Genomic DNA, 53,228 nt, shown 5'->3' with positions numbered 1-53,228 from the left:
TTCCTGTTCCTCGGGCCCACCGGCGTGGGCAAGACCGAGCTGTGCAAGGCGCTGGCCGAGTTCCTGTTCGACACCGAAGAGGCCATGGTGCGCATCGACATGTCCGAGTTCATGGAGAAACACTCGGTGGCTCGCCTAATCGGCGCACCGCCAGGCTACGTGGGTTATGAAGAGGGCGGCTACCTGACCGAGGCCGTGCGTCGCAAGCCGTACTCGGTGGTGCTGCTCGACGAAGTGGAGAAGGCCCACCCGGATGTGTTCAACGTGTTGCTACAGGTGCTTGAAGACGGCCGCTTGACCGACAGCCATGGCCGCACCGTGGACTTCCGCAACACGGTGATCGTGATGACCTCCAACCTGGGCTCGGCGCAGATCCAGGAACTGGCCGGTGATCGCGAAGCGCAGCGCGCGGCGGTGATGGACGCGGTGGGTTCGCACTTCCGTCCGGAGTTCATCAACCGCATCGACGAAGTGGTGGTGTTCGAGCCCCTGGGCCGCGAGCAGATCGCCGGTATCACCGAGATCCAGCTCGGCCGCCTGCGTGGCCGCCTGGCCGAGCGCGAGCTGTCGCTGAGCCTGAGCCCGGAGGCATTGGACAAGCTGATCGCCGTCGGTTACGACCCGGTGTATGGCGCACGGCCGCTCAAGCGTGCGATCCAGCGCTGGATCGAGAACCCGCTGGCGCAGTTGATCCTGTCTGGCGAGTTCTTGCCGGGTGCGGCGATCACCGCGAAGGTGCAGGGCGAGGAAATCGTCTTCGCCTGATCACGGCAGTAGTTGAAGAGCCCCGCGAAAGCGGGGCTTTTTTATGTTGGCTTTCCCGACGCCATAGCGGGCTTGCCCCGCGATAAGGCCAGTGCAGGCGCCGCAAACCCCTGATTTTCCGGCTTCCTACCTAACTTGCTGAAAATTTTGAAAAAAGTGCTTGCACAAAAATCAGAGTGCCCCTAATATTCGCCCCGCTGTCAGGCACTGAGCGAATCACCAGCAACATCGGAGATCGCAAAACAACTTACAAATCAGTAAGTTGAACGAAAAAAAGTGGTTGACAAGCAAAACGAAGAATGTAGAATAGCCGGCCTCAGCAGCGACAACGCGAAAGCGAAGCAGCTAAAGAGTTCGAAGCTAACACAGACTTCGAAGCAGTAAAGATGTACCGAAGTTCAGTTCCGCGATAGCTCAGTCGGTAGAGCAAATGACTGTTAATCATTGGGTCCCTGGTTCGAGTCCAGGTCGCGGAGCCAATCTCGGGGTGTAGCGCAGTCCGGTAGCGCGCCTGCTTTGGGAGCAGGATGTCAGGAGTTCGAATCCCCTCACCCCGACCATTTTCCGGGTCGTTAGCTCAGTTGGTAGAGCAGTTGGCTTTTAACCAATTGGTCGTAGGTTCGAATCCTACACGACCCACCATGTAAAAAGGGCATCTCGACTGAGATGCCCTTTTTCTTTTGTCCGCGATTTATCTCCCCGCCCTTTGCTACCCTGTGGCCTTTGCCCGCAGGAGCGCCCGCGCATGCCACTCAAAGCCAGTGTTTTCATCGCCACCAGCCTGGACGGCTATATCGCCCGTGAAGACGGCGGCCTCGATTGGCTGATGGGCGCCACCCAGTCCACCGACGACCATGGCTATGCCGGGTTCATGGCGGGCGTCGATACGCTGGTGATGGGGCGCGGGACCTTCGACAAGGTCATGACCTTTGGCGAGTGGCCGTATCCGGATACACGAGTGGTGGTGGTCAGCGCCACCCTCGAGGCCTTGCCCAAGGGCGCGCCGGCGCAGGTCGAACTGCACCCGGGGCCGATCCCGGCATTGCTCGAGCACCTGCAGGCGACGGGCGCGAAGAGCCTGTACCTGGATGGCGGCAAGCTGATCCAGGGGTTCTTGCGTGAGGGGTTGGTGGATGAATTGACCATTACCCGCATTCCCGTGCTGCTGGGGCAGGGGATTCCGTTGTTCGGCGGGTTGGCGAAGGATGTGCTGTTGCAGCACATGAAGACGACCAGCTACGAAAGTGGGTTTGTGCAGAGCACGTATCGCGTGGTCAGGTGAATCGCTGGGGCCGCTTTGCGGCCCTTTCGCGACACAAGGCCGCTCCTACAGGGGAACTCGATCGTCTGTAGGAGCGGCCTTGTGTCGCGATAGGGCTGCGCAGCAGCCCCAGGATTTTAAGGTCTCAGTGCAACTTGAGACGCGGCTCAGTCCCGCGCCCAATCTTGCTGCCCAGCATCATCATCGCCGTGCGGAAGAACCCATACAGCGCCATCTGGTGCATCCGGTACAGCGACACATAGAACATCCGCGCCAGCCAGCCCTCCAGCTTCACGCTGCCCATCAGGTTACCCATCAGGTTGCCCACCGCCGAGAAGCGTGACAGCGACACCAGCGAGCCGTAGTCCTTGTACTCGTAGGTCGGCAGCGCCTTGTTCTCCAGGCGCGCCTTGAGGCTCTTGGCCAGCAACGAAGCCTGCTGGTGCGCGGCCTGGGCCCGTGGCGGCACGTTGCGGTCGCTGCCCGGCTGCGGGCAGGCGGCGCAGTCGCCGAAGGCGAAGATATTGTCGTCGCGGGTGGTCTGCAGGGTCGGGCGCACCACCAGCTGGTTGATGCGGTTGGTTTCCAGGCCGTCGATGTCCTTGAGGAAGCCCGGCGCGCGAATGCCCGCCGCCCACACCTTCAGGCTGGCCTGGATCACTTCGCCGGCCGCCGTCTTCAGGCCATCCTCGGTCACTTCGCTGACCGCGGCATTGGTCATCACTGTCACCCCGAGTTTTTCCAGGGTCTTGTGCACCGGCACGCTGATGCGCTCCGGCAGCGCCGGCAGCACTCGCGGGCCGGCCTCGATAAGGGTGATGTGCATGTCTTTCGGCTGGATCTTGTCCAGGCCGTAGGCCGCCAGCTCGTGGGCGGCGTTGTGCAGCTCGGCCGCCAGCTCCACGCCGGTAGCGCCGGCACCGACGATGGCCACGCTGATCTGCTCGCTGGCCACATCGCCTGCGTGGGCGCGCAGGTAGTGGTTGAGCAGTTGCTGGTGGAAGCGCTCGGCCTGCTTGCGGCTGTCGAGGAACAGGCAGTGTTGCGCCGCGCCCAGGGTGCCGAAGTCGTTGGTGTTGCTGCCCACGGCGATTACCAGGGTGTCGTAGCCGAGGGTGCGCGCAGGCAGCAGCTCACGGCCCTCGTCGTCGAGGGTCGCGGCCAGCTGGATCTGCTTGCTTTCGCGGTCCAGGCCGCTCATGCGGCCCATCTGGAAGTTGAAGTGATTCCACTTGGCCTGGGCCACGTAGTTCAGTTCATCTTCCGAGGAGTTCAGCGAGCCGGCCGCCACTTCGTGCAGCAGGGGCTTCCAGATGTGCGTCAGGTTGGCATCAACCAGGGTGATCTCGGCCTGTTTGCGCTTGCCCAGGCTTTTACCCAGGCGGGTCGCCAGTTCCAGGCCGCCGGCGCCGCCGCCGACAATCACGATGCGATGAGTCATGGGGATATCTCACAAGTTTTACGGAATTCGTGGACACAAGGTCCGGCCGCATCCGGCACGAGGGGCGGGCGAGCGCAAGGCAGCTCATAGCACCAGTCCACTCAGCAGGCGGCTCAACAGGCCCAGACCGATGGTCACGGCCACCACCAGCAGCAGGAGCAGCCATGGCCGGAAAGGCCGGCGCTCGACTTGATGCTGGGGGGCACTCAGATACTCATCGACGCGACGCTGATCTTCGGGATTCAGGCGGCTGGTCATGGTGGGCCTCGTCAGATAGACGTTTGTGACTGCGTGTACGCCACAGCGTTCACGCAAACGCATGGATCGAATGATAATGCTTTCTATCCCTGGCGCCGAGTGTACGTGAACGCAAAGACACCCGGCACTGGATCAAAGACTGATGCCTACGTCGAACACGATGCTGCGCCCCAGGTTGCCGCGCAGGAAATCCGGCGCGTCCGGATGGGCGAACAGCACCCGGGCGAAGGTCGGCCCCACCAGCGACAGCGAGCGCCAACCCTGGCGCAGGTACTCGGTGGGCGGCGGGAAATGGCTGTTGAGGTCGAGCACTTCGCGCTTGAGGCTGGCGAAGGCGATGATGTCCAGATCGCCCAGATCCAGCCCGCGTTCGCGGTAGTTGTGTGATTTCTTGCGCAGCGTCGGCGCCAGGCGCGCCAGCAGTTCCTGGGCGCTGATCCGCCGGGGCCGCTGCTCGCGGCGCACCAGCTGGGCCAGGGAAAACGCGCTGCGCCGCCGTTGCAGCTCCTCGCGCCACTCGTCGTTGAGCCGGCGGCCCTCGTCGAGCACGAAGAACACTTCGAATGCCGCGTCGCGGAACAGCACATCCGGCGGCTCCTGCCCGGCCGGGGTGAAGTCCTCGCTGCGGTAGGGAATGTTCAGCCCTTGCAGCAGGCGCTGGCAGACCCAACGCTCGCGCTCCCATTTGCGGGCATTGGACAGGAACGCATTGGCTTGTTCGGCCTGGATGGTAAGCAGGCGCAGGTAGTCTGAGTCATCCATGGGGACAAGCTTAGTCGCTAATTGATGACGGTAAGATGCTGTTTGTGCGTGGGAATCAGCCCAGCGCCAGCCATTGCTGGACAACCCCGAACAAGTGCAGCAGCCCGCCGCCCACGCAGATCGCCGAACTGACCGCGATGAAACGCCGGCTGCGCCCGGTGCCAGCCAGCAAGAGCGGCCCCAGCAGGCCGCGCGCCAGGTACACCAGGGTAATGAGGCAGATGATCGGCATCAGCAACGGCAAGGGCGCGATCACGCCAGCTGCCGACAGCGCGTAGGCGGCCCAGACCAGCAGTACCGATGAGATCACCAGGGTGACCAGGGCAGGGTAGGCGCGCCCTTGTTCGGCGGCCCGGGCCATGCGCTCGCCCGCGCCGAACAGGCGGTACCAGCGCGGCCCCACGGCGATGACCATCAGGTGCAGTACCCCCGCGATGGCGCTGAACAGCGCGCCCAGCAGCAAGGGCAGGTTGATGCCTTCGGTCATCGGGGATGCGTCCTGCAGCGAAAGGAGTTGCCAGCCTATAGCAACCGGACGAAAGGGAGAATGGGTGTAGACTCAGGCTTGTCCACATGGCCGACAGGGATATTGTTCAGGTGATCAGCGCACAGGTCTTGTCCAGCACCAGCCTCACCCTTGGCTGGCTCGGTTACGTGCCCCTGCTGGTCTGGGCCGCCAGCCGCACGCGCTGGGTGGAGCTGTTTACCGATACCCGCCGCCAGCACCTGCTGTTCGGTACGGTGTTCTGCCTGTTCGTGCTGTGGCTGGTGCGGCGTGATTTCGATACCGGTGTGTCGTACCACTTTATCGGCATGACCGCCGTCACCCTGCTATTGGACTGGCCGCTGGCTGTGCTAGGCGGCTTCCTGGCTCAGCTTGGCCTGTTGCTGCTCGGCCGCCAGGACCTTGCCGCTATCGGCGTAAACGGCCTGCTGATCGTCGGCTTGCCAGTGCTGGTCACCGAGGTGTGCGCGATCCTGGTCGAGCGTGCCCAGCCGCGTAACCTGTTTGTGTATATCTTCTGTTGCGGTTTTTTCCCCGCTGCGCTGACCGTGCTGGTATGCCTGGCGGCCGGGCTGGGGGTGTTGTGGATGGACGAGCGGTTCGCCATGCCCGAGTGGCTCAGCGACTTTGTTGGCTACCTGTGGCTGATGATGTTCCCCGAGGCGTTCATCAATGGCACGGTGATCAGTGCCCTGGTGGTGTTCTGCCCCGAGTGGCTGGAGACGTTCAACCGCACTCGTTATTTGCAGGCGCCGTGGAAGGATGAAGAGCGGTGATGCTTTCTGGGGCTGCTCTGCAGCCCTTTCGCGACACAAGGCCGCTCACAGGGGAATGCGATCACTTGTAGGAGCGGCCTTGTGTCGCGAAAGGGCCGCAAAGCGGCCCCAACAACGTCGAACCTATCAGCGTTCTAAAAACGCCTACCTCAATGCCGCGGCTCCAGATCGCCCGAATACAGCTCATCCTCGGACTCTTCGGCCCCCACGATCTTATGCTCCTCGGCCGCCCAGGCCCCCAGGTCGATCAGCTTGCAGCGGTCCGAGCAGAACGGCCGGAACGGGCTCTTCTCCCCCCATTCCACAGGCGCCCCACAGGTCGGGCAATCAACGGTCATCGGCTGGCTCATGGCTGGCCTCCTCGCAAAGTCAGGTAAAAGTGGTGCAGGCGGTCGATCTCGTCGTGCAGCGATTGCAGGTCACGATCATTGACCACCACGTCATCGGCATGGCGCAGGCGCTCTTCCCGGGCCAACTGGGCCTTGAGAATCGCCTGCACCTGCTCAGGATTGGTGTTGTCCCGCTGCAAGGTGCGCTGCACCTGCAACTCGGTCGGCGCATCGATCACCAAGATGCGCTGGGTCTTGCTGAACTGCCCCGACTCGATCAACAGCGGCGACACATACACCGCATAGGGCGTCTCGGCCTTGGCCAGGTAGCTGAAAATCTCCTGGCCGATCAGCGGGTGCAGCAGCTGCTCCAGCCATTGCCGTTGCGCAGGATCCGCGAAGATCTGCTGGCGCAAGGCGCCACGGTCGAGCTGGCCGTCCTCCAGCAATACGCCCGGGCCGAAGCGTTCGACGATGCTGGCCAGGGCAGGGCGCCCGGGCTCGACAACCCAGCGCGCGGCCTGGTCGGCATCGACCAGGTGCACGCCCAGCTCGACGAAACGCTCGGCGGCGGCGCTCTTGCCGCTGCCGATGCCGCCGGTCAGGCCGAGAATCCAGGGGGTGAAAGGCGCTGTGCTCATCAGGTTCCAAGCAGTTGCAGGTAAGAAGCGACTATTTCATCACCCCAGAGCACGGCGATCCACCCCGCAATGGCCAGATAAGGCCCGAAAGGTAGCGCAGCGCCCATCTGCGTGCGCTTCAAACGCACCAGCGTCAGCCCGATCAACGCCCCCACCAGCGAGGCCAGCATCAAGGTCAGCGGCAAAATCTGCCAACCGCCCCAGGCCCCGAGCATGGCCAGCAGCTTGAAGTCGCCAAAGCCCATGCCCTCCTTGCCGGTCACCAGCTTGAACACCCAGTACACCGTCCACAGGCTCAGGTAACCCGCCACCGCGCCCCACACCGCGTCGGCCAGCGGCACCAGCAGCCCGAAGGCGTTGACCACCAGCCCCAGCCACAACAGCGGCAGCACCAGCACATCCGGCAGCAACTGGTGCTCGGCATCGATCAGGCTCAAGCCGATCAGCCCCCAGGTCAGCAGCATCACCGCCAGCGCTTCCACCCCCGGCCCGAAATGCCACGCCACCAGCAGTGACAGCAGGGCAGTGGCCAGCTCCACCAGTGGATAACGCGCACTGATCCGCGCCTTGCACCCCGAGCAACGCCCGCGCAAGGCCACATAACTCAACACCGGAATGTTTTCCCACGCCCGGATCGGGCGCTGGCAATGGGGGCAACGCGAAGCCGGCAAACACAGGTCGAAGCGCTCGTGCTCGGCCTGCGGCAGCCCCAGCACCTCCTGCGCCTCGCGCTGCCACTGGCGCTCGAGCATCAGCGGCAGCCGGTACGCCAGCACATTGAGAAAACTGCCCACCAGCAACCCCAGCACCGCGGCCAGGGCATAAAAGAACGGCGGATGATCGACGATTACGGCCCAGGCATTCATATTCAGATCAGGCTACCCAACTGGAAGATCGGCAAGTACATCGCCACGACAAGGCCCCCCACCAGCAGCCCGAGGATCAGCACGATGGCCGGCTCCAGCAGCGTGGTCAACTGCTCCAGCGCCTGGCTCACCTGCTCTTCGTAATGTAGCGCGGCCTTGTCCAGCATGGTGTCGAGGGTGCCGCTGGCCTCGCCGACCGCCACCAGCTGGCGCAGCAGCGGCGGGAACAGCCCGTCCGCCTCCATCGCCTGTTGCAGGCTTGCCCCATTGGCCACGCCCTGGCGCAACGCCAGGATCGCCCGCTCATGCAGGCAGTTGCCACTGACCGGCGCCACCGTTGCCAGCGCATCCAGCAACGCCACGCCGGCTGTATAAGAAGTCGCCAGGCTGCGCGCAAACCGCGCCAACGCCGCCTGCCCGAGCAAGGTGCCAACCACCGGCACCCGCAGCCCCCAGCGCACCATCCACAGCCGCGCCGGCAGATGCCGCCGATAAACCTCCCGCCCTCCAACTCCCATCGCAGTTATCAACAGCACCAGCCACCCCACGTGATTGCCCAGCCCTGTGGATAAATCGATCACCCACTGCGTGAACGCCGGCAGCGCCTTGTCGAAACTGGCGAACAGCCCCTGAAAGCGCGGCACCACCTCCAGCAGCAGCAACGCCGCCACCCCAAGCCCGGTCAGCAGCAACAGCGCCGGATACAGCATCGCCTTGCGCACCTTCTGCCGCAGCGCCTGGCGCTTCTCCAGCATGCCCGCCATCTGCTCCAGCTGCCGGTCCAGCGTGCCCGATTGCTCGCCCACCCGCACCAGGTTGCAGTACAGCGCATCGAACCACGCCGGGTGCCGCTGCAACGCCTCCGCCAGCCCAAGCCCTGCCGCCACATCCTGTTTCAACCGCGCCAGCAACGCCGCCATGCCGCTGTCCACCGTGCTACGCGCCATCACCTCGAACGCCTGCAACAACGGCACCCCCGCCGTCAGCAAGGTCGCCAGCTGCCGGCTGAACCCCGGCGCATCCGCCTTGCCCGCCCGCTGCGGCCACCGCCACTGCAACCCACCTGCCAACCTCACCCGCGTGGCCCGGATGCCCTGGCGTTGCAGCCAGGCCTGCACGAACGCCGGGCTGCGCCCCGGTTGCTGGCCGTGTTGACGAGCGCCGGAGGCATCGATGCCCTCCCAGGCGTAGAGGCGGGTAGACGGTGGCATGCGAAGGTCCTTTGCAGTGCGGCGACAAGCCCCGTAACAGCTTGCCGGGCCCGAGGGCGGGCGCGTTTCCATGACGCTCACTAGAGTAGTTCAGCGAAGATGACGCCCTGCCGTGCAGGGGTGACAAAAGGTGTCGGTTCAGGCCTACTGCGCGCCTGCCGGCCGGGGCGCCGAAAAGATGAACATGCGCCGACCGCGCCTCCATGTATTACGAAGGAAGACCGTTCATGAAAGGGCAACGAGGTATCACCCTGATCGAACTGATGATCGTCGTCGCGATCATCGGCATCCTGGCGACCATCGCCATCCCCATGTACACCAACCACCAGGCCCGGGCCAAAGCCGCCGCGGCGCTGCTGGAAATCTCCGCGCTGAAAACGCCGATGGATATCCGCCTGAACGAAGGCAAGGACGTGCCCGACGTCGCCAGCCTCGGCGGCCAGCCGGCCACCGCCCATTGCGCGATCACCGCCAGCGGCACGGCGGCCGACGGCACCGCCAGCATCGCCTGCACCCTGGCCGACGCACCGGCCAATGTGCTGGGCAAGACCGTGACCCTGGCCCGCACCCAGGCCGGGTGGACCTGCGTGACCACGGTGGAGGAAGACCTCGCGCCGAATGGCTGCAAGGCGCCGTGAAAGTGAGGTGAAACAGAGGTTTGCGTAACGGACACGGCAATGGTACGTTGCGCAACACGCCGGTGTAGCTCAGTCGGTAGAGCAGCGCACTCGTAACGCGAAGGTCGCAGGTTCGATTCCTGTCTCCGGCACCAGAATTGTCGATAGTGTTTAGTTACCCTATCGGGCTGATGAACCGCCTTCGGGCGGTTTTTTGCTTTTTAGGTCGGGCAAGGCGTTTCGCCTGCGAGAGGCTGGTCGCGACGCTTGGGGAGGGGTATCCATGAATCCGTTCAAGTCGCGTTCTGAGAAGGTCAAAAGCCCCTTCGCTGAGTTCATTCGCAATGCGAAAGCTGACGTGAAGAAGCGCGTTTACACAGCCGTCCTGGTTGAGGCTACTAAGCGACAGAACGAGATCATTGTTGCAGCCCAAGAAAAGAGCGTGTGATCAAAAATGCGTTACACGAAGCCCGGCTAAAAGTCGGGCTTTTCTTTGGAAAGGAACCAAGGGTAGTCCATGTGGTTGGCTGTGATGCTGATTGCACAATGGAGTTATGGCTGAAACCATTCAGTCACATGCTTCCGCCCCTGTCCCGTCAGAAAATAAATCTGTCACCCTTTTTCAGGTAGGCACCATGCCGACTAGTGGCACTTTGACTCATTTGGAAACATGTATATAGTGCCAAAATAACCACACCAGTCACAGGGATGTTGAAATGAAAAAGCGCGATTTCCTACTGCCCCTTGCCACTCTGACTGCCGCCGTAACCGCTACCCAAGCACCAGCCTCCACTGCGACGATCCACGCCGTTAAGGCAGATGGAAGTCAAGGCATTGAGGCGCAAAGTACAGCATTGCCAATTGTTCAGGTTGGCGAGCAAATGGTCACTGGGCGTCAAGGTGACAACCTATTCAGCTTTATCCTTAAGCGTGGTGAGAACGGTCAGATGTTCGCTGCCCACCACTCGCACAGTTCACATGCGTCCCACAGCTCTCACAGTTCGCACTACTCGAGCCGCTAATGGCTGGCCTGGCTGAGCTGACCTTCGACAGCAAGCTGTACGGAGCAGAAGCAATCCAAAAGGCCGCATACCGCGCTATGAGTGCCTTTACCCTCGACTTGACCGTCGATGGTGAAAGCATTCACTGCAGGTTGGTGGGCAACATCACAACCGAGCAGGACGTGTTCGAGCGTGCCGTTGAGGAGTTCCGGAAAGACGTGCTCGATTATCAGTTGCGTGCACAGCTCCAGGCTGAGACGGCTCCCATTCGCAACCTCATCATGGGATTGGCATTTTCCAACGCTAGGTTGAACTGAAGTGAGTAAATTCCAAGGTTTGGAAGCCTATACCCGGCAAGATGGATATGAGCTGCTGCCGTTCAAGTTTGATCGTCTTGACGGCGATGATTACGTCATCACCAATATGATCGGCGAGCACCTCGTTGTGCCGATGGTGGATTTACTTGCAGTCCTCAAAAAAGAGCTAGGAACGGATCATCCTCTTTACGCATCCCTCCGCGCCAAGCATTTCATCCGTCATACTGATGAGCAGGCCCCTCTAGATCTACTCGCGTTGAAACTGCGTACAAGACTCTCGCGATTGAAGGGCTTTACCAGCCTGCACATCTTCGTTGTGACACTGCGCTGTGACCACAGCTGTCCCTACTGTCAGGTCTCACGGCAAATGGACAGCGAGACGTCGTTCGACATGACGCCTGCTATGGCGGAAAAGGCTCTGGATTTCGTCTTTCGCTCTCCCAACCCTGCTATCAAGATCGAATTCCAAGGCGGTGAGCCACTGTTGAACTTTGAGATGGTGCGTTTTGTGGTGGAGGCTGCGAAGCGGCGGAACATAGACGAGAAGCGTGATTTAGAGTTCGTTATCGCCACCACATTGTCGTTACTCACCGATGAAGTACTCGCGTTTTGCCACGAGCATGGCGTAATTCTTTCGACGTCGCTCGATGGTCCTGCCGACCTGCACAATGCGAATCGCCCGCGCGTCGGCCGCGATAGCTTCGAACGCTTCGAAGCAGGTCTAGCCAAAGCTCGCAATGTCCTAGGTGTGGACAGTATTAGCGCGTTAATGACAACCACGGACAAGAGCTTGTCTCGTGTCCGGGAGATCATTGATGAATATGTTCGACTGGGCTTTAACGGCATTTTCCTGCGAGCACTTTCTCCGTATGGTTTTGCGATAAAGACTCGTAAGTTCATGACTTATGATACGGAGCGCTGGCTGGAGTTTTATAAAGAAGGGCTTTCCTATATTCTTGAGCTTAACAAGGCTGGCATCCCTTTCGTTGAGCACTATGCATCCTTGATTCTCAAGAAAATGCTGACGAGCAACGACCCAGGCTATGTGGACCTGATGAATCCCGCCGGTGCCGGTATTGCTGCAATCGTCTTCAACTACGATGGTTCTGTATATGCTTCGGACGAAAGTCGGATGCTTGCAGAGATGGGGGACCAGTCTTTCCGGTTGGGTAACGTCCTGACTGACAGCTACGAAGACATTATCCTATCCGATGCACTGCTCGATGCCTTGGAGCAATCTTTTACTCTGAGCGCGCCAATGTGCTCAGACTGCGCTTTTGAACCCTATTGCGGCGCCGAGCCGGTGTTCCATCATGCTATCTTCAAGGATGTATTGGGCAGAAAGTCAGAATCATCATTCTGCAAGCGAAACATATCGATCTTCAAACACCTGATTGGTCTGATGCAGTCAGACGCATCTATTCGCCGCCTCTTCATACAGTGGGCTAATGCATGCTGAAACTCTCTGGAAAGGTTGGGCATATTCAACTGATAGAAGTTCAGAACCATTCCTTGTTACTGCAGGTCAGCACAAATCCGATGCTCCCTAAAGTACTGCGGGCGACTCGAGCCTTTTTAGTTTCTACTAAGGATTTACCTGAAGGCTATCAGCACTACCTGATTCCCGAGTCTATTGGATGGCGTGCGGAAGAACTGAAGGGGAAGAGCTCATACACCCTGCTGCCCAACGACTATGACTATCTGGGGCACGACGACATTATCCGGTTGGATGGCCGGGCTATTCGAGTGCTTTTCAGGGCCAAGTCCGGTCACAACTCGCTATTGGTGACTGAGCAATGTAACCACTACTGTTTGATGTGCTCTCAACCACCTAAGAACATTGACGACAGCTGGATCCTTGACGAGCTCGAGGCGCTGATTCCTTTGATCCCTAGGGGGACCCCGGAGGTGGGGTTTTCGGGTGGAGAACCTACCCTAGCTGGGGAGCGGTTCATCAATCTCATCCGGATGATGAAGTCGTATCTGCCGAGAACAGTTGTCCACGTGCTTTCGAACGGGCGTAGTTTTGCCGACGAGCATTATGCTCGACAGTACGCAGAAATTGAGCATCCCGATATCATGATCGGAATCCCACTTTACTCCGATGATCCTAGCTTGCACGACTACATTGTCCAAGCGCCGGGAGCATTTCAGGAGACCGTCCAGGGGATACTGAACCTTAAGCGTCTTGGCCAAAAGGTTGAGATTCGGATTGTTTTGCACAAGCAGTCGATCATTCGCCTGCCGCAACTGTGCGAATACATTGCGCGCAACCTTCTGTTTGTCGATCACGTGACGTTGATGGGATTGGAAATGATCGGTTTTACGCGCGCCAATCTGGGCGCGCTGTGGATTGATCCTGCCGACTATCGAGACGTTCTAAGTGAGGCTGTCGGTATTTTGGCCGCCTATCGCATGAACGTATCCGTTTATAACCACCAATTGTGTCTCGTGAACGAAGACATCCTTCCCTACTACCGCAAGTCCATAAGCGATTGGAAGAATGAGTACGTGCCAGAATGCGAAGGCTGCGCGCGCAAGTCACAGTGTGGTGGCTTCTTTTCTTCGGGGGTAATTAATGGATATAGCAAAGCGATCACCCCGTTCCTGTCATGACACCTTCTAGCTAAAGGTTAAGTCATGGCGCTCACTCTAAGGCTAGTAACCCTAATGATAGTCTAAAAATGTCCGGTTATAACTAACCTTATTAATTGTGGATATCCTTTGAGGTGCGTTTGTAGAGATCGAATACAGGGTTGGCGTTAAAAGTCCATTAGATTTCAGTTTCGCGAAGTTAGGGCGCCACGCTCAACGAAAAATAAATCCCTCCCCATTATTCTTTCTTTGTCTGATGCATTTCCGGATCGCGTTTGCCTGGTCGAACTGGGAGCATGGATGATGGTGGTGTCGGGAGTCGTGCCCTGACGCAACGACAGGCATTTGTCTTGCAGGTAGTTGTTGATGGTTTCCGGAATCCCTGCCGCGAGCTAATGCTTCTCCAGCGGGGGGGGGAATTCATGATCGTCGTATCTTCGGTAATAGGCGCGCAAGCGCCATGGTTTCCATTGGGTATGGCATGCGACCACCGCTGGCCTTTGGATCAAGCGGCTCAATCAATGCCGCCAAACCGCTCCACGGTATGACCTGCTCCATCTCGGCCAGGAAGCGCTCACGGCGGGTTTGCTTGCGCTTACCGGCGTACTCGAAATCGGAAAGGCTTATCTGACTCATGGGCCAGGCTTGTTGAGGGGCTGAACGAAAGGCTATTTCAGCACAGCTCGAGCAACTGTGTTGACTTGACCAGAGATTCCTTATGAAGAGAGGTTGGGGATGAGCATGCTGTTCGAGACAGGTGGTGAAGGACTTGTGGTGGCGTTTTGCCAGGCGTAATATGTCTTGAAATATTACGTCGAATTAATAAAAGGAATTACGCATGCCAGGACTGGAGTTTTACTATTCAAGCGAATTTGATTTTGACAAAATTGATGGCGTTCACTTACTGCAGGACCACGTCGGTACCTATTACCCCAAGGCTTGGGATGATTATGGTTATACAGTTACATTTCAGGTTCATTATGTAGAGAATGGCAAGCGAGAGTCTTTGGGGCGCACAAAAATACTTGTGAAGGGGTATGATGACTCTTCAAGGTTTTTTGCAACCTCCAGTGATAAGCATGGAGGAAGTGTTCGGATCACGGCGCTTCTTGATCATGAAAAGGTAGTTTCCTTAGCGTCAGATATTGATTATTATCGCAGAATTTATGCACTAATTCCCCAAAGGGCGGAGGATTATCTACGCCAGATATGTGATGGGAGTTATAATTTGCAAAAGTACGGCGATTTTTCGACTTGGGAGGGATTCGAACTTTCCCTATTTAGAGATCGTCTTGCTAAGGCTATTTTGAAGAAAGGCTACCAAATAGCGCTCGGAGGCTATGAAGCTCAAGAGCGGTTTTCGTTTGAGTTAGAGGGGCTTCCGGATAACTTTGATTCTGTTGAATTTAATTTTGACAATGCTAGGAAGTTGGGGCGTACTAACATAAATTTGCTAATTGGACGTAATGGGTCCGGAAAAAGCCACGTCCTTCGTCATTTGGTTGACCTGGTTACAGGGGTGGAAAAGCATACGGAAAGTTGGCCGTTTTTTCACAAAGTTATTGTGGCAGCCTATTCACCATTTGAGACCTTCAAGACGGAGGTTGAATTATCAAGCGCCCTCGCAAGCCAAGTCAGAAAACTCCAGGCTGGCGATACTGACGAAAGTGATCTGACTGCTGAAGAAGAGCAGGAAAGGCGTCGGCGCCTTGTCAATGAATACGTCTACATTGGCTTCCGTGATCCAGCGGGAGATTTTTCTCTATCGTGGCCCAAAGAGAGCAGCGCTCGAGCACTCCATAGGATTGTGCAATATGATGCAGAGAACGAGTGGGTTAAAGCCAGTCGTTTCGATCTTCTGTTTGATACGTTGTCCCGCTCAATCGATTTTGATGCGGTTCAAGTATTCAAGGAAAATGGTTCGCCGATAGTACTCAGTCGTGATACGGATGTTGAGCGACTGAGGCTCGCTAAATGTCAAGATTTTAGTTATATCTCAGGTATGGAGTTTCTTAAGGAGGGTGTAGTTGTTCCGCTGAGCTCCGGGCAAACTATCTATTCCTATCTGTTGCCAAACTTGGTGTCCGAAGTGGACGAGGAGAGCTTAATCATTCTTGATGAACCGGAACTGTATCTTCATCCATCAATGGAGGTCGGGCTCCTAGATATGTTGAAGCAGTTGCTTGCAGCCACTCGGTCCAATGCCGTCATTGCTACGCACTCTACAATCTTGGCAAGAGAAGTTGAGCAGTCTGCAATTTCAGTGTTGCGTAAGGTGGAAGGCAGGACAGAGGTATCGCGGCCAAACTTTGAAACGTTTGGCCAGACCGTAGAACTTATCATGGGGTTGGCCTTTGATGATTACCAGACGCGGAAACCCTATGAGGACTCAATCGACAAGGCTGTTGCTGATTGCGCAAGCCCAGAAGAGGCTTTTGAAAAACTCGGCCCTAAAGTGGGTGACGAAGCGCTGGCGTACTTGAGTGGTAAAGTGATCGCAAGTGAAGAGAATGTGAAGCCTCAAATAGAGCGGAGGCCGGAATGAAGGACCTCTCATACCTACGAGAAGGGCCGGGTTGCTCTTGGTTTAAAGTGGCTATTGGTTCAGGTAAAACAAATGCCGCTATTCTTGAACTTGTGAGATGTGCGGTTTATGAGAGGTATCGAGAATTCGACGGTTTTATGGCGGTGTATGATACGGAACCGCGCAAAACCGGAATTTCAATTTCTGGTCATGTACTAAGGGAGTTTTATGAGCGCCCTCCTTCTGCATTGAAGCTGCTGTTACAAGCACGTAGACGAGATCATGCCTTAGATGAGTGCCCAAGCTGCGGATCTCCTCGTCCTCCGGAAACGCTAGATCATTTCTTGCCGAAAGAGGACTGGCCTGAGTATGCAATATTTTCAGACAATCTCGTACCCCAGTGTCGGGGGTGTGCTCCCATTAAAGGAGTAAAATATTTTAGTAAGAAAGAAAAACAATCGCTCTTTCTTCATCCCATGTATAGCCCGGAGTTATCAACTTTAAGGTTCAAGATTCATGTCAAGATGGTGGGTGGAAAACCTAATTTTTCTCCAGTATTTAGTATCCCGGAAAGTGTTGCGGAGAGTGATCTGGAGAGGGTGATTCTTCACTTGGATAGTCTGCAGGTCAGGGCGCGAATCGTGTGTTTCTGTCGTGAAGAATATCGTCATTGGATAAGGCTCGCTCAGAGCAAGCCTTGCGACATCAAGTCTATGTTGGAGTCCAGGCTTAGTGAACGAGTATGCGACCCGTACCCTAATAATTGGGCCACAGCTTTCTATAAAGGTATTCTTGACAGTCCAGATGCTGTGCGCGACCTCCAGCAGCATATTGTGAGCAAACCTCCGAAACCCAGCGAAAAGCATCGGTTCTTTTAACCTAACTTCACTCGATCAACACGTTGTACCAGGTGTACGGCCACCAACCGTCCGTCTCCGCACTGTCCGCCTGTATCCGATCCAGCTTCATGTGCTGGAGGAGGGCCTGTCTCATGACAGTCCCTCTACCCATTCATTGTGAGATAGGTCGTTTCCCGCAGCATCCATCGCCTTTTCCCAGCGCTACCAAGCTTGCATTAGCAGCCCCCAAGGAATAAATTCCCTCCGTCGCGGCCATTTCCGCGACCGGGTTTGGCGACCCGACCGAAAAAGGCGCAACGGCGCCCCGATCACGATTGCAGGCGCTTTTTTTGTGTCCGCAGTTCCGTGTAATGGCGGCTGTGCGTGGGAGACCTTCGGGTCTGCCGGGTTCCTTTTCCTCGGTTCGCCAACCTGCGTACAGCTGCCACCCTATTCGTTTGGCGACGATGGTGTGGTGCTTCAACCGAAAAGGACCTCATGCATGCATTTCGCAAATCTGTACAGGATCCTCGCATCCGCTCTCCGCCGGCCAAACTCTGTGGCCACCTCATCCCCAAATTTCTACCCGATTGACAGCCAGTCCCTCGCCACCCGCGCCAACCGGGAGGTGCCCCATGCCTGACCATGAACGCCTGTCCACCCTCCAGAGCTACGTCTGGACCCTCGAACTGCTCGGCGAAGCGCTGGTCCAGCATGACGAAGTGCTGGAGTGCGAGCACAACCTGCAACTGAGCTTCCGCAACACAGCGGGAATTCACCAGGCGATCCGGATCATCAGCCGGTTGGCCAGCGAGCAGTTCGGCAAGCTGGAGGCGATGAAAGAAGAGAGTGTTTCGGGAGACTGATTCTGCGCATCATCGGGGCCGCTTTGCGGCCCTATTACGTGGTGTGCCCTGATCGGGCACCACATGATCCGTCGCGGCATTCAAGAACATGCCTGGCCAGCAACGCTCTTGCTACCTGAGCTATGTGAGCGGTTGCTGTGCCTGCCGTATCCCAGTGCATCTCGGGTACTTCGAACAACCGTAGAACGATTTCCCTGCGTGCCGTCCACGCCTGGCCATCCGCTGAACCATACTGCTCCCGCAGTTTGGACAGAGACCTTCAGCGTCCCATGCTTCACGCGGAAGAACTTGCGGGACTGGAATGACAGGAGTTTTTCGTTCCCGGCTTCTCAGCCTGCGCCAGGACGGATAGAAGAGCCAGGCGAGTGGAGCTCCGAAGAAAAGCAGCATGACGACTATTGCCAGCCATCGCTTCTCTGATCGAGTTAAATAACCCCCCCTGCTGTAACCGTCACTACCAGAGCTTGATCCTCTGCCAGATGAGTAGGAGTAGCTGGTGCTACTGTACAACGATGCAGACCCAGCTCCTGAAGGTGGATGAGAATTAAGGGGAGGCCTTGGAATGAACTGGTGGTTAGGCCCGGGTTTCGAGTGGAGCGTAACCGAGACGTACGGGAATGGGAGCACGGAGCTCAGGGCCAGCTCATGCCACTTGGCGTGCTGCTTAACACACCCTGACATCAGCAAGGATGTCAGTATTGTTGCGACACACGGGACGATTTTGATTGCCATTGGCTATTCCCTGCCGGTGAGGAATAGTGTTTTACACCGTGCTCCCCTTCGAAAACAAATAGCCGCCTGCGGAGCGACCGACCAGATCAGGCAGGGCTTTGTGCATAGCCATCAATTGCTGGATTGAGCAAGGATAATGAGTGACTGAGCATGGTCGCTGCTGGATCTGATCGAGCGCCACTTGCACCGTCCCGTTTTCAACCATCGCTAGAACAATATGGCTGCTTCACCCACCCCCATCTCGTATCATCAGCGCCTTCGCATCCGGAACGAACTGTGTGAAATCGCCAACTGGAAAAGCGCCAACTGCCGCTGATGGGCCGAAGTGGGACGTCGCCGAGGCTGTCAATCAGCTCTCGTGGGACGACTTGCGCATCATCAAGACGCTCAGTGATTGCGGCAATCGTGCGGCGACGGCCAAGAAGCTTGGCATCAATGTCTCCACCGTTTCGCGCCGGGTTGCCCAGGTCGAGCGAACGCTCGGCATCGCGCTGTTCGACCACCGCAAGTCAGGCTATCTGCTCACCGCCGAGGGCGCGGAATTGCGAGCACTCGCCGAGCGCGTGGAGCTGGATATCGTCAGCGTCACGCGGCGTGTTTCACGTTCAGGCCAAGGCCCCTTGGGGAAACTTCGCATCACCACCAGCGACTCGCTGCTGCTGTACTTCTTCACCCCCATCATCGCGGACTTCAAGGCCCTGAACGAGGGGATCAGCCTCGAGGTGCTGGTGGGCAATGAAACCCTCAGCCTCGCCCGGGATGAATCGGATATCGCCATTCGGGCGACGAGAAAACCTGCGGAGAGCCTGGTGGGCCGAAAACTGGCGAACATTGCCTGGGCACCTTACTGCAGCGCCAAGCAGGTGACCGCCGAGCCCCTGTTCGCAGAGGGGCAGGCATGGGTGTCCTACTCGGCGGCGCTCTGCGGTTTGCGGGCGACAAGCTATGTCGAAAGCAGGGTCGCCGCTGAACGCATTGCCTACCGCACCGATTCCGTTGCAGCCGCAAGCGTCGCCATCGCGGCGGGCCTGGGGTATGGATTCCTGCCCTGCATGCTGGGCGACATCACCCCGGGGTTGGTACGCGCAGGCCCGGTGGTGCCAGAGCTTCAGGACGAATTGTGGCTGCTGACGCACCAGGACATTCGCAAGTCGTGGCGCGTCAAGGCATTCATGACCTTCTGCGCCGCTGCCGTGGCCAGTCAAAAGCCCTTGGTCGAGGGGCAGTCGGTACTCCCGGTCAGCTGATCGCAACCGGGAGTGCAGCTTAGATTTCCCGGGCGCCAATCACGGCCTTGCAGGCGATCTCGATCAATTGCGGGCGCTGGGCAAGCCGCGACACCCCAATGATATTGCTCGCGCACTGAGGCCGCTCAGTGCCATAGGCCGCCTTGCGCACTTTGCCGACCACCGCGAAGGCGGCGTCCATGTCCAGTACATAAAGCGTTTCCTCGACAACGTCTTGCAGCGTCGCGCCATACAAGGCGAGCAGCTTTGAGATGTTGTCGTAGGCGACCTGCATCTGCTCGCCCATCGACGAAAAGTCACTGGGCTTGCCGTCGGAGTTCAGCGGCGCCGGGGCCAGCAGATTACCGGCCTCGTCATGGTTGAACTGGCCTGATACGTAGATCTCGTTGCCTACCCGCCGTGCCTGCGGATAGCCATACGCCTCCTCCCAGGAAACGCCCCAGTAGGCGGTCTGCTTGTTGAACGGTTGTGAAGCTGCCATTGCATTCTCCTGCACATGACGGACCGGCTTGATCCGAATGGAACGGCGAATGCTAGCAGCGCGGTCGCGTATTCAATGGCGCAAAAATGAGCCGGTAGAGGCGCAAAAGTGCGCCACCGAGAGGCGCTTTGTTTCGTTATCTTTTGCTCGTCCTCAAGCAACGACGCTGAGGTGCGTACTCGTGACTACGGCAATGCCCGCAACGTGCGGGCCCCGAAACGGGTGCGATCGAACTTCATCAAATTGAAAGGAAACAACAATGAGCAATCCTAAGACTGAAGTCCTGACCCCGTTCAACAGCCAACTGATCTTCATCGACCAGCAGCCGCAGATGGCCTTCGGCGTTCAGAGCATCGACCGGCAAACACTGAAGAACAACACCGTTGGCCTGGCCAAGGCCGCGAAGATTTTCAATATCCCCACCACCTTCACCACGGTCGAGACGCAAAGCTTCTCGGGCCACACCTACCCCGAGCTGCTCGCGGTGTTCCCCGACGCGCCGCTGCTGGAGCGCACCTCGATGAACTCCTGGGATGACCAGAAGGTGCGCGACGCCCTCAAGCGCAATGGCCGCAACAAGATCATCGTCTCCGGCCTGTGGACCGAGGTCTGCAACGCCACCTTCGCCCTGTCGGCAATGAACGATGCCGGCTATGAAATCTACATGGTCGCCGACGCCTCCGGCGGCACCACCAAGGAAGCCCACGATTACGCCATGCAGCGCATGATCCAGGCCGGCGTGGTGCCGGTGACCTGGCAGCAGGTACTGCTGGAATGGCAGCGGGATTGGAAGAACCGCGACACCTACGACGCCGTGATGGAGCTGGTCAAGGAACATTCCGGTGCCTATGGCATGGGCGTCGACTACGCCTACACCATGGTGCACAAGGCGCCTGAGCGCGTTCAGCATGGCCCCACCCTGGCGCCTGTCGCTGCTGTCTGAGCCTTTGCCAGCCCCTGTCCTGGGGGCTGTTCACTGACGTGCGAAGGGTGCGCAGTCGGCTGATCCGAATCAACGAGCCTGGCCTGGAACCTCTGGGGTTTCCAGCGCCCAGCGCTGTTCGCGTCAGGCGCTCGCATCCTGCTACCTGGATTGATGGGTGTGTATGAACAAGGACAACTCTACCGTGCTGGCGACGCTGACACTGGCTTCGACAGGGCAGCTCAAATCCTGGCAGTTGAGAACGGCCAAACAGCTGATGCTGGAGAGGCTGGATACCTGCCTGTCAGTGACTGAAATCGCCCAAGCGTGCGCATTGTCGCGCAGCCACTTCTCACGCATGTTCAAGGAAAGTACCCGGATGTCCCCGCAGCAATGGCTGCGTGAACAGCGGGTGATGAAGAGCAGGGAGCTATTGAAGACTTCCACGATGTTGCTCGCAGAGATCGCACTGGAATGCGGCTTCTGCGATCAATCGCACTTCTGCCGCACCTTCGTGAAGGCTGAAGGCATGACACCGAAGGCTTGGCAGCAACAAGCCGTCTGCACGTGACCATCTGACTACCGTCTCAACAGAAACAGGGGAAATGAATTGAACGTTTTGACCAAAACACTCGCGGGCTCGCTGCTTGCCTTGTCGATCGGTAACGCATTCGCCGACGCTGGCGTCGAGCACAACACCCAGGCATTCCTCGATGCCTTGAACGCGGGCGGTGGCAAACCCATCGAGCAGCTTTCGCCGAAGGATGCCCGCGCGGTGCTGAGCGGCGCCCAGGCTGGGGTGAAACTGACACTGCCCAAGGCGGATGTCAGCGAGAAGACCATCACCGTCGATGGTCAGGCCATCCGCTTGACCATCGTGCGCCCGGCGGGTGTGAAGGGGACCTTGCCGGTGTTCATGTACTTCCACGGCGGCGGTTGGGTGCTCGGCGACTTCCCGACCCATGAGCGCCTGGTGCGCGACCTGGTCGTCGGGTCCGGGGCGGTGGCGGTGTTCGTCAACTACACCCCGTCCCCTGAGGCGCACTACCCGACGGCGATCAACCAGGCCTACGCGGCAACCCGATGGGTGGCCGAGCACGGCAAGGACATCAATGTCGACGGCAAGCGCCTGGCGGTCGCGGGCAACAGCGTCGGCGGCAACATGGCGGCGGTGGTCAGCCTGATGGCCAAGGACAAAGGCACCCCGGCCATCAAGTACCAGGTGCTGCTGTGGCCGGTGACCGACGCCAACTTCGAGACCGCGTCGTACAACCAGTACGCCGAGGGGCACTTCCTCACCCGCAACATGATGAAGTGGTTCTGGGACAACTACACCACCGACCCCAAGCAACGTGCCGAGATCTACGCCTCGCCGCTGCGCGCGACCACCGAGCAGTTGCAAGGCCTGCCGCCAGCGTTGGTGCAGACCGCGAGTGCCGATGTGCTGCGTGATGAAGGCGAAGCCTATGCTCGCAAGCTGGACCAAGCCGGCGTGCCGGTCACGGCGGTGCGCTACAACGGCATGATCCATGACTATGGCTTGCTGAACGTGGTCAGCCAGGTGCCGGCGGTACGTTCTGCGATGCTGCAGGCTGGCGAGGCGCTGAAAGTGCATTTGAAGTGAGCCCACCCAAGCCCGCAAGTGGATGCCATGAGCGGGCGATCAATGCGGGAAACGAAAAACCCGCCAGACAGCGGGCTTTTTCGTTTCTGGTTTAGCGGTAGCGATCGGCAACGTATCGCCAGTCGGCCCTACCAGAACCACCCACCCCGCGCGAGCTCCTGCTCGCAACTCCGATACTGCGCCCCGAACACCGAAGCCCGGGCCTGGACCTTCTGCGAGACGTTCTTCAGCCACGGCTTGGCGTCGTAGCTGCGGTTGCGGTAGCCGCCCCAGCCTTCGTGGTAATTCAGGTACTGGCCATAGGCGTCCCACTTGGACACGCCGTTGACCTGCTGGCTCTTCTGCATGTACCAGCCCATGAAGTCGATCGCGTCGGCGAAGTCGTCGCGGGCGGCGCCCCAGCCGCCGGCATCGCGCTTGTAGTCGGCCCAGGTCTCGTCCTTGGCCTGGGCGTAGCCGTAGGCGCTGCTGACCCGGCCCCAGGGGATGAAACCGAGGAAGTAGTAGCGCGGCGGCAGGGCGTCGTGCTTGAACGAGGACTCCTGGTACATCATCGCCATCGGCACCTGCACCGGCGCACCCCAGCGCGCCTGCATCTTCAGCGCCGCCTCGTGCCATTTCGGCTTCTCGCGGAAGATCTCGCAGAGGTTGTCGGGGTTGGCCGGGGGCTTGGTGGCGCAGCCGGCAAGGAGCAGGAGCAGGGCTGGCATCAAGAGCCGAAGCATGGAGAGTTTCCTTTGGCAGACGTCGGGGGCGCGGGTTGCTGGCGCTTTATACCTGCTTTGGCGAGACATATGAATCAGCGGCCGGTTGCGCGATGCCGAGCCGGACACGGCAGGACGGTCGTCGCCCATGTATCGACGGGTAGGAATATCGGGTTTATATTTCTTGGTAATTTTATAGATTCGTAAACCGAGGGAGATAGCCGATGATCGGCGAGCGGCTCAAACGTGCCCGCGCTGCTGCTGGCCTGTCGATGCAGGCGCTAGGTGATCAGGTGGGCGTGAGCGCCAACATGGTCAAGAAGTATGAACATGACCAGAGCATGCCCAGTTCCGGCGTGCTCGTGCGTTTGTGCAAGGCGCTGTCGGTGCGCGCCGAGTACTTTTTCCGCCCTGCCACGGTCGAGCTGGCGGGTGTCGAGTATCGCAAGCGTTGCAGCACGCCCAAGGCGATCCTCAAGCGCATCGAGGCCGATGTGCTGGATCAGGCGGAGCGTTGGCAGGAGCTGATCAATCTATGGCCGGATTATCCCGTGCAGGCGTTCAGCGGGCCGGCAGGGCTGCCCGCGCAGTTGGATTCGCTGCAGGCGGTCGACAACCTGGCGGACCAGGTGCGGCAGCTGTGGGGCCTGGGGGCGAGCCCGATTCCCGATTTGATCGACGTGCTGGAGACGCATGGGATTCTGGTGATCATCACCCAGGTCGATGCGCAGGCGAAGTTCGATGGCTTGCAGGCCAGCGTGGCGGGGCAGCCGGTCATCGTGGTATCGGCCGACTGGCCGGGTGACCGGCAGCGGTTCACCTTGGCCCACGAACTTGGTCACTTGCTGATGCATGGTCGGTTGGCCGAAGGGCTGGACGAGGAAAAGGCCTGTAACCGTTTTGCCTCGGCATTGCTGGTGCCGGCCAGCGCAATGCGGCAGCATCTGGGCCACAAACGCCACATGCTGGAGGTGCGCGAGTTGTATCTGCTCAAGGCGGAATTTGGCCTCAGCATGCAGGGTTGCCTGTACCGCGCCGGGGACCTGGAGATTATCCCGCACGCTGTGCGCGAGCGGCTGTTCATGGTGTTCGTCAAACAGGGCTGGCGCAAACAGGAGCCAGGGGCTGCGTACCGGCAGGAAACCACACGGCTGTTCCAGCAACTGGTCTACCGCGCGCTGGGGGAGGGGATTATCGGTGAGTCCAAGGCGGCGGAGCTGCTGGGCATGACGGTCTATCAGTTCCACCAGGCGCGCAAACTGGAGTTACTGGATGCAGCTGCTCATCAGTGATGCCAACATCCTGATCGACCTTGAAGAGGGAGAGCTGCTGGGTCAACTCTTCACGCTGCCTTACCAGTTCACTGTGCCGGATATCCTCTATTTCGATGAGCTTGAAGCCCAGCATGCGCATCTGCTGGGCCTGGGGCTCGAGGTGGCTGAGCTCAACCCTGCCACCATGCTCTATGCCGTGGAGTTGGTTGGCCGGGTCAGGGGGCCTAGCCGTAACGATTGCTTCGCGTTGGCGCTGGCCAGGCAGGAAAAATGTCCGTTGCTATCCGGGGACGAGGCGTTGCGCAAAGCGGCTTTGCTGGAAGAGGTTGAGGTGAAGGGCACGCTCTGGGTAGTCGAGGAGCTTGTGCGAAGCGAGGTGATCACGGTCGAGCAGGCCCATGAGGCCTACCTCAGGATGCGGGCGAATGCACGGCGGCTGCCCTGGGCGGTCGCCCATCAGCGGCTGGATGAGTTCTATCGATAGCGGGCTGTTCAACCTGGAGCTACTTCATATAGTGGCTGTTGGCTTGTCGCTGGATCGCCGGGGCCGCTTTGCGGCCCTTTCGCGACACAAGGCCGCTCCTACAGGTGGGCGATGCAAGGCCGTTAGCGGGCGGTTGCCTGCTCGATCAGCAATTGCCAGTTGCGGGCTTCCTGCCAGTCATCGGCGAAGGGCAGTTGAATCCAGTAGGGATGCTGGCCGGCGCTCTGCAATTGCACGTGCAGGGTGAAGGTGCGCACGGTGTCGTGGGTGGTGGTCGAGGTGGAGCGGGACTTGCCGCCGCCGATCATGCCGAACTGATTGTTGAACGCGTAGACGTTGCGCCAGCCGTGCTTGGTGGTGGTCTGGGTGGTGCTGCGGGTGACGGCCTGTTCGTCCACGCGCACTTGCTTGACCACCTGTGGTGCGTCCATCAGCGCGTGGCGCTCGCCAACCTCTGGGGCCAGCACATACAGCATGTGGCTGTCGGGGAACACCGCCAGCATGCGCCCGCCACGGTAGACCCAGCGATACGCGCCCAAGGCCTTGCTGGCCAGGAACGCCTTGCCTTCTTCCATCCGCGCCGCATCGAGCGCGCGACAGGCCTTGTCCAGTGCGCGCTGGCGCGGGTACCACAGCACAGACACCGGGTAATACAGCAGCCACAGCAGGCCCCAGATCAACACGGCATAGATTGGCCCACCGATGTAATGGCCCTGCCAGATCCACTTGAGCATCAGGTAGCCGCAGTAGGCGGCCTGGACGCACATGAATGCCAGGGTGACCTGGCGTCTGCGCTGCAGCAGCCGGACTTCGGCCTGGCGTACCTGCTCAAGGGCATGGTTGAGCGGCTCGAGCGCGGCAGTGAAGGTGGTATCGGCGGCGGCAACGTGTTGCTGAACTGACATAGGGCATCCTGCGCATGAAGGCTACGCGCCACTCTGGGCGCGACGGGGCGGGAGTATACCTTGGGCAAAAGGCAGGGTTCGAGCCGGGGGCGGGATGCTGGATGTGGTGGGCAAGGTGTCAGTACCGGTGGTGGACGGGTGGAGCGATACCAAACGCTATAGCCAGGCGTTCAATGATCGATTCCCGAGAGCCCCTCAAGCCCATGGCTTTCAAGTTCAACTCTTCCTCAGCCAAGCACCTCAGAAATCGGGTCATGTCGTTGGCAATCCCTGTTGGCAAACTCACCACCTCACCCGTCAATAGCCCTGTCAGCATCACAATGTCATTGCGGTGCTTACGAATGTTTCGGGAGTCGACCTGCTCCCCCGCAGACTTGCGCGCCGAGAGGTCCAGCCAAGCCTTGGCCTTGAAAGGAATCAGGCGGTCTGCGCCAATGTACGAAAGCGTGTCGCTCTGCCGGCGACCTTCGAGCAGAAAGGCGTAATAGCCTTTATCGAGCAGGATTGCCGAGAGGCTTGAGACGGATTCGTCGGTGGGGATTGGAGTCAGTGTGGCGTGCTCGGGGTGGTCGAGCTCATCTGGCGTTCGCGAGAACAGTTCGAGCTGCGCGGGGTAGGTGTCGTCCGTGGGGTTCTGGAACCGATAGAACACCGGGCGTGCGGTGCTGGCTTGGCGGATCTGGTAGCCACCGCTGTGGACGAATGCCCAGAACGCGGCGACGAACTGGCTGTCCAGCGCTTCGATGACCAGAACGATATCGAGGTCTTTGGTGGTCCTGAATGAGACACCGGCCTCGTCCATCACAAGTGATGATGCCACTCCGCCAATCAGCACGTACTGATCGCGATAGCGGCTGAAGTGCTGCCCGAAAAGCGTTAGTCCCCTGACCCCAACCATTCCACCCGCTCCCTCAGTTCATCGAGCGCCATCTGGATGCGCTCGTCCTGGCCATTGTCCAGGCTCAGGAACAGGGAAGCTGCATCGGCACGGTTGCCGGATGTATCGAGGGTGTCGTAGGCCCAGATTTCCACCCACGCCCGGGTGTCGTCCACCGATTGGCTGAGGTGCAGCGAGCCATCGGCAAGCAGCGCATCAAAACGCCGCTTGGCCATGCCGTAGACGGGCTGCGCGGGTGCGGCCAGGAGCGTTTGGCTGGCCAGGGCTGTTTCACCGGCCAGGAAAACACCATGGCCGAGAGCTGGTTCAGCGGAAATTGCGACTTTGCGTTTCACCGGGGAGCGTAGGTAAGGCCGAGCCTGTTTGAACAGCTCGGGCGCGCTGGCGCTGAAGGCATAGGCCTGCACCGCGCCTTTGGGTTGGCTGGCGATCAGCAGGCCTGCCTGAAGCAGTTGCTCCACGACCTTCGAGAGGGTCACGCGGCTGTAGTTCAGGTCACCCAGGAGTGCGCTGGCCGGGAATGGCGTGTCGTTGATCCCTCCTCGATAGAGGCGGGCCAGCAACATGGCCTGGGCAGCGGGGAGCAGTGCGGTGATGGCTGTCTGCACGCGGCGTTGGCGAACACGTTCGCGCAGGTCCATGGCCAGTTCGGGGATGAATAGTTGATAGCCAGGCTGGATGAAATTGAGCTGGTGGCTGATCAGGCTGCGGCGGTCGGCAGCGGACAAAGCAGGGCAGACGTAAACGGGTGTGGCGTGGGTAGCTTGGCTTATCTGGGCGATGTGTTTGGTAAGGGTAACTGCGCCTGGGTAGGTTGGATTGCAGGGTAAGAGCAGCAACACCACCAGCGGCGCCGGCTTGAACTGGAGGGTGAGTTCGAAGCACGTGTAGGCGTCCAGAAGATGGTAGGGGAGCCTGGGGGATACCGGTTTCAGGTGAGTGGGTACACCGAGGACGGACTCAAGGTAGCGCTGGGTTTCCTTGTGTGGGTTAGCCATGTCGAGGGGGGGCCGTGTTAAGTCATGTTTTGCACTGTAAACCTGAGTGGTTAACAAATCAAAAATATGGTTAACAGGTGATGATTCATAGAACGGAAAGCGGGACGAAGTTCTCTACCGCTGACGGATGAGAAAAAACAGTCCCCTTACCCTGGCTGGCTCAGTGCCTATGCCGATGATGAACATCCGGAAAATGCGCATGGCTATGTCGAGTCGGCGCATGCACATGCGGGTGGCTGTGCGGCTCGGTGCCGTCCCACTCGAAGTCATGCTCATGCTGATGGTGCTCGTCGTGCGTATGCCGGTGGTTATGATCGAGGGGCTCATGCTGGTGTTCGTGAACATGATTCTCCATCAGGTGAATCCACACACCCAAGGCCATCAACGCCGCGGCGAGCAGGAACGTCACGGACATCGACTCACCCAGCATCAGGATCGCGACAGCCGCACCCAGGAAGGGCGCCGTGGAAAAGTACGCCCCGGTGCGTGCGCTCCCCAACCCGCGAAGGGCCAGGACGAACAGCACCAGGCTGACGCCATAGCCGAGAAACCCAACCAGCAGGATCGCCCCCAGCGTGCCCAGGGCCGGCAGTTTCGAGCCGATGGCCAAGGCCAGGCCGCCATTGACCACGCCCGCCGCCAGGCCTTTGCTGCCGGCGATGAACAGCGCGTCGGAGGCGGAGACCTTGCGGGTCAGGTTGTTGTCGATCGCCCAGCAAAGGCAGGCGAATGCCACCGCCAGCGGGCCGATCCAGCCATGGGCGGTCGTGGTCTCCTGCGGCCATGACAGCACGATACCGCCCAGGACGATGGCAACCATGCCGATCACGATCCGGCGGTCGGCGTTTTCCTTGAATACCACCCACGCCAGCACTGCCGTAAGAACCGACTCGAGATTGAGCATCAACGATGCAGTGGCCCCCGCTGTGCGAGTGAGCCCGAACATCAGCGCCACAGGCGCAAGCACGCCGCCAAAGAAGATCGCACCTAGCAACCAGGGCCATTCTCCGGCAGGCAGCCCGGGCCGCTGCCAACCGCGATCGCGCGACAGACGGACGAGGGTCAGGCCGACGCCGCTGCCCAGGTAGAGCAGCCCGGCCAACAGGATGGGCGGGGTATCGACACCCAACAGTTTGGCGAGCGGTGTGCTTGCGCCAAACAGTGCGGCTGCAACCAGTGCGTAGAGAACACTCAGATTCATGATGAGGCCGCCCTGTCAGGCTGATTGCGTGCAGGAGAGCATCATAGCTTTTCCGCACAAGGGCTGGAGCCACGCTGTGGGGCCAGTGGAAGAGCCATCGCGGGGCAAGCCCGCTCCCACGTTGATCCTATCGTCGATGTAACAGTTGTCTTCTGGGTGGTAGCCGAGCAGAGTCCACTTACCTTGTCAGGAGACGCCCATGCCACCAGCCGTTTTTGCCGCCGCCCAATGCGCCATTGGTGATGGCGACCTCCCCGCCAACCTGGCCTTGCACCTGGCGTTCATGCGCCAGGCCCATGGGCATGGCGTGGACCTGTTGCTCTTCCCCGAACTGTCGCTAACGGGCTATGCCCCCGCGTTGGCCAGTGGCCTGGCGCAGGACCTGGACACGCCGCTGCTGGCGCCACTGCGCCAGCTTGCCCAGGAAGCGGGCATGACCACGGTGGTCGGGATGCCGCTCAAGGTACCGGGCCAGGACAAGCCGCGAATTGCGGCCTGCATTCTCCACCCGGATGGCTCGATTGCGGCCTATACCAAGCAGCACCTGCATACCGGCGAGGACGTGTTCTTCAGTGCGGGAAACGGCGGTGAGTTGTTGTCCGTTTCCGGGCTGTCCGTGGCCTTGTCGGTGTGCGCCGATTTCAGCCATCCGCAGCATGCCGCCCAGGCGGCGCAGCGCGGCGCGCAGGTGTATGCGACAGGTGTGCTGATCGGGGAGGGTGGGTATCCGGCGGATAGCGTGTTGCTGCAGGGTTATGCACAGCGGCATGCCATGGCCGTGCTTATGGCCAACCATGGCGGCACCACGGGTGGCTGGGCGGCGGCTGGGCGCAGCGCGTTCTGGGACGAGCAGGGGCGGTGTGTCGTGACTGCTTCAGCTACCGGGAATCGGCTGTTGGTTGTTTCCGGTCAGGCTGGGGAGTGGCAGGGAGTGGAGGTTTCACTGGCTCAGCACGCAGGCTGATCCGCTCTTGCCTGGCTACAGGTCGTCCAGTGAGACTTTCACTCGTTGTGGCGCAGCCAGGCGCTCCCGTGTTTTGGCAAGCAGGTCGTCGGCGCTCATCGGTGTGGGCTCGGCAATGGCAAGTGGCGCAGGCTCGAACCACACCGGCCACGAACTGCGATGCCGGCTCTCCACCTGCACGCAAGGAATCAACCGCTCGCGCAACACCTCGGTCCGGCCCACGCTCACCGCCAGCCGATATTTGGCACTGTGCACGCACTCCCGGTCGCCAAACTCGCAACGGTCCAGGCTCGTGCCGCCGCATGGCCCGTTCGCCAGGCCTTTGGGACAGGTCTCGGGGCAGATGTAGAGGGTGTCCTCCAGCCGGCAACTGCCGCAGGTATCGCACCCCACCAGCGGGCGTTTGATGCGTCGCTCCAGCCGATGCAGCCACTGCGCCGCCGTGGGGTTGGCCCACAGCGACCGGGTCACGGCCCAGCCGAAGCCCTTGCTCAAGGCCGTGGTGCGGCTGAACAGCTGATGGTGCATCGCCGAGAGCAGGTGATAGCGGGCCTTTTCCTTGTTGGACGCGGTGATCTGCCGTTGTCCGAGGCGCCAGGCGTGTCCCGGTGGATGGAAGGTGACCGGCGCTAGGTCCGCTTCCTGCCATGCCGCTTCCCAGGCCGGGGTCCAGTCCTGCAGTGAGGTGAACTGCGGTTGCAGCGCGCCGATGGCCTGCTCAAGTGCCTCGAACTGCGCCACCTCGTGGATACCGGACAGGTGCACGCCGGCATAGCCCATCAACTTCAGGCCGATCACCTGCAAGGCCAGGCGATGGTTGGCGCGTTCCCTGGCGTAGGCCTTGGACACCGCCGTTTCGGCGGCCAGCAGCGCGCGCATCGACGGCGTGACAGTCACCCCGGCAACGTGATCGAGCATCCCCGCGCGGCCTTCGGTCAGCGCCATGATGCAAGCCATCAGTGGTTTCGGCCGGGGCTGGCGTTGCATCCAGTCGAAGGCTTCCTGGTGTTTGTCGATGTCGAAACCGAGCTGCAGGATGAACAGGTCGGCGCCGGCGGCGAGTTTCTTTTCGGCCTTGCAGTACTGCGCGCCGCCTTCGGCTTCCTGGTACTTGAACGGGTTGAGCGCGGCGGCCAGCAGCCAGTGTGGCCGGGCCTGGCGGACGATCTGCAGGGCGGCGACGGATTCCAGATAGCGTACCGGGCGTTCGCCGGGGGTGTGGCCGGGCAGGCGGTCGCCGGTCAGCAGCAGAAGCTGGTCGAGGCCGGCGGCGTCCATGCGTTGCAACTGGGCCAGCAGGTCGCGGCGTTCGCGGTCCTTGCCGGAGAAGTGCAGCAGGGCGGGGACGGGGTTCGCGAGGCTGCTGAAGGCCTCCAGCGGCGACATGTCCAGGGCGCTGCTGACGCGGTCGCCGATGGCCACGGTCAGCGGCCAACCACACAGCCGGGTGCGGGCCATGAGGGTTTCGAGGGTGGCGAAACGCTCGGCGCCGGGCTTGGGGACGAATTCCAGGATGCAGGCGAAGGCGTTGGCGTCCAGGGTCGTTTTCAGCAGGCTCATGGGGTACGGGCTACCGGGTTGGGGCAGGGTGGCAGTTTTGCGCATATTGGCGGTGGAGGCATGTCTAGTTGCGCGGAGTACTGTGCTGGTTAAGACATTCACAAGGTTCTGCCAGGCGACGCCGCTCCCACAGGGGGCATCATCTCTGCCAGTCATCATGAACAAATCTTGAGTTCATCTCAAATTTAATGAGTTTGTCTCACCTTAGCCCCGCGCCCAAAATGCCCTCATTCATTTTAAGGTTCGAGGGACGACAACATGGCACTGGCACACAACCTGGGGTTCCCGCGCATTGGCCGCGACCGCGAGCTGAAGAAAGCCCAGGAAGCCTTCTGGAAGGGCGAGCTGGACGAAGCCTCCCTGCGTGCCGTGGGCCGTGGCCTGCGCGCCGCGCACTGGCAGGTGCAGAAGGCCGCCGGCATCGAGCTGCTGCCGGTGGGCGACTTCGCCTGGTACGACCAGGTGCTGACCCATTCGCTGACCTTCGGTGTGATCCCCGAGCGCTTCCGTGCCAAGGACGGTGCCAAGCCGACCCTGCAGACCCTGTTCGCCATGGCTCGTGGTGCCGTAGGAACAAAGGGCAGCGACAACTGCTGCGGCGGCGCCCACGCTCAGGAAATGACCAAGTGGTTCGACACCAACTACCACTACCTGGTCCCCGAATTCACCGCCGACCAACAGTTCACCCTGAGCTGGGAGCAGCTGTTCGAAGAGGTCGAGGAGGCCAAGGCCCTGGGCCACGCGGTCAAGCCGGTGCTGATCGGCCCGCTGACCTACCTGTGGCTGGGCAAGACCAAGGGCGCTGACTTCGACAAGCTGGAGCTGCTCGACCGCCTGTTGCCGCTGTACGACCATATCCTCAACCGCCTGGCCGTGCAGGGCGTGGAGTGGGTGCAGATCGACGAGCCGATCCTCGCCCTCGACCTGCCGCAGGATTGGAAGAACGCCTACGAGCGCGTCTACAACATCCTCCAGCGCGCCCCGCTGAAAAAGCTGATCGCCACCTACTTCGGCGGCCTGGAAGACAACCTGGGCCTGGCCGCCAATCTGCCGGTCGATGGCCTGCACATCGACCTGGTGCGCGCCCCGGACCAATACCCGACCATCCTCGACCGCCTGCCGGCCTACAAGGTGCTGTCGCTGGGCGTGGTCAACGGCCGCAACGTCTGGCGCTGCGACCTGGAAAAGGCACTGGAGGTGCTGCGCCATGCCCATGAACGCCTGGGCGATCGCCTGTGGGTGGCGCCGTCGTGCTCGCTGCTGCACAGCCCGGTGGACCTGGAGCGTGAAGACCAGCTCGATGACGAACTGAAGAGCTGGCTGGCCTTCGCCGTGCAGAAGTGCCAGGAAGTGGCGCTGCTGGCCAAGGCGCTCAACCAGCCCGAGGCTGCCGAGGTTGTCGAGGCGCTGGCGCAGAGCCGCGCCGTGCAACACAGTCGCGTCGCCTCGCCACGGATTCACAAGCCAGCGGTGCAGGCCCGTGTCGCCGCGATCAAGCCAGCCGACAGCCAGCGAGCCTCGGCTTTCGAGCAGCGGATCGCCAAGCAGCGTGCCGGGCTGGACCTGCCGGCGTTTCCGACCACCACCATTGGTTCGTTCCCGCAAACCTCGGCGATCCGTCTGGCGCGTCAGTCGTTCAAGCAGGGCAAGCTGACCGAGGCCGATTACGTCGAGGCCATGCACAGCGAAATTCGCCACGCGGTGCAGATCCAGGAAAACCTGGGGCTGGATGTGCTGGTGCACGGCGAGGCCGAGCGCAACGACATGGTCGAGTACTTCGCCGAGCAACTGGACGGTTATGTGTTCACCCGCTTCGGTTGGGTGCAGAGCTACGGTTCGCGCTGCGTGAAGCCGGCGGTGATCTTCGGTGACCTGAGCCGCCCGAAGGCCATGACCGTGGACTGGATCAAGTACGCCCAAGGCCTGACCCGCAAGGTGATGAAGGGCATGCTGACGGGCCCGGTGACCATGCTGACGTGGTCATTCCCGCGCGAGGACGTGAGCCGCGAGGTCCAGGCGCGCCAGCTGGCGCTGGCGATCCGCGACGAGGTGGTGGACCTGGAGGCGGCGGGCATCAAGATCGTGCAGATCGACGAGGCCGCCTTCCGCGAAGGCCTGCCGCTGCGTCGCAGTGCCTGGCCGCGTTACCTGGAGTGGGCCACCGAGGCGTTCCGCCTGTGCGCCTCTGGCGTGCGTGACGAAACACAGATCCACACCCACATGTGCTACAGCGAGTTCAACGACGTAATCGAGTCGATCGCGGCGATGGATGCCGATGTGATCACCATCGAGACCTCGCGTTCGGACATGGAATTGCTGGAGGCGTTCGAGCGCTTCGACTACCCGAACGAGATCGGCCCGGGGGTGTACGACATCCACTCGCCACGGGTGCCGAGCAAGGAAGAGATGGTCAACTTGCTGCGCAAGGCTGCCCGGCGGATTCCGGCGGAGCGGCTGTGGGTCAACCCGGACTGTGGGTTGAAGACCCGTGCCTGGCCGGAGACTGAGGCGGCGTTGGTGAATATGGTGGCCGCTGCCCGGGAGTTGCGCGCCATGGTTCGGTGACCGTCGGGGCTGCATAGCAGCCCCGGGATCATTCAGGCAACATCGTGCTTTCGAGTCCGAGCAGAACACCCAACCATGAAACCCACCCACCTCACCCTGATCTGCCACGCCCGCACCGAGGCGCAACGGGTGGGGCGTTTCGCCGTGGACGACGAGCCGTTGCGTGATCCGTCGTCGCTTTCGGTTGATCTGCCCACAACCGCTCGCTATCTCATGGCACCTGAGTTGCGTACCCGCCAGACTGGCGAGGGCCTGAACGCGACTGTCGACGAAGGCCTGCGCGACTGCGACCTCGGCAACTGGAAAGGCATCCCGCTCAAGCATCTGGACGAAGCCACCCTGCGGGTCTGGCTTTCCGATCCCCAGGCTACCCCTCACGGCGGTGAATCCATCGCCATGCTGTGTGAGCGTGTCGCGACCTGGATGGATACAGCGCTGGCGCCGGGCGAGTGGATTGCGATCACCCATCCCTTCGTCATTCGCGCCGCGATGCTGCATGCGTTGGGCGCGCCTTTCGAGTCGTTTCACCGGATTGATGTGCCGCCCCTGGCCCGCGTGTGCTTGAGCCATTACGGGCAATGGCGGCTGCAGTTGGGCTGACGGCTGTGCATTGGCCGCTATCGCCGGGGCCGCCTAGCCTCGCACCAACGCCGGCACGGCCCGCACATAGATCAACTCACTCACCAACTCCACCAGCGTCTGGGTAATCACAGCCGCCGCCGCCAACGCCCGGATCGACTCTGGCAGCGCCAACGCCAACGGCAGCACCACCAGCGAATTACGCGTGGCGGCGCTGAAGGTCACGGCCCGCGCTTCCCCTGTGGACAACGTAAACAGCCGCGCCGCGAACCAGCCAAGCAGTGGCGCCAGCAGGGCAAAACCGACATACACCGGCACCACCGGCAGCAGGTTGTCCAACTGGCTGGCCACCACGCCGATCTGCGAGCCGATCACCGCGACAAGCACCAGGGCCATGGCCGGCACCGGCAGCCAGGCCCAGGCATCGTTCCACCTGGCGACCAGTACCGAGCGCCGCGCCCCGGCACTGGTGGCAACCGCGAGCAACAGCGGCAGTACGATCAACAGCACGAACGCCTCGAAGAAGGGCGCGACGGAAATCTCGACCTGGCCGCCACCGAGCATCAATGCCAGGTACAGCGGCAACAGCGCCAGTTGCACCAGCAACAGCACAGGCGTCGCCGCCAGGGTCAGGCGCGAGTCGCCTTTACCGATATGGGTGAACACCACCACGTAGTCGATGCACGGCGTCAGCAGTACCAGCAAGGCTCCGACCAGCACGGCGGGATGCTCGACCAGCCCACGGGTACCGGCCCACACCAGCAGCGGCACCAGCACGAAGTTGGCCAGCAGCAGCGCGCCCATGAAACGCCGGTTGCCCAGGCCGGCGCGCAGGTCGAGGAAGGGGATCTGCAGGAACATCGCGTACATCAGCACCGCGATGGCCGGTGTTACCAGCGCCTCCAGCGGGCGAGCGACGCCCGGTGTGAACAGGCCGATGGCGGCGGCCAGCGCCACGGCAATGAAGTAGAGGGGGATCTGATTGCGTTCGAGTTGATCTCTGTCCACGGCTTACGGTTATTTCCGACTGATTTGCTGGGTTGGGCAGGGTACTATCTGGCGCAGTCCATAGGGAGTGATTCGATGCGAATTCTGGTGGTCGGTGCGAGCAAGGGATTGGGGCAGGTGCTGGTGCAGGGCCTGGGTGGGCATGGCGATACGCTGATCGGTGTGTCGCGCAGCAGGCCGGCGTCACTGCCGGGCACGGCGCACTGGATCGAGGCCGACCTCGGCCAGCCGCGCCAGGCCGCGGCGATCATCCATGAGGCGGTGGCCGATGGTGGGCTGGACGTGCTGGTGTACAACGTCGGCATTTGGGAAGCCCGGGCCTTCGAGGAGAACTACAGCTTTCTCGACGATGACGAAGCGCAGATCGAGCGCATGGTCGACACCAACATCACCGCGCCGCTGCTGCTGATCCGGCGCTTGCTGCCGGTGCTGCTCAGGAGTGAGCGGCCACGCATCATCCTGACCGGCTCCACCTCCGGCCTGCCGGGCAGTGGCCGCCCCGAGGTGACTTTCGGCGCCAGCAAGTTCGGCCTGCGCGGCATCGCCGAGACACTGCGTGAAGGCTTCCGCGATCAGGGCCTGGGCGTGAGTTGCCTGAACCTTGGCTACCTGAACACCGAGGATGGATTGGATGTACCGCTGGCCGAGGCCGAGCAACGCGGCGAGGGAACGCTGATTCCACTGCACGACGTGGTGCAGGTGTGCCGGATGATGCTGAGCCTGTCGTCGGCCAGTTACGTGCGGGATATCACCTTGCCCGCGCTGCGGGACGAGCGCTTCTGAGATGCGCTTCGAACAACAGATCCAGACCCTGATCCACGACGACCCTGTGCGCTGGCGTCTGCTGGCGCTGGTGCGTGACCTTGGCTTGCCGGATGCGTGGATTGGCGCGGGTTTCGTGCGCAATGCCGTGTGGGACCATCTGCATGGACGGGCTATGACCGCGCCGCAAGGGGATGTGGACGTGCTGTGGTTTGACCGGGAGCGCTGCGATTCGGCCGAGGATGTGCGGCTGGAAGCTCGGTTGCAGGCCTGGGCGCCGGAGGTGCTGTGGTCGGTGAAGAACCAGGCGCGTATGCACCTGCGTCACGGCCAGGCGCCTTATGCGTCGACCCGTGATGCCATGTGTTACTGGGCCGAGACCGCCACTGCGGTGGCGGTGCGGCGCACGCAGGATGACCGGTGCGAGGTACTGGCGCCGTTGGGGTTGGAGGATCTGTTCGCGCTGGTGGTGCGCGCGACACCTGGCAAGGCCGAGGTGATGCTGCAGCGGGAGCGGGAGAAGGGCTGGTTGGCGAAGTGGCCGAAGCTGCGTTTGGCTGGCTGAGCGGTGTTGTCGCCACGGACCCTATCGCCGGCAAGCCGGCTCCCACAGGGACCGCGTATGGCTTGAGGTAACGCGGTCGGGGTGGGAGCCGGCTTGCCGGCGATAGGCCGGTTCAGGCAACGAAGATTAACGCTCGATCGCCAGCGCCACGCCCTGGCCACCGCCGATGCACAGCGTCGCCAGGCCTTTCTTCGCATCACGCTTGATCATCTCGTGCAGCAGGGTCACCAGCACCCGGCAGCCCGAGGCGCCGATCGGGTGACCCAGGGCGATCGCGCCGCCATTGACGTTGACCTTGGAGGCATCCCATTCCAGCTGCTTGCCCACGGCCAGCGCCTGGGCGGCAAAGGCTTCGTTGGCCTCGATCAGGTCCAGATCGGCCAACTGCCAGCCGGCCTTGTCCAGGCAGCGTTGGGTCGCCGATACCGGGCCGATGCCCATGATCGCAGGGTCTACGCCGGCGCTGGCGTAGGCGGCGATCTTCGCCAGTACCGGCAGGCCCAGGGCCTTGGCCTTGCTGGCGCTCATCAACAGCACGGCGGCGGCACCGTCGTTGAGGCTGGAGGCATTGCCGGCAGTGACGCTGCCATCTTTCTTGAACGCGGCGCGCAGCTTGCCCAGCGACTCGGCAGTGGTGCCGGGGCGTGGCTGTTCGTCGGTGTCGAACACCAGCGGCTCGCCTTTCTTCTGCGGGATGTGGATGGGGGTGATTTCGTCCTTGAAGCGCCCGGCCTCGATGGCGGCCACGGCCTTGCGCTGCGACTCGGCGGCGAAGGCGTCCTGTTGTTCACGGGTGAGGGCGTACTTGTCCACCAGGTTCTCGGCGGTGATGCCCATGTGGTAGTCGTTGAAGGCGTCCCACAGGCCATCGCTGATCATGCTGTCGATCAGTTGGCCGTGGCCCATGCGCTGGCCGGTGCGCGCCGAAGGCATCACGTAGGGCGCCAGGCTCATGCTCTCCTGGCCGCCGGCGATCACCACCTCGGCGTCGCCACAGCGGATGGCCTGGGCGGCCAGGTGCAGGGCTTTCAGGCCCGAGCCGCAGACCTTGTTCAGGGTCAGGGCAGGGACCTCGAAGGGCAGGCCGGCCTTGACCGCGGCCTGGCGGGCGGGGTTCTGGCCGGCGCCGGCGGTGAGCACCTGGCCGAGAATCACTTCGTCGACCTGGGCCGGGTCGAGCTGGGTCTGGGCCAGCAGCTGGCGGATCACGGCGGCGCCCAGCTCCACGGCGGACACATTGGCCAGGGCCCCCTGGAAACTGCCGATGGCAGTGCGGGTGGCGGCGACGATGACGACTTCGTTCATTGTTGTTCTCCGGGATGCGGGCGTGATCCTGACAGCATCCGCGCCCGAGGCTTATTTGAGAAGTTTGTTTTTCTTTGCCATTGATCCGAAATTCAAATGAATGGCGCATGCAATTCTGTACCGCCGTTCGGATGAAACTAAGCTTGGCTTCAGCTTCGCTGGGCAGAATGAGGCTTCCATCAACAAGCAGGAGTTTCCCAATGCGCCGTTCACTTATCGCGATCACCCTGTTGCTGGGTAGCGCCGCCGCTTTCGCCGCCGAGCCCAAATGCACCACGGCTGACAAGGGTACCTGGCAGGACGCCGAGCAGTTCCAAGCCAAGCTCAAGGACGAGGGCTACAAGATCAACAAGTTCAAGGTGACCAAGGGCAACTGCTACGAGATCTACGGCTTCGACAAGGATGGCCGCAAGGTCGAGATCTACCACGATCCGGTCAGCGGCAACGCGGTCAAGACCGAGATCCATAAATGACCGCCGGCGTGCGGCTGTGGGACCCGCTGCTGCGGGTGTGCCACTGGTCGTTCGCCGCGGTGTTCCTCGCCAACTACTTCTTCAACGAGGCCGGTGACGACTGGCACCAATGGCTGGGTTACTACGCGTGCGGCTGCCTGGCCGTGCGCTGCGCCTGGGGTTTCGTCGGGCCCCGCAGTGCACGTTGGGCGGATTTCTGGCCGACCCTGGAAAGGTTACGAACCCATGGACGCGCGTTGTGGCGTGGCGAGCCTTGCCACCGCATGGGCCACACGCCGATCGGCGCGCTGGTGATGGTGCTGATGATGACGGGCATCGCCAGCCTGGGCCTGACCGGCTGGATGATGCTGGAGGTGGATGCGTTGTGGGGCGCCGAGTGGCTGGAAACGCTGCACAGCTGGTTGGCCGATGGCCTGCTGGCGCTGGTTTGCGTGCACCTGCTGGCGGCGCTGGTGGAGAGCGTGCGCCTGCGTGAGAACCTGCCGTGGTCGATGGTGACGGGGCGGCGCAAGTCGACCGAGGACCGGTGAAAGTGGGGCCGCTTTGCGGCCCTTTCGCCGGCAATCGTGGCTACACCGCCGGGCACTGGTTGGTCACGCAGTGAATCCCGCCGCCACCCGCCGCGATCGCATCGATATCCAGTTGCACCACCTTGCGCCCCGGATACAGCTTCACCAGCAATGCCCGCGCCTTCTCGTCGGCACTGCGATCACCAAACTGCGGCGCGATCACCGCGCCATTGATGACGAAGTAGTTGATGTACCCCGCCGCGAAGTCCGGGTTGTCCTCGCTGAACTTGCTGCGCCGAGGCTTCAGTGGCGGTGACATCGTGTGGATCTCCAGCTTGCGGCCATCGGCATCGGTGGCATTGCGCAGGATTTCCAGGTGCTCGAGGGTCACTTCGTGATCGTACGAGTCTGGATCGTTGTCCAGGTTCGCCACTACCACGCCGGGCGCCGCGAAGCGCGCGTAGAAGTCCACATGGGCATCGGTGATGTCCTTGCCCTTGATGCCCGGCAGCCAGATGATCTTGCGCAGCCCCAGCCGCTCCTTCAGTTCGGCCTCGACCTGGGCCTTGCTCCAGCCGGGGTTGCGGTTGCTGTTGATCCAGCTGCTCTCGGTCATGATGCCGGTGCCATGGCCGTCCACCTCGATACCGCCGCCTTCGCCCACCAGTTCGCTCTGCTGGTACTGGGCGCCAGCCAGCCTGGCGACGCGGGCCGCCAGCTTGGCGTCGTAGCGGTGCTGCTGCTTGCCGCCCCAGCCGTTGAAGTTGAAGTCCACCGCGCCCAGCACGCCGTCGTCGTCGAGCACGAAGTTGGCGCCGATGTCGCGCATCCAGATGTCGTCCAGTTCAGTCTCGACATAGGTGATGTTGTGGCTGCCGCACTCTTCCTCGGCGATGTCGCGCTCGCTGGCGCGGCAGAACACCGTCACCGGCTGGAACGCGGCGATGGCCCGGGCGATGCGCCCTAGCGCGGCCTGGACGTCTTCGGTGAAGTCTTCCCAGATGGCGTCCTGGGCGCCGAAGGCGATATAGGCGCGCTGGTGTTTTTCACCCTCGTCGGGCATGAACCAGCGGCCCGACTCGGCGGCGCGGGCGCGGGTGCCGCCGAAGGGCAGGCCGAGGCTGGCGGCGGCGCCGAGGCCGGCGACGACGCTCATCTGTTGGAGGAAGGTGCGGCGAGTAGGCATGGGGTCAGTCCTGTGCAGTCTTGAAGCGGGTCCAGACGCGCATGCGTGCACGCATGTCGGCCTGGGGGATGTCCTTGCCCGGAATCAGCCGGGTGTAGGTGGCATCGCTGAGGTAGATGTCGGGGTTGTCACGCAGGCGCGCATCCACCAGGGGGCGGGCCTTGGCGCTGGCGGTGGGGTAGCCGGTGAAGTTGCTGATCGCGGCCATGTTCTCCGGGCGCATGACGAAGTTGATGAAACGATAGGCGTATTCCGGGTGCTTGGCGTCGGCAGGGATGGCCATGGTGTCCATCCACACCGTGGTGCCTTCGCGGGGCACGCGGTACTGGAAGTCGAGGGTCTTGCCCGCGGCCTCGGCGGTGCGCTGGGCCTGGATCACGTCGCCGCTGTAGCCCAGCGACAGGCAGGTATTGCCGTTGACCAGCTCGGTGACCGGCTGCGACTGCAGCTTGCGCACATAGGGGCGAATGCCCTTGAGCAGTTCGCTGGCGGCGGCCAGGTCTTCGCGCTTGGCGCTGCGTGGTTCGCGACCGAGGTAGTGGAGGACCACGGCCAGCACTTCGTCGGGCGAGTCGATCATCGAGATGCCGCAGTCGGCGAACTTGGCCGCCAGCTCCGGCTTGAACAGCAGGTCGAGGCTGTCCAGCGGGGCGTCGGGCATGCGCTCGCGGATCTTCGCCGCATCCATGGTCAGGCCGATGGTGCCCCAGGTGTAGGGCACGGTGGCCTGGCTGGCCTTGGGGTAGCGGTCGTGCAGCTGGCGCAGGCCGGGCTCGATATCGTCGAGCGCGGTCAGTTGCTTGCGGTCAAGCGCCTGCAGGCTGCCGGCGCGCATCAGCCGCTCGGCCACGGTGTCGCCGGGGAACACCAGGTCGTAGCCGCTGCGACCGGACATCAGCTTGGCCTCGAGCACTTCGCTGCCGTCCATGACGTCGTAGATCACCGGGATGCCGGTTTCGGCGGTGAAGCGCTTGAGGGTGTCCTCGGCAAAATAATCGGCCCAGTTGTACAGGCGCAGGGCATCCTGCTCGGCCTGGGCGACGCCGGCGCAGGCCACCAGGGCGGCGATGGCGAGCAGTTTCGATGGGCGGCTTGGCATGGTTCAGGCCCTCGCGGTCTGTGGGGTGCGGCCGTCCAGGCTGAGCAACGGCGCGTACATGCTGGGGCGACGGTCGCGGTAGATGCCCCAGCTCAGGCGGTCCTCGCGCATGCGTTCCAGGTCCAGGTCGTGCAGCCAGACGCCGCTGCTGTCGCGGTCGGCCTCTTGCAGCATCGCGCCCTTGTGGTCGCAGATGAACGAGGAGCCGTAGAAGCGCATCGACAGGTTGTCGTCGCTGCGCGCCATCTCGTGACCGACGCGGTTGGCGGCCACCACCGGCAGCAGGTTGGCGGCGGCGTGGCCGCGCATGGCCATCTGCCAATGGTCACGCGAGTCCAGTTCGGCGGCGCCCGGCTCCGAGCCGATGGCGGTGGGGAACAGCAGCACCTCGGCGCCCATCAGCGCCAGGCAGCGCGCGGTCTCGGGGAACCACTGGTCCCAGCAGATACCGATGCCCAGGCGGCCGAAGGCGGTGTCCCAGACCTTGAAACCGGTATCGCCGGGGCTGAAGTATTCCTTTTCCTGGTAGCCGATGGCGTTGGGGATGTGGGTCTTGCGGTACACCCCCAGCAGGCGGCCGTCGGCGTCGGCCACGGTCAGCGAGTTGAAGAAGGCGTTGCCGGCGCGCTCGTACCAGCTCAGCGGCAGCACCACGCCCAGTTCCTTGGCCAGGGCGGCGAAGCGCTTGAGCAGCGGGCTGTCGTGGTAGTCCTGGGCCAGGGCCTGGTGGCTGTGGCACTGCTCGATGCAGAAGTACGGGGTGGCGAACAGCTCCTGCAGCAGGATCACCTGGGCGCCCTGGGCGGCGGCCTGGCGCACCAGCTGCTCGGCGCGCTCGAGGTTGGCGGCCAGGTCCCAGCTGCAGGCCATCTGCGTGGTGGCGATGCGCAAGGTGCTCATGGGCGCGCTCCCTGCCAGGCCGGCTGCTGCTGGGTGATGCAGTGGATGCCGCCGCCGCCGTGGGCGATATGGTCGATGCGCACCGGCACGACCTCGCGGCCGGGGAAGGCCAGGGCCAGCTGCCGGGCGGCGGCCTGGTCGGCGTCGATGCCGTAGGCCGGCATGATCACCGCGCCGTTGGCCAGGTAGAAGTTGGTGTACGAAGCGCAGAACACCTCGGCCTCGGTATCCACGGCCGCCGTGGCTTCGTACAGGTCGAGCAGCTCGAACGAGCGGCCTTGGGCGTCGGTGGCCAACTCCAGGGCGCGGCGGTTCTCGCGGGCCACCTCGGCGTACACCGAGTCGTGGTCGTGGGTGGCGTCCACCAGCAGCACGCCGGGGCGGGCGAAGGCGCACACGCCATCGACATGGCCGTCGGTCATGTCGCCGGTGACGTACTGCGGGTCACCCGGCAGCCAGATGGTCTTGCGGATGCCCAGCAGGCGGGCGAAGCAGTCCTCGAAGTCAGCCTTGCTCAGGCCCGGGTTGCGGTTGGGGTTGAGCAGCACCGACTCGGTGGTGATCAGCGTGCCTTCGCCGTCCACATGGATGGCGCCGCCTTCGTTGCACAGCGGGGTGCTCAGCCCTTCGAGGCCGAGATGATCGAGGATGCGTCGGGCCAGGCTGCGGTCCTTGCCGTGCTCGGACTTGTCGCCCCAGGCGTTGAAGCGCCAGCTCAGGCCGGCCACGCCCTGCTGCGGGTGGATGAGGAAGGTCGGACCGCTGTCGCGGCACCAGCTGTCGTCCACGGCCAGTTCGACCAGCTCGATGCCGGGGCCGCACAGTTCGCCGGCAATGGCCATGGCCGAGGGATCGACCACCATCTTCACTGGCTCGAAGCGGGCGATGGCGGCGGCCACGCGGGCATAGTCGCGCTGCACGTCGGCCAGGGTCACGCCCCAGCCCGCCTCCCACAGTGGCTTGTTGTGTGGCCAGATCATCCAGGTGGCGGCGTGGCGGGCCCATTCGGCAGGCATGCGCCAGCCGCTGTCGCGGGACAGGGTCATAGTGAACTCCGATCTATAAGGGATTTTTATCAACGAAGCCCGCCGTCGCGGGTGTTGCTGCCCATGTTATGGCTGGGAAACCGGAGCGACAAACGATAGATTTAGCGTATATCTGATCAGTCAGGCTTATCAGCATGCTCAAGCATTGGCCCCCGCTCAACGCCCTGCGTGGCTTCGAAGCCGCCGCCCGTCTGGGCAGCTTCCACAAGGCCGCCGAGGCCCTGAACCTTACCCAGTCAGCGATCAGCCAGCAGATCCGCAGCCTGGAAAGCTATCTGGAGCAACCGTTGTTCCACCGCAGCGGGCGGAGCGTCAGCCTGACCGACGCCGGGCATGACCTGCTCAGCACCACCCAAGCCCTGTTGCAGCAACTGGCGGTGGGCATCCGTCGCCTCGACCAATACCGCAAGCCCAACCAGTTGGTGGTCAACACCACCCCGGCCTTCGCCCGGCATTGGCTGTTGCCGCGCCTGGCGGATTTCCACCAGCGTCACCCGGATGTCGACCTGTGGCTGTTTACCAGCTTCGAGGTTCCGGACATGGCCAACGAGACCATCGACCTGGCGATTCGCGACGATATCGGGCCGCAGGCTGAATGCAGCTTCACCGTGCTGCACCAGGACAGGTTGTATCCGGCTTGTCACCCGACGTTGCCCGAGGCCGGGCGCACGACCTTGCACGGCGAGCGCGAGATGGACTGGAGTCACTGGCAGCTGGAAGGCGGCGAGGAGGTGGGGCAGCAGGGCAAGGGGCTTAACTTCTCCGACCCGGGGTTGCTGCTGGAGGCGGCGGGCGAGGGGCTGGGGATTGCCCTGGTCAGTCAACTGCTGGCGCAGCGGATGGTCGATGAGGGACGTTTGCGGCCCTTGTCGGTACAGCGCGTGCGCGGGCCGGTGTGGAGCTGCCTGGTGCATTGGGAGAGCCAGGAGGATCCGCTGGCGCGGCAGTTCCTGGCGTGGTTGCGAGAGGCCCTGTCGCCTGCGTTGTCCTGATGGAACGGAACCTGTGGGAGCGGCCTTGTGTCGCGAAAGGGCCGCGCAGCGGCCCCGGCGATCTTCGCGTCAACACTGGAACCCTGGGGCTGCTGCGCAGCCCTTTCGCGACACAAGGCCGCTCCCACAGGACCGCGCCAGCCTCAAGATCAACGCCGTACCTGTAGGCGCTGGCTTTGCCGGCAAATGGGAGCGTGCGGACAATGCAGCAATGCGAATCACCCCGTAATATGTGTCGGATATCCCGCGAGGGTAGTCTCACCCTCTAGATCAAACGGCAGCGCCCCGAATCCGGGCGCTGCCCCAGCCTAAACCTGACGAGGTACAGACATTGGCCATCATTCATCCCAAGGTTCGCGGTTTCATCTGCACCACGACTCACCCCAAGGGCTGCGAGCTCAACGTCCGTGACCAGATCGAAGCCACCCGCAAGCTGGGCGTGCGCGAGGATGGTCCGAAGAAAGTCCTGGTGATCGGCGCCTCCAGCGGCTACGGCCTGGCCGCGCGCATCACCGCGGCGTTCGGCTTCAAGGCCGACACTCTGGGCGTGTTCTTCGAAAAGCCGGGCACCGAGACCAAGGCCGGTACCGCCGGCTGGTACAACGCCGCCGCCTTCGACAAGTTCGCCAAGGCCGAAGGCCTGTACAGCAAGTCGATCAACGGTGACGCTTTCTCCGACGAAGCCCGCGCCAAGGTCATCGAGCTGATCAAGAACGAAATGGGTGGCCAGGTCGACCTGGTGATCTACTCCCTGGCCTCGCCAGTGCGCAAGCTGCCGCAGACCGGTGAAGTGGTCCGCTCGGCGCTCAAGCCGATCGGCCAGCCGTACAAGTCGACCGCCATCGACACCAACAAGGACACCATCATCGAGGCCAGCATCGAGCCGGCCACCGAGCAGGAGATCCAGGACACCGTCACCGTCATGGGCGGCCAGGACTGGGAGCTGTGGATCGATGCGCTGAACGCCGCTGGCGTGCTGGCGCCGCAGGCCCGCACCGTGGCCTTCAGCTACATCGGCTCCGACATCACCTGGCCGATCTACTGGGACGGCGCGCTCGGCAAGGCCAAGCAGGACCTGGACGAAACCGCCCAGCGCCTGGGCAAGAAAGTCGGTGGCAGTGCCAACGTTGCGGTGCTCAAGTCGGTCGTCACCCAGGCCAGCTCGGCGATCCCGGTGATGCCGCTGTACCTGTCGATGGTCTTCAAGATCATGCAGGAGAAGGGTATCCACGAAGGTACCCAGCACCAGCTGGACCGCATGTTCCGTGACCGCATGTACCGTGCGGATGGTGCGCCGGCTGCCCTGGACGACGAAGGCCGCCTGCGTCTGGACGACTGGGAACTGCGTGATGACGTGCAGGACGCCTGCCGGGCCATGTGGCCGAAGGTAACCACCGAGAACCTGTTCGAGTTGACCGACTACGCTGGCTACAAGAAGCAGTTCCTCAACCTGTTCGGCTTCGAGCGCGCTGACGTCAACTACGACGAAGACGTGGCCACCGACGTACGGTTCGACTGCATCGAGCTGTAAGCAAGTCCTTGACCGCGCAGCCGTTGATGACGGCTGCGCGGTTCCCGCCGACGACTTGTTAATATTTTGAAACAAATCACCCGATGGCCCTTGGCCATGAGCAACCTCCGCCTGATCTATACCGCAGCTATTGGCCTGGCAATTCCGCCGGGGCCGAGGAGGGAGCAATGGGCGCACTGCAAAAACTACAAGAACGCATTCGCCAGAAGGGCCTCAAGCGCACCTTCAAGACCTTGTTCGAACGTTACGTGTTCTTCCACTGGGAATTGCTGTGGATGGAGCGCGACCTGATCAGTCCGGTGCCTCCCTACAACCTCAAGGCCCACACACCGGTCACCCTGGTGCAGATCACCACCGCCAATGCCGACGCCTTCGCCGCGAATTTCGGCGACCGCGTCGAGACCATGCGTGAACTGGCCGCCGAAGGGCACACCGGGCACATGTACCTGGACGAGCAGGGCGATGCCGTGGCCTTCATCTGGGCCAGCGTGGTCGACTATCACGACAAGCACTACTACGGTTGCACCTTCCCGGTGAAACCGGGCGAGTTCTTCGAGTTCGGCGGCGAGATGACCCGGCCCTACTTTGGCAGCGAGCTGTCGGTGACGGCCCAGGTCGAGCTGTGGAACACCATGCGTGAAAAGGGCTGCCACAAGGTGGTGGACGTGGTGGAGACCCACAACGTGCCGGCCATGAAGCTGCACCTGCGCATGGGCTACCACGAGCAGGGACGGGTGATGCACGTGTACGGGCTGTTCGGGCGCTGGAAGCTGTTCCGCGAGACCCGCTACGACGGCTCGCGCCTGGCGGTACTGCGCAAACCGGGTGTGGCCGGCGCGCTGCCCACCACCTAGCTATAACGGGGGTATGTTTGCTAGCGTTGGCGGACAACGCAGGGAGCGCGCCATGAGCAGCCTCACCCAACCCGCCAGTGCATTTCGCCAGCTCGCCGCCGACGGCTACAGCCTCGGCGGTTTTCGTTGGCGTCACGCCCAGACCGACGCCCAGCGCCCGCTGGTGATCATCAATGCCGCCACCTCGGTGCGCTGCCGTTATTACTCGCGATTCGCCGATTACCTGTTCGCCCAGGGCTTCGATGTGCTCACCTATGACTACCGAGGTATCGGCGAATCACGCCCGGCTTCGTTGCGCGGTTTCAAGGCGTCGTGGAGCGACTGGGGGCGCCTGGATTTCGAGGCAATGTTGCAACTGGCCGCAGCCGAACAGCCCGGGCAACCGGTGCATGTGGTCGGCCACAGCTTCGGCGGCTGGGCGCTGGGGCTGGCACCTTCGGCCGCGCAGGTGCGCCGAGCGGTGCTGGTGGGCGCGCAGTTCGCCTATTGGCGCGACTATGCGGCGGACCAGCGCTGGCAACTGTTCGGCAAGTGGCATGTGGTCATGCCTTTGCTGACCCGGGTATTCGGCTATTTCCCCGGCAAGCGCCTGGGCTGGCTGGAGGACACCCCGGCCGGGGTGGTGCGTGACTGGAGTACCCGCACGCCGCGCTACGAGCACCGGCCCAGCGGGCGCCTGCTCGAGGCGCTGCCATTCGCACAGGTGCGGGCGGCGACCCTGGCCATCAGCCTGACCGACGATCCGTTCGGCACGGTGGCGGCCACCGAGCGGTTGTTGGGGTACCTGCGCCAGGCCGAGCGTCGGCACCTGCGGGTGGCGCCTGTGGATATCTCGGTGGAGGAGATCGGGCATTTCGCGTTCTTTCACGATAGGTTTCGTGAAAGTTTGTGGCCGATTGCGCTGGGGTGGCTGCGAGAAGGGCAGTTAGAGGGCCAGGTGCCGGGTAGCGTTATCAGTTGAGGGCCTCGTCGCGGGGCACGTCGCATCGGCGCACCGCCGCGACTTGCCCCGCGAAGGGCGAGAGGCGAAGTCAGGCCAGGCGCGCCAGCGGCTGGGCGGTGAACTTCACGCCGGCCAAACCATGCTTGATCAGCGCACGGATGTTGCCATGGTCGCTGCCCTCGGGGGTGGCCACCACGCTGCGGTAGTGCTCGCCGAAGGCCAGCAGCGCTTCCTGGTCGCTCAGCCCTTCCAGCAGCGCCAGGCCCAGGGTCTTGCACGAACCTTCGTTCTGCCCGGCGGCGTTGTGCACGTCGCCGTTGTCGAAGGCCTGGGGCTGGTAGCTGTAGTTCGCGGCGATGAACGCCAGGGTATCGGCGAAAACGTGCTCGCCGCTGGCGAGGCTGCTGCGCAGGGTGTTCAGGTCAGTCACGGGGTTTTCCTTGTTCGAACGCCGCCTGTTGCTCGGCGCTGGCTTCTTTCTGGTATTGGGCTTTCCACTCGGCGTAGGGCATGCCGTACACCTGCTCGCGGGCATCGTCCAGGCTCAGCTCGATCTGGCGATCGTCGGCGGCGGCCTTGAGCCATTTCGACAGGCAGTTGCGGCAGAAGCCGGAGAGGTTCATCAGGTCGATGTTCTGCACGTCGGTGCGTTTCTGCAGATGGTCGACCAGGCGCCGGAACGCGGCGGCTTCGAGTTCGAGCTGTTGTTGCGGGGTCATGGGCGGTGTCTCTTCAGGTCATGCGGTTCTTCAGATGGCGGCCACCGTTGATGACCACCTGGCTGCCGGTGCTGTACTGGCTTTCGAGCAGGAACAGCACGGCGTCGATCAGCGGGCGGGCGCCGGGTTCGAATTCGAGCAGGGCCTTTTTCAGGGTCTGCTGGCGGTACTGCTCGTCGCCGCCTTCCTTGAGGATCAACAGGCCCGGCAGGATACCGTTGACGCGCACCTTGGGCGCGTACTTTTCGGCAAACGACAGCACCATGTTCTGCAGCGCGGCCTTGGTCGCGGCGTAGCCGATATGGCTCTTGCTGCCGCGCGAGGAGGTCTCGTCGCAGATGTGGATGATATCGGCCTTGTCCACCTTGTTCAGCCACGCGCCAAGGGCCAGGTTGAGGTGGTAGGGCGCCTCGACATGCAGGCGGAACATGGTGTCGAGGTTGTCCAGGCCATCGTCGAGCCACAGCGAGGCGTTGTGGATGATCCCGCGCAGGCCATCGTAGTGGCCGTGCAGGTGGTCGATCAGGGCCTGGCGGTCTTCGCTGCGGGTCAGGTCGGCCTGGAACTGCCGGATGTTCGGGTGGGCCGCCTGGGGATGCAGGCTGCGGCTGGCGCTGACCACCGTATGGCCGGCCTGGGCCAGCTCCAGGGCCAGGGCCAGCCCGACGCGCTGGCTGGCTCCGGTGATGAGGATTGGGCTGTTCATGTGCGGGCGGTCTGTTCGTCTGTCCGTGCGTGATGCCCCAGCATACCCGAACTGCGCGGCCTTGCGAGCCCGTGCCTCAGCGGCTGCGCAGCCCCTGGGCGCGGCCGCTCGGGGCAGGCGGCGCGGCGTTCAGCCAGCCGGCCAGCAGGCGGGTGGACAGCGGGATGAACAGGTACACCATCAAGGGGGTCAGGGCCAGGGTGCTGAGCAGTACGCGGGGCAGCAGTTCCAGCGCTGCCAGCCAGTGGCCGAACAGCAGGTTGAACAGCAGCGAGACCGGGAAGAACGCCAGCCAGATGGCCGTGGCCTGTTTCCAGCGCGGCGGTTTCTGCACTGTATTGGTGCCGAACCAGTCGTCGATGCCGCTCACGCGCTTCTCCTTGGGGCGTTCGAACAGGCCGTTGCCGCGCTCTAGCCAGGTCCGGCGCGAGGCGGAATGCTCCCAGGCGTGCAGGGTCTGCTCGTCGGTGAAGCGGAAGATGATCTGGAATTCATCGCCCTCGGCCGGCGGCGCGAGGATGCCCGAGCCCAGGTAACCGGGGAAGTCGGTGGCCAACTGCTCGCCTTCGTGCAGCCAGGCCAGCAGGTCCTGGTAGCGGCCACAGGCGGCGCGGCGCGACACCATCAGGGTGACGGGTGGGGTAGACATCGTGTATCTCCTGGCGACGGGGCTGGCGGGTAGCCGGCCCCTTGGCATGCGGCCCGGGGTGGTGGGCGGCGCAGGCGTGCTTGCAAGAATCGGGCGCAGATTATGCGCAATCCGTCATGACCGGTCAGTTTCAGCGGCTGGACGGTCGTCAGAAGGCGGCGGGGGCCTGGGCGTGCAGCTCGGGGTGGGCCTGGCGGTGGGCCTGCAGGATGTACTCGCGCAGGCGTTCGATTTCTTCGGCCGGGCTGTGCGACAGGTCATAGGCGGCCAGGCGCGGGCCGATGCGTCGGCGCAGCACGCCATGCAGGCCGATCGGCGGAATATCCGCGGCGGCGAAGCGCAGCTTGAAGTGGGATGGCGCCTCGCGCCGGCCACGGACCTCCAGCAGCACGCCCTTGAACGAGATATCCCGCACCCACAGGTCGCTGGCCTGGCCATGGTCGTCGAGCAGGGCGCTCGGTCGCTCCAGCGACAGGCGCCATGGCCGCAGCATGGGGCCGTCTTCGTAGATGTCCGGCGAGCCTAGTTGCAGGTGGAGAGCGTGGAATTCGTCCTCGACCAGTTGCAGGGGGAAGCTCAGCTGCTGGTTGTTGAAGCTGGCCTGCAGGGTGACCTGCTCGTTGGCCACCAGGCGGGTGAGCAGGTCCTTCAGACGACGGTCGCCATTGACCAGCAGGCTCGACATGGGGTCGGCCAGGTTCAGCTGGGGCGAATGCTGCATGTCCTGGATGAAATCCAGTTCGTCCTGGGAGAGTAGGGCGTCTGCTTGCATGGTCGAACTCGAAGGGGCGATCGGTAAGGGCGATTTCTTCACGGCTGTCGACAGTAGCCAATACGCTTCGTTCCGGTCATTCGTCGGATAATCCTGAAGCGTGTGACTTTAGGCATAGGCGGCCTTTTGCCACTGTCGAGTGCTAGTATCCTACGTTTTCACTCAGTTTCGGAATCCTCACCCGATGAAAGTCGCCATTATTTCCGGTTCGGTATACGGCACCGCCGAAGAAGTCGCCCGTCACGCCGAGTCGCTGCTCAAGGCCGCCGGCCTTGAAGCCTGGCATGCCGCCCGCGCCACCCTGCAGGACATCGAGGGCTTTGCCCCGGACGCGTTGTTGGCAGTGACCTCGACCACGGGCATGGGCGAACTGCCCGACAGCCTGATGCCGCTGTACAGCACCATGCGAGACGTACTGCCGGCGGCCTGGCGCGGGTTGCCCGGGGCGGTGATCGGCCTGGGCGACTCCAGCTATGGCGACACCTACTGCGGCGGCGGCGAGCAGATGCGCGAGCTGTTCGCCGAACTGGGGGTGAACGAGGTGCTGCCGATGTTGCGGCTCGATGCCAGCGAGACGGTGACGCCGGAGACCGATGCCGAGCCGTGGCTGGCGGAGTTTGTGGCAGCACTCAAAGGTTAAATCGCCCGTGTAGGAGCGGCCTTGCCGCTCCTACACGTTCGCATCATGCTTCGTCGCGTTCACGCAACAACGCCAGCCACGCCTGCGCCGCCCGCGACAGATAAGCCCCGCGCCGCCAGATGAAGGCGATGTCCCAGCGCAGATGTTCCGGCGCCCGTAACGGCAAACGAACCACCCCGGGCCGCTCCAGCGCCCGCGCGACGATCGCCGGCAGCAGCACCACGCCTTGGCCTGCCGCCACCAGCGCGGCGAGAAAGTCCGCCTGGCCGCTGCGTCCGCCTTCCCTGGGCGTGAACCCCTCCTGCTGGCAGGCACTGAGCAACCGATCGTTCAACACGAAGCTGCGCTGGTACAGCAGGAACGGCGTGTCGGCCAGTTGCGCCAGGGCGACGTCGGCTTGCCCGGCCAGTGGGTGGCTCGCGGGCAGCAGGGCCTCCAGCGGCTCGTTGCAAAAGGGTTGGTAGTCGAACGCCGGATCGCTCGGCGTCAGGCTGCCGCCCAGTTCCAGCTCGCCGCTTCTCACCGCCTGCTCGACCATGCGGCTGCCGCCTTCGAGCAGCTGGATCGAGATGTTCGGATGCCGCCGCCGGTACTCGGCGAACAACCCGGCAAACAGCGCGTCGCTGCCCAGCAGCGGCAGGCCCAGGCGCAGCTCGCCGCGGGCCATCTGGCTGAGGTCGTCCAGTTCGCTCTGCAGCTCCTGGCGCTGGCGCAACAGCGCCTCGCCCCGCTCGAGGACGATGCGCCCGGCGGCGGTCAGCAGTAACTGCGAACCCTGGCGCTCCAGCAGCGCCTGGCCGATAGCCTGTTCCAGCTGGGCGACCTGCTTGCTCACCGCCGACTGGCTGATGTGCAGGGTGATCGCCGCTTGGGTGAAGCCGCCCTTGTGGACGACTTCGATGAAACTGCGCAGCTGTTTGAATTCCATGATCACATGATTCCATTCTGGAATGGCTACCAGTCTAACAATTCGCTTCTGGCCTAGGTGAGTGACTTCTACAATGGGCACGTTGTCGAGGAACCCCCGTCCATGAATCCCGCATTGCTGAAGAAAACCCTGCGCCTCTTCGCCGAGCTGGCGGTGCTGCTGGCCCTGTTCCTGATCGGTGGCCAACTGGCCGCCTGGCTGGCCTGGCCGATCCCCGCCGGGGTGATGGGCCTGGCGCTGCTGCTGGTGCTGTTCGCGACCGGCGTAATCAAGCCGGCCACCCTGCAACTGGGCGCCGGCTGGCTGATGGCCGAGATGCTGCTGTTTTTCATCCCGGCGCTGATGAGCCTGCTGGACTACGGCAGTCTGCTGCGCAGCGAAGGCTGGCGCATCCTGCTGGTGATCGCGCTGAGCACGCTGCTGGTGATGGTGGTCACCGCGCTGACCGTGGAACTGGTGTGCCGCTGGAGGTTGCGCCATGAGCCTTGAACCCATGCCGTTGTTCTGGCTGGCGCTGACCCTGGGCGCCTACCTGGGCAGCCGCTGGCTGTACCGGCGCAGCGGGCGCTACCTGCTGTCGCCGCTGATCCTGGTGCCGGCGCTGCTGCTGGCGGTGGCCGTGCCGCTGCACACCGCCTACGCCGAGTACGCCCGCAACACCCACTGGCTGATGGGCGTGCTGGGCCCGGTCACCGTCGCCTTCGCGGTGCCGATCTGGCAGCAGCGGGCATTGCTGGCACGGCACTGGCCGGCGCTGCTGGTGGGCATGTTGGCCGGTAGTGTGGCCTCGATCGGCAGTTCCTGGGCGCTGGCGCACCTGCTGGCGCTGGACGAGGCGGTCAGCCTGTCGTTGCTGCCGCGTTCGATCACCACGCCGTTCGCCATGCCGGTGGCCCAGGACCTGGGCGGCGTGCCGGAACTGACGGCGG

General features: G+C 62.3%; 60 protein-coding genes, 4 tRNA genes and 1 pseudogene (2 of these 65 running past the window's edge). 36 read left to right on the top strand and 29 right to left on the bottom strand.

The genetic code is table 11. The features are described from left to right. The 5 genes from clpB to ACVWZ5_RS13915 form a co-directional block, all read left to right on the top strand. Positions 1-765, top strand: the 3' end of a protein-coding gene (gene clpB / locus ACVWZ5_RS13935; RefSeq protein WP_069016171.1) for an ATP-dependent chaperone ClpB. It extends 1,800 nt beyond the left edge of the window; 765 of the gene's 2,565 nt are visible here — the last part of the coding sequence; its start codon lies beyond the left edge, outside the window; the stop codon is at positions 763-765. 403 nt (positions 766-1,168) lie between these two features. Beyond that, positions 1,169-1,244 (top strand) — tRNA-Asn (locus tag ACVWZ5_RS13930). A 4-nt stretch (positions 1,245-1,248) separates the two neighbouring features. Next, positions 1,249-1,325: transfer RNA gene (locus tag ACVWZ5_RS13925), tRNA-Pro, on the top strand. A gap of 6 nt (positions 1,326-1,331) precedes the next feature. Then, positions 1,332-1,407 (top strand) — tRNA-Lys (locus ACVWZ5_RS13920). A gap of 103 nt (positions 1,408-1,510) precedes the next feature. Next, the gene (locus tag ACVWZ5_RS13915) at positions 1,511-2,047 is read left to right on the top strand and encodes a dihydrofolate reductase family protein (RefSeq protein WP_186600744.1); all 537 of its coding nucleotides are present in this window, start codon (positions 1,511-1,513) and stop codon (positions 2,045-2,047) included. Between the two features lie 124 nt (positions 2,048-2,171). Here ACVWZ5_RS13915 and ACVWZ5_RS13910 read toward each other — a convergent pair whose 3' ends face one another. The 4 genes from ACVWZ5_RS13910 to ACVWZ5_RS13895 form a co-directional block, all read right to left on the bottom strand. Continuing rightward, a complete protein-coding gene (locus ACVWZ5_RS13910) occupies positions 2,172-3,467 on the bottom strand; it encodes an NAD(P)/FAD-dependent oxidoreductase (RefSeq protein WP_084941588.1) in 1,296 nt (431 codons plus the stop codon). Positions 3,468-3,551: 84 nt separating this feature from the next. Next, on the bottom strand, positions 3,552-3,725 hold the full coding sequence (locus ACVWZ5_RS13905; RefSeq protein WP_023631877.1) for a DUF3094 family protein: 174 nt from the start codon (positions 3,723-3,725) through the stop codon (positions 3,552-3,554). A 132-nt stretch (positions 3,726-3,857) separates the two neighbouring features. Next, positions 3,858-4,487, bottom strand: a complete 630-nt coding sequence (locus ACVWZ5_RS13900) for a DUF1780 domain-containing protein (RefSeq protein WP_069016168.1) — start codon at positions 4,485-4,487, stop codon at positions 3,858-3,860. A gap of 55 nt (positions 4,488-4,542) precedes the next feature. Further along, the gene (locus ACVWZ5_RS13895) at positions 4,543-4,974 is read right to left on the bottom strand and encodes a hypothetical protein (protein WP_062575180.1); all 432 of its coding nucleotides are present in this window, start codon (positions 4,972-4,974) and stop codon (positions 4,543-4,545) included. 86 nt (positions 4,975-5,060) lie between these two features. Between ACVWZ5_RS13895 and ACVWZ5_RS13890 the strand changes: the two genes are divergently transcribed. Then, positions 5,061-5,768 carry an energy-coupling factor ABC transporter permease gene (locus ACVWZ5_RS13890; RefSeq protein WP_088851380.1) on the top strand — a complete coding sequence of 236 codons (708 nt, stop codon included), beginning with the start codon at positions 5,061-5,063 and terminating at the stop codon, positions 5,766-5,768. 149 nt (positions 5,769-5,917) lie between these two features. Here the strand turns inward: ACVWZ5_RS13890 and yacG are convergent, their stop codons facing one another. The 4 genes from yacG to ACVWZ5_RS13870 are packed head-to-tail and all read right to left on the bottom strand — an operon-like array spanning position 5,918 to position 8,815. After that, a complete protein-coding gene (gene yacG, locus ACVWZ5_RS13885) occupies positions 5,918-6,118 on the bottom strand; it encodes a DNA gyrase inhibitor YacG (RefSeq protein WP_186600741.1) in 201 nt (66 codons plus the stop codon). Continuing rightward, a complete protein-coding gene (gene coaE / locus ACVWZ5_RS13880) occupies positions 6,115-6,738 on the bottom strand; it encodes a dephospho-CoA kinase (protein ID WP_028689885.1) in 624 nt (207 codons plus the stop codon). The genes yacG and coaE overlap by 4 nt, the downstream gene beginning before the upstream one ends. Next, the gene (locus ACVWZ5_RS13875) at positions 6,738-7,604 is read right to left on the bottom strand and encodes a prepilin peptidase (protein ID WP_457340688.1); all 867 of its coding nucleotides are present in this window, start codon (positions 7,602-7,604) and stop codon (positions 6,738-6,740) included. Before ACVWZ5_RS13875 ends, coaE begins: the two co-directional genes overlap by 1 nt. Positions 7,605-7,606: 2 nt before the next feature. Beyond that, positions 7,607-8,815 carry a type II secretion system F family protein gene (locus tag ACVWZ5_RS13870; RefSeq protein WP_457340687.1) on the bottom strand — a complete coding sequence of 403 codons (1,209 nt, stop codon included), beginning with the start codon at positions 8,813-8,815 and terminating at the stop codon, positions 7,607-7,609. A 227-nt stretch (positions 8,816-9,042) separates the two neighbouring features. Here ACVWZ5_RS13870 and ACVWZ5_RS13865 point away from each other — a divergent pair, with 227 nt between their 5' ends. The 7 genes from ACVWZ5_RS13865 to hxsC all read left to right on the top strand — a co-directional run bounded on the left by ACVWZ5_RS13865 (position 9,043) and on the right by hxsC (position 13,366). Further along, complete coding sequence (locus ACVWZ5_RS13865; protein WP_186599367.1) at positions 9,043-9,453, top strand: pilin; 411 nt, start codon at positions 9,043-9,045, stop codon at positions 9,451-9,453. Positions 9,454-9,511: 58 nt separating this feature from the next. Beyond that, positions 9,512-9,587, top strand: a tRNA-Thr gene (locus ACVWZ5_RS13860). A 128-nt stretch (positions 9,588-9,715) separates the two neighbouring features. Next, positions 9,716-9,880, top strand: coding sequence for a hypothetical protein (locus tag ACVWZ5_RS13855; protein WP_457340686.1), 165 nt, complete (start codon positions 9,716-9,718; stop codon positions 9,878-9,880). Positions 9,881-10,148: 268 nt separating this feature from the next. Beyond that, positions 10,149-10,454: a His-Xaa-Ser repeat protein HxsA2 gene (hxsA2, locus tag ACVWZ5_RS13850; RefSeq protein ID WP_457340685.1), complete on the top strand. Its 306-nt coding sequence runs from the start codon at positions 10,149-10,151 to the stop codon at positions 10,452-10,454. After that, on the top strand, positions 10,454-10,750 hold the full coding sequence (hxsD, locus tag ACVWZ5_RS13845) for a His-Xaa-Ser system protein HxsD (protein WP_182322021.1): 297 nt from the start codon (positions 10,454-10,456) through the stop codon (positions 10,748-10,750). The genes hxsA2 and hxsD overlap by 1 nt, the downstream gene beginning before the upstream one ends. 1 nt (position 10,751) lies before the next feature. Next, positions 10,752-12,209, top strand: a complete 1,458-nt coding sequence (gene hxsB / locus ACVWZ5_RS13840) for a His-Xaa-Ser system radical SAM maturase HxsB (RefSeq protein WP_457340684.1) — start codon at positions 10,752-10,754, stop codon at positions 12,207-12,209. Further along, positions 12,203-13,366 carry a His-Xaa-Ser system radical SAM maturase HxsC gene (gene hxsC / locus ACVWZ5_RS13835; protein ID WP_457340683.1) on the top strand — a complete coding sequence of 388 codons (1,164 nt, stop codon included), beginning with the start codon at positions 12,203-12,205 and terminating at the stop codon, positions 13,364-13,366. The genes hxsB and hxsC overlap by 7 nt, the downstream gene beginning before the upstream one ends. A gap of 223 nt (positions 13,367-13,589) precedes the next feature. On the opposite strand, the pseudogene ACVWZ5_RS13830 reads toward hxsC, so the two are convergent. After that, a pseudogene (locus ACVWZ5_RS13830) lies at positions 13,590-13,981 on the bottom strand (IS5/IS1182 family transposase); the annotation flags it as partial. Between the two features lie 202 nt (positions 13,982-14,183). Here ACVWZ5_RS13830 and ACVWZ5_RS13825 point away from each other — a divergent pair. The 3 genes from ACVWZ5_RS13825 (at position 14,184) to ACVWZ5_RS13815 (ending at position 17,574) form a co-directional block, all read left to right on the top strand. Continuing rightward, positions 14,184-15,890, top strand: a complete 1,707-nt coding sequence (locus tag ACVWZ5_RS13825; RefSeq protein WP_457340682.1) for an AAA family ATPase — start codon at positions 14,184-14,186, stop codon at positions 15,888-15,890. Then, on the top strand, positions 15,887-16,747 hold the full coding sequence (locus ACVWZ5_RS13820) for a hypothetical protein (RefSeq protein ID WP_457340681.1): 861 nt from the start codon (positions 15,887-15,889) through the stop codon (positions 16,745-16,747). Before ACVWZ5_RS13825 ends, ACVWZ5_RS13820 begins: the two co-directional genes overlap by 4 nt. Positions 16,748-17,343: 596 nt before the next feature. Then, positions 17,344-17,574 carry a hypothetical protein gene (locus ACVWZ5_RS13815; protein ID WP_457340680.1) on the top strand — a complete coding sequence of 77 codons (231 nt, stop codon included), beginning with the start codon at positions 17,344-17,346 and terminating at the stop codon, positions 17,572-17,574. 120 nt (positions 17,575-17,694) lie between these two features. Here ACVWZ5_RS13815 and ACVWZ5_RS13810 read toward each other — a convergent pair whose 3' ends face one another. Beyond that, positions 17,695-17,964 (bottom strand): topoisomerase DNA-binding C4 zinc finger domain-containing protein, encoded by a 270-nt coding sequence (locus tag ACVWZ5_RS13810; protein WP_257722095.1) that lies wholly within the window; start codon positions 17,962-17,964, stop codon positions 17,695-17,697. Positions 17,965-18,584: 620 nt separating this feature from the next. Between ACVWZ5_RS13810 and ACVWZ5_RS13805 the strand changes: the two genes are divergently transcribed. Then, on the top strand, positions 18,585-19,553 hold the full coding sequence (locus ACVWZ5_RS13805; protein WP_062575165.1) for a LysR family transcriptional regulator: 969 nt from the start codon (positions 18,585-18,587) through the stop codon (positions 19,551-19,553). 19 nt (positions 19,554-19,572) lie between these two features. Here the strand turns inward: ACVWZ5_RS13805 and ACVWZ5_RS13800 are convergent, their stop codons facing one another. Further along, a complete protein-coding gene (locus tag ACVWZ5_RS13800) occupies positions 19,573-20,034 on the bottom strand; it encodes a Rid family hydrolase (RefSeq protein WP_457340679.1) in 462 nt (153 codons plus the stop codon). Between the two features lie 259 nt (positions 20,035-20,293). On the opposite strand from ACVWZ5_RS13800, the gene ACVWZ5_RS13795 reads away from it, so the two are divergent. The 3 genes from ACVWZ5_RS13795 to ACVWZ5_RS13785 all read left to right on the top strand — a co-directional run bounded on the left by ACVWZ5_RS13795 (position 20,294) and on the right by ACVWZ5_RS13785 (position 22,580). Next, entirely contained in the window at positions 20,294-20,977 is a 684-nt protein-coding gene (locus tag ACVWZ5_RS13795) for a hydrolase (protein WP_028689876.1), read from the top strand. 163 nt (positions 20,978-21,140) lie between these two features. Then, positions 21,141-21,527 (top strand): helix-turn-helix domain-containing protein, encoded by a 387-nt coding sequence (locus ACVWZ5_RS13790; RefSeq protein WP_258800491.1) that lies wholly within the window; start codon positions 21,141-21,143, stop codon positions 21,525-21,527. A 39-nt stretch (positions 21,528-21,566) separates the two neighbouring features. Then, positions 21,567-22,580 (top strand): alpha/beta hydrolase, encoded by a 1,014-nt coding sequence (locus ACVWZ5_RS13785; RefSeq protein ID WP_301143068.1) that lies wholly within the window; start codon positions 21,567-21,569, stop codon positions 22,578-22,580. Positions 22,581-22,708: 128 nt separating this feature from the next. On the opposite strand, the gene ACVWZ5_RS13780 is transcribed toward ACVWZ5_RS13785, so the two are convergent. Then, complete coding sequence (locus tag ACVWZ5_RS13780) at positions 22,709-23,305, bottom strand: transglycosylase SLT domain-containing protein (RefSeq protein ID WP_186735384.1); 597 nt, start codon at positions 23,303-23,305, stop codon at positions 22,709-22,711. A gap of 203 nt (positions 23,306-23,508) precedes the next feature. Here ACVWZ5_RS13780 and ACVWZ5_RS13775 point away from each other — a divergent pair, with 203 nt between their 5' ends. Together ACVWZ5_RS13775 and ACVWZ5_RS13770 are read left to right on the top strand one after the other, a co-directional pair. Then, positions 23,509-24,576, top strand: coding sequence for a helix-turn-helix domain-containing protein (locus tag ACVWZ5_RS13775; RefSeq protein WP_062575161.1), 1,068 nt, complete (start codon positions 23,509-23,511; stop codon positions 24,574-24,576). Further along, positions 24,557-25,042: a PIN domain-containing protein gene (locus ACVWZ5_RS13770; protein WP_028689872.1), complete on the top strand. Its 486-nt coding sequence runs from the start codon at positions 24,557-24,559 to the stop codon at positions 25,040-25,042. Before ACVWZ5_RS13775 ends, ACVWZ5_RS13770 begins: the two co-directional genes overlap by 20 nt. A 122-nt stretch (positions 25,043-25,164) precedes the next feature. On the opposite strand, the gene ACVWZ5_RS13765 is transcribed toward ACVWZ5_RS13770, so the two are convergent. The 4 genes from ACVWZ5_RS13765 to ACVWZ5_RS13750 form a co-directional block, all read right to left on the bottom strand. Beyond that, positions 25,165-25,947, bottom strand: a complete 783-nt coding sequence (locus ACVWZ5_RS13765; RefSeq protein ID WP_062575160.1) for a hypothetical protein — start codon at positions 25,945-25,947, stop codon at positions 25,165-25,167. A gap of 118 nt (positions 25,948-26,065) precedes the next feature. Continuing rightward, the gene (locus tag ACVWZ5_RS13760; protein WP_062575159.1) at positions 26,066-26,845 is read right to left on the bottom strand and encodes a hypothetical protein; all 780 of its coding nucleotides are present in this window, start codon (positions 26,843-26,845) and stop codon (positions 26,066-26,068) included. Then, on the bottom strand, positions 26,824-27,843 hold the full coding sequence (locus ACVWZ5_RS13755) for a hypothetical protein (RefSeq protein WP_258800487.1): 1,020 nt from the start codon (positions 27,841-27,843) through the stop codon (positions 26,824-26,826). Before ACVWZ5_RS13755 ends, ACVWZ5_RS13760 begins: the two co-directional genes overlap by 22 nt. Positions 27,844-28,003: 160 nt before the next feature. After that, entirely contained in the window at positions 28,004-29,044 is a 1,041-nt protein-coding gene (locus ACVWZ5_RS13750; RefSeq protein ID WP_457340678.1) for a DMT family transporter, read from the bottom strand. A gap of 199 nt (positions 29,045-29,243) precedes the next feature. Here ACVWZ5_RS13750 and ACVWZ5_RS13745 point away from each other — a divergent pair, with 199 nt between their 5' ends. Next, positions 29,244-30,008 carry a carbon-nitrogen hydrolase family protein gene (locus ACVWZ5_RS13745; RefSeq protein WP_457340677.1) on the top strand — a complete coding sequence of 255 codons (765 nt, stop codon included), beginning with the start codon at positions 29,244-29,246 and terminating at the stop codon, positions 30,006-30,008. A 15-nt stretch (positions 30,009-30,023) separates the two neighbouring features. Here ACVWZ5_RS13745 and ACVWZ5_RS13740 read toward each other — a convergent pair whose 3' ends face one another. Beyond that, positions 30,024-31,568, bottom strand: coding sequence for a methylenetetrahydrofolate reductase C-terminal domain-containing protein (locus tag ACVWZ5_RS13740; RefSeq protein WP_457340676.1), 1,545 nt, complete (start codon positions 31,566-31,568; stop codon positions 30,024-30,026). A gap of 258 nt (positions 31,569-31,826) precedes the next feature. On the opposite strand from ACVWZ5_RS13740, the gene metE reads away from it, so the two are divergent. Both metE and ACVWZ5_RS13730 read left to right on the top strand, forming a co-directional pair. Then, positions 31,827-34,133: a 5-methyltetrahydropteroyltriglutamate--homocysteine S-methyltransferase gene (metE, locus tag ACVWZ5_RS13735; protein WP_084941615.1), complete on the top strand. Its 2,307-nt coding sequence runs from the start codon at positions 31,827-31,829 to the stop codon at positions 34,131-34,133. A 75-nt stretch (positions 34,134-34,208) separates the two neighbouring features. After that, the gene (locus tag ACVWZ5_RS13730; protein WP_062575153.1) at positions 34,209-34,733 is read left to right on the top strand and encodes a histidine phosphatase family protein; all 525 of its coding nucleotides are present in this window, start codon (positions 34,209-34,211) and stop codon (positions 34,731-34,733) included. A 33-nt stretch (positions 34,734-34,766) separates the two neighbouring features. Here ACVWZ5_RS13730 and ACVWZ5_RS13725 read toward each other — a convergent pair whose 3' ends face one another. Next, complete coding sequence (locus ACVWZ5_RS13725) at positions 34,767-35,720, bottom strand: arsenic resistance protein (protein ID WP_062575152.1); 954 nt, start codon at positions 35,718-35,720, stop codon at positions 34,767-34,769. Between the two features lie 75 nt (positions 35,721-35,795). Here ACVWZ5_RS13725 and ACVWZ5_RS13720 point away from each other — a divergent pair, with 75 nt between their 5' ends. Both ACVWZ5_RS13720 and ACVWZ5_RS13715 read left to right on the top strand, forming a co-directional pair. Then, on the top strand, positions 35,796-36,503 hold the full coding sequence (locus ACVWZ5_RS13720; RefSeq protein WP_186599384.1) for an SDR family NAD(P)-dependent oxidoreductase: 708 nt from the start codon (positions 35,796-35,798) through the stop codon (positions 36,501-36,503). Position 36,504: 1 nt separating this feature from the next. Further along, the gene (locus ACVWZ5_RS13715) at positions 36,505-37,047 is read left to right on the top strand and encodes a nucleotidyltransferase family protein (protein WP_062575150.1); all 543 of its coding nucleotides are present in this window, start codon (positions 36,505-36,507) and stop codon (positions 37,045-37,047) included. 126 nt (positions 37,048-37,173) lie between these two features. Here the strand turns inward: ACVWZ5_RS13715 and ACVWZ5_RS13710 are convergent, their stop codons facing one another. Further along, the gene (locus ACVWZ5_RS13710; RefSeq protein WP_280070944.1) at positions 37,174-38,352 is read right to left on the bottom strand and encodes an acetyl-CoA C-acetyltransferase; all 1,179 of its coding nucleotides are present in this window, start codon (positions 38,350-38,352) and stop codon (positions 37,174-37,176) included. Positions 38,353-38,552: 200 nt separating this feature from the next. Between ACVWZ5_RS13710 and ACVWZ5_RS13705 the strand changes: the two genes are divergently transcribed. Both ACVWZ5_RS13705 and ACVWZ5_RS13700 read left to right on the top strand, forming a co-directional pair. Beyond that, positions 38,553-38,825 (top strand): PepSY domain-containing protein, encoded by a 273-nt coding sequence (locus ACVWZ5_RS13705; RefSeq protein ID WP_028689862.1) that lies wholly within the window; start codon positions 38,553-38,555, stop codon positions 38,823-38,825. Next, positions 38,822-39,355: a cytochrome b/b6 domain-containing protein gene (locus ACVWZ5_RS13700; protein WP_084941621.1), complete on the top strand. Its 534-nt coding sequence runs from the start codon at positions 38,822-38,824 to the stop codon at positions 39,353-39,355. Before ACVWZ5_RS13705 ends, ACVWZ5_RS13700 begins: the two co-directional genes overlap by 4 nt. A gap of 40 nt (positions 39,356-39,395) precedes the next feature. On the opposite strand, the gene ACVWZ5_RS13695 is transcribed toward ACVWZ5_RS13700, so the two are convergent. The 4 genes from ACVWZ5_RS13695 to ACVWZ5_RS13680 are packed head-to-tail and all read right to left on the bottom strand — an operon-like array spanning position 39,396 to position 43,565. After that, complete coding sequence (locus tag ACVWZ5_RS13695; RefSeq protein WP_062575146.1) at positions 39,396-40,520, bottom strand: agmatine deiminase family protein; 1,125 nt, start codon at positions 40,518-40,520, stop codon at positions 39,396-39,398. Positions 40,521-40,524: 4 nt separating this feature from the next. Next, positions 40,525-41,619: an extracellular solute-binding protein gene (locus ACVWZ5_RS13690; protein ID WP_336197417.1), complete on the bottom strand. Its 1,095-nt coding sequence runs from the start codon at positions 41,617-41,619 to the stop codon at positions 40,525-40,527. A 3-nt stretch (positions 41,620-41,622) separates the two neighbouring features. Then, positions 41,623-42,519, bottom strand: a complete 897-nt coding sequence (gene aguB / locus ACVWZ5_RS13685) for an N-carbamoylputrescine amidase (protein WP_084941627.1) — start codon at positions 42,517-42,519, stop codon at positions 41,623-41,625. Continuing rightward, positions 42,516-43,565: an agmatine deiminase family protein gene (locus ACVWZ5_RS13680; RefSeq protein WP_062575143.1), complete on the bottom strand. Its 1,050-nt coding sequence runs from the start codon at positions 43,563-43,565 to the stop codon at positions 42,516-42,518. Before ACVWZ5_RS13680 ends, aguB begins: the two co-directional genes overlap by 4 nt. Before the next feature lie 134 nt (positions 43,566-43,699). On the opposite strand from ACVWZ5_RS13680, the gene ACVWZ5_RS13675 reads away from it, so the two are divergent. From ACVWZ5_RS13675 to ACVWZ5_RS13660, 4 genes are all read left to right on the top strand, one after another. Next, positions 43,700-44,557 carry a LysR substrate-binding domain-containing protein gene (locus tag ACVWZ5_RS13675; RefSeq protein ID WP_457340675.1) on the top strand — a complete coding sequence of 286 codons (858 nt, stop codon included), beginning with the start codon at positions 43,700-43,702 and terminating at the stop codon, positions 44,555-44,557. A 331-nt stretch (positions 44,558-44,888) separates the two neighbouring features. Then, positions 44,889-46,088: an enoyl-ACP reductase FabV gene (gene fabV, locus ACVWZ5_RS13670; protein WP_062575141.1), complete on the top strand. Its 1,200-nt coding sequence runs from the start codon at positions 44,889-44,891 to the stop codon at positions 46,086-46,088. A gap of 167 nt (positions 46,089-46,255) precedes the next feature. Continuing rightward, positions 46,256-46,942: a GNAT family N-acetyltransferase gene (locus ACVWZ5_RS13665; protein ID WP_028689854.1), complete on the top strand. Its 687-nt coding sequence runs from the start codon at positions 46,256-46,258 to the stop codon at positions 46,940-46,942. Between the two features lie 52 nt (positions 46,943-46,994). After that, positions 46,995-47,903 carry an alpha/beta hydrolase family protein gene (locus ACVWZ5_RS13660; protein WP_457340674.1) on the top strand — a complete coding sequence of 303 codons (909 nt, stop codon included), beginning with the start codon at positions 46,995-46,997 and terminating at the stop codon, positions 47,901-47,903. Between the two features lie 70 nt (positions 47,904-47,973). Here the strand turns inward: ACVWZ5_RS13660 and ACVWZ5_RS13655 are convergent, their stop codons facing one another. From ACVWZ5_RS13655 to ACVWZ5_RS13635, 5 genes are all read right to left on the bottom strand, one after another. Continuing rightward, positions 47,974-48,315 (bottom strand): HopJ type III effector protein, encoded by a 342-nt coding sequence (locus ACVWZ5_RS13655; RefSeq protein WP_028689852.1) that lies wholly within the window; start codon positions 48,313-48,315, stop codon positions 47,974-47,976. Continuing rightward, positions 48,308-48,604, bottom strand: coding sequence for a DUF1244 domain-containing protein (locus tag ACVWZ5_RS13650; RefSeq protein WP_028689851.1), 297 nt, complete (start codon positions 48,602-48,604; stop codon positions 48,308-48,310). The genes ACVWZ5_RS13655 and ACVWZ5_RS13650 overlap by 8 nt, the downstream gene beginning before the upstream one ends. 13 nt (positions 48,605-48,617) lie before the next feature. Beyond that, positions 48,618-49,310 carry a dihydromonapterin reductase gene (folM, locus tag ACVWZ5_RS13645; RefSeq protein WP_062575138.1) on the bottom strand — a complete coding sequence of 231 codons (693 nt, stop codon included), beginning with the start codon at positions 49,308-49,310 and terminating at the stop codon, positions 48,618-48,620. Between the two features lie 76 nt (positions 49,311-49,386). Then, a complete protein-coding gene (locus ACVWZ5_RS13640; protein WP_062575137.1) occupies positions 49,387-49,959 on the bottom strand; it encodes a hypothetical protein in 573 nt (190 codons plus the stop codon). A gap of 148 nt (positions 49,960-50,107) precedes the next feature. Further along, positions 50,108-50,731, bottom strand: a complete 624-nt coding sequence (locus ACVWZ5_RS13635) for a hypothetical protein (RefSeq protein ID WP_062575136.1) — start codon at positions 50,729-50,731, stop codon at positions 50,108-50,110. Positions 50,732-50,915: 184 nt separating this feature from the next. On the opposite strand from ACVWZ5_RS13635, the gene ACVWZ5_RS13630 reads away from it, so the two are divergent. Beyond that, positions 50,916-51,371: a flavodoxin gene (locus ACVWZ5_RS13630; RefSeq protein WP_028689847.1), complete on the top strand. Its 456-nt coding sequence runs from the start codon at positions 50,916-50,918 to the stop codon at positions 51,369-51,371. Positions 51,372-51,414: 43 nt separating this feature from the next. Here ACVWZ5_RS13630 and ACVWZ5_RS13625 read toward each other — a convergent pair whose 3' ends face one another. Further along, positions 51,415-52,299: a LysR family transcriptional regulator gene (locus tag ACVWZ5_RS13625; RefSeq protein WP_186599388.1), complete on the bottom strand. Its 885-nt coding sequence runs from the start codon at positions 52,297-52,299 to the stop codon at positions 51,415-51,417. Between the two features lie 102 nt (positions 52,300-52,401). Here ACVWZ5_RS13625 and ACVWZ5_RS13620 point away from each other — a divergent pair, with 102 nt between their 5' ends. Next, complete coding sequence (locus ACVWZ5_RS13620) at positions 52,402-52,788, top strand: CidA/LrgA family protein (RefSeq protein WP_062575134.1); 387 nt, start codon at positions 52,402-52,404, stop codon at positions 52,786-52,788. After that, on the top strand, positions 52,778-53,228 hold the 5' portion of the coding sequence (locus ACVWZ5_RS13615) for an LrgB family protein (RefSeq protein ID WP_028689844.1). 236 nt of this gene lie beyond the right edge of the window; the window shows 451 of its 687 coding nt (coding positions 1-451); its start codon is at positions 52,778-52,780; its stop codon lies off the right edge, out of view. Before ACVWZ5_RS13620 ends, ACVWZ5_RS13615 begins: the two co-directional genes overlap by 11 nt.

This window comes from Pseudomonas sp. TE6283 (assembly GCF_054060555.1).
The sequence above is the reverse complement of the archived record's forward strand: the minus strand, read 5'-3'. Positions and strand labels throughout refer to the sequence as shown.

Coding starts and splice junctions, on each gene's coding strand:
- ACVWZ5_RS13740 (WP_457340676.1), bottom strand. CDS start 31,568: ATGAGCCTGCTGAAAACGACCCTGGACGCCAACGCCTTCGCCTGCATC.
- ACVWZ5_RS13625 (WP_186599388.1), bottom strand. CDS start 52,299: ATGGAATTCAAACAGCTGCGCAGTTTCATCGAAGTCGTCCACAAGGGC.
- ACVWZ5_RS13800 (WP_457340679.1), bottom strand. CDS start 20,034: ATGGCAGCTTCACAACCGTTCAACAAGCAGACCGCCTACTGGGGCGTT.
- ACVWZ5_RS13875 (WP_457340688.1), bottom strand. CDS start 7,604: ATGAATGCCTGGGCCGTAATCGTCGATCATCCGCCGTTCTTTTATGCC.
- folM (WP_062575138.1), bottom strand. CDS start 49,310: ATGAACAGCCCAATCCTCATCACCGGAGCCAGCCAGCGCGTCGGGCTG.
- metE (WP_084941615.1), top strand. CDS start 31,827: ATGGCACTGGCACACAACCTGGGGTTCCCGCGCATTGGCCGCGACCGC.
- ACVWZ5_RS13895 (WP_062575180.1), bottom strand. CDS start 4,974: ATGACCGAAGGCATCAACCTGCCCTTGCTGCTGGGCGCGCTGTTCAGC.
- ACVWZ5_RS13865 (WP_186599367.1), top strand. CDS start 9,043: ATGAAAGGGCAACGAGGTATCACCCTGATCGAACTGATGATCGTCGTC.
- hxsA2 (WP_457340685.1), top strand. CDS start 10,149: ATGAAAAAGCGCGATTTCCTACTGCCCCTTGCCACTCTGACTGCCGCC.
- ACVWZ5_RS13745 (WP_457340677.1), top strand. CDS start 29,244: ATGCCACCAGCCGTTTTTGCCGCCGCCCAATGCGCCATTGGTGATGGC.
- hxsD (WP_182322021.1), top strand. CDS start 10,454: ATGGCTGGCCTGGCTGAGCTGACCTTCGACAGCAAGCTGTACGGAGCA.
- ACVWZ5_RS13775 (WP_062575161.1), top strand. CDS start 23,509: ATGATCGGCGAGCGGCTCAAACGTGCCCGCGCTGCTGCTGGCCTGTCG.
- ACVWZ5_RS13755 (WP_258800487.1), bottom strand. CDS start 27,843: ATGGCTAACCCACACAAGGAAACCCAGCGCTACCTTGAGTCCGTCCTC.
- ACVWZ5_RS13915 (WP_186600744.1), top strand. CDS start 1,511: ATGCCACTCAAAGCCAGTGTTTTCATCGCCACCAGCCTGGACGGCTAT.
- ACVWZ5_RS13705 (WP_028689862.1), top strand. CDS start 38,553: ATGCGCCGTTCACTTATCGCGATCACCCTGTTGCTGGGTAGCGCCGCC.
- ACVWZ5_RS13820 (WP_457340681.1), top strand. CDS start 15,887: ATGAAGGACCTCTCATACCTACGAGAAGGGCCGGGTTGCTCTTGGTTT.
- ACVWZ5_RS13710 (WP_280070944.1), bottom strand. CDS start 38,352: ATGAACGAAGTCGTCATCGTCGCCGCCACCCGCACTGCCATCGGCAGT.
- ACVWZ5_RS13720 (WP_186599384.1), top strand. CDS start 35,796: ATGCGAATTCTGGTGGTCGGTGCGAGCAAGGGATTGGGGCAGGTGCTG.
- ACVWZ5_RS13715 (WP_062575150.1), top strand. CDS start 36,505: ATGCGCTTCGAACAACAGATCCAGACCCTGATCCACGACGACCCTGTG.
- ACVWZ5_RS13770 (WP_028689872.1), top strand. CDS start 24,557: ATGCAGCTGCTCATCAGTGATGCCAACATCCTGATCGACCTTGAAGAG.
- ACVWZ5_RS13890 (WP_088851380.1), top strand. CDS start 5,061: ATGGCCGACAGGGATATTGTTCAGGTGATCAGCGCACAGGTCTTGTCC.
- hxsC (WP_457340683.1), top strand. CDS start 12,203: ATGCTGAAACTCTCTGGAAAGGTTGGGCATATTCAACTGATAGAAGTT.
- coaE (WP_028689885.1), bottom strand. CDS start 6,738: ATGAGCACAGCGCCTTTCACCCCCTGGATTCTCGGCCTGACCGGCGGC.
- ACVWZ5_RS13810 (WP_257722095.1), bottom strand. CDS start 17,964: ATGCTGCTTTTCTTCGGAGCTCCACTCGCCTGGCTCTTCTATCCGTCC.
- yacG (WP_186600741.1), bottom strand. CDS start 6,118: ATGAGCCAGCCGATGACCGTTGATTGCCCGACCTGTGGGGCGCCTGTG.
- ACVWZ5_RS13690 (WP_336197417.1), bottom strand. CDS start 41,619: ATGCCAAGCCGCCCATCGAAACTGCTCGCCATCGCCGCCCTGGTGGCC.
- ACVWZ5_RS13855 (WP_457340686.1), top strand. CDS start 9,716: ATGAATCCGTTCAAGTCGCGTTCTGAGAAGGTCAAAAGCCCCTTCGCT.
- ACVWZ5_RS13695 (WP_062575146.1), bottom strand. CDS start 40,520: ATGCCTACTCGCCGCACCTTCCTCCAACAGATGAGCGTCGTCGCCGGC.
- ACVWZ5_RS13660 (WP_457340674.1), top strand. CDS start 46,995: ATGAGCAGCCTCACCCAACCCGCCAGTGCATTTCGCCAGCTCGCCGCC.
- ACVWZ5_RS13700 (WP_084941621.1), top strand. CDS start 38,822: ATGACCGCCGGCGTGCGGCTGTGGGACCCGCTGCTGCGGGTGTGCCAC.
- ACVWZ5_RS13620 (WP_062575134.1), top strand. CDS start 52,402: ATGAATCCCGCATTGCTGAAGAAAACCCTGCGCCTCTTCGCCGAGCTG.
- ACVWZ5_RS13635 (WP_062575136.1), bottom strand. CDS start 50,731: ATGCAAGCAGACGCCCTACTCTCCCAGGACGAACTGGATTTCATCCAG.
- ACVWZ5_RS13910 (WP_084941588.1), bottom strand. CDS start 3,467: ATGACTCATCGCATCGTGATTGTCGGCGGCGGCGCCGGCGGCCTGGAA.
- ACVWZ5_RS13825 (WP_457340682.1), top strand. CDS start 14,184: ATGCCAGGACTGGAGTTTTACTATTCAAGCGAATTTGATTTTGACAAA.
- ACVWZ5_RS13815 (WP_457340680.1), top strand. CDS start 17,344: ATGCCTGACCATGAACGCCTGTCCACCCTCCAGAGCTACGTCTGGACC.
- ACVWZ5_RS13905 (WP_023631877.1), bottom strand. CDS start 3,725: ATGACCAGCCGCCTGAATCCCGAAGATCAGCGTCGCGTCGATGAGTAT.
- ACVWZ5_RS13680 (WP_062575143.1), bottom strand. CDS start 43,565: ATGACCCTGTCCCGCGACAGCGGCTGGCGCATGCCTGCCGAATGGGCC.
- ACVWZ5_RS13675 (WP_457340675.1), top strand. CDS start 43,700: ATGCTCAAGCATTGGCCCCCGCTCAACGCCCTGCGTGGCTTCGAAGCC.
- aguB (WP_084941627.1), bottom strand. CDS start 42,519: ATGAGCACCTTGCGCATCGCCACCACGCAGATGGCCTGCAGCTGGGAC.
- ACVWZ5_RS13630 (WP_028689847.1), top strand. CDS start 50,916: ATGAAAGTCGCCATTATTTCCGGTTCGGTATACGGCACCGCCGAAGAA.
- ACVWZ5_RS13730 (WP_062575153.1), top strand. CDS start 34,209: ATGAAACCCACCCACCTCACCCTGATCTGCCACGCCCGCACCGAGGCG.
- ACVWZ5_RS13780 (WP_186735384.1), bottom strand. CDS start 23,305: ATGCTTCGGCTCTTGATGCCAGCCCTGCTCCTGCTCCTTGCCGGCTGC.
- ACVWZ5_RS13900 (WP_069016168.1), bottom strand. CDS start 4,487: ATGGATGACTCAGACTACCTGCGCCTGCTTACCATCCAGGCCGAACAA.
- ACVWZ5_RS13790 (WP_258800491.1), top strand. CDS start 21,141: ATGAACAAGGACAACTCTACCGTGCTGGCGACGCTGACACTGGCTTCG.
- ACVWZ5_RS13650 (WP_028689851.1), bottom strand. CDS start 48,604: ATGACCCCGCAACAACAGCTCGAACTCGAAGCCGCCGCGTTCCGGCGC.
- ACVWZ5_RS13795 (WP_028689876.1), top strand. CDS start 20,294: ATGAGCAATCCTAAGACTGAAGTCCTGACCCCGTTCAACAGCCAACTG.
- ACVWZ5_RS13760 (WP_062575159.1), bottom strand. CDS start 26,845: ATGGTTGGGGTCAGGGGACTAACGCTTTTCGGGCAGCACTTCAGCCGC.
- ACVWZ5_RS13750 (WP_457340678.1), bottom strand. CDS start 29,044: ATGAATCTGAGTGTTCTCTACGCACTGGTTGCAGCCGCACTGTTTGGC.
- ACVWZ5_RS13640 (WP_062575137.1), bottom strand. CDS start 49,959: ATGTCTACCCCACCCGTCACCCTGATGGTGTCGCGCCGCGCCGCCTGT.
- ACVWZ5_RS13870 (WP_457340687.1), bottom strand. CDS start 8,815: ATGCCACCGTCTACCCGCCTCTACGCCTGGGAGGGCATCGATGCCTCC.
- ACVWZ5_RS13665 (WP_028689854.1), top strand. CDS start 46,256: ATGGGCGCACTGCAAAAACTACAAGAACGCATTCGCCAGAAGGGCCTC.
- ACVWZ5_RS13765 (WP_062575160.1), bottom strand. CDS start 25,947: ATGTCAGTTCAGCAACACGTTGCCGCCGCCGATACCACCTTCACTGCC.